Genomic DNA, 56,971 nt, shown 5'->3' on the forward strand with positions numbered 1-56,971 from the left:
CGCTGGTCGACGAGGTCTGGGGCGACCAGCCGCCCCGCGCGCCGATGAACGCCCTGCACACACAGGTCTCGCGATTGCGGGCGCTGCTGCCCGACGGCGCGTTGGAGATCGGCCCCGCCGGCTACCGGTTGACCCTGCCCGCCGACAGTGTCGACCTGACCGCGGCCGCCGTCCTGGTCCGTCGCGCCGAAGACCTCCTCGCGACCGGCGAGACCACCGCCGGCCTGGCCACGATCGCCGCCGCCCGCGCCCTGTGGCGCGGCGAACCGGGCGCCGACCTGCCCGAATCCGGCCCGGCCGACGACCTGCGGACCGCCGCCGACCAGCTGCGCCGCGACCTCGATCGCGCCGAGCTGACCGCGCACACCCAGCGCGGTGACTTTCCCGCCGCCATCCCGCTGGCCGCCGCCGACGCGGCCGCCCACCCCCTCGACGAGCCCGCCCACACCACCCTCATCCGCCTGCTCGCCGCCGCGGGACGCACCAGCGACGCCCTCGAAATCTTCGCCGCCTACCGCCTGCGGCTGATCGAGGAACTCGGCGCCGACCCCGGTCCGACCCTGGTCGCGCTCAATACCGCCGTGTTGCGTGGCGATCCGATCGAGCTTCCGGGCGCCAGCCGTCGCCGCACCGAGCGGGGCCCGGATCACGCGGACGCCTCGACCGACACCTCCGAACGCGCGGTCGCCGGTTCACCACCGGCGAATCGGAGCGCGAACGGGGACGACCGCGCGACGGTCGGCGCCGCGATCACCGACGACCCCGCAGCGCGGACGAGGACCCCGGGCGCGACCGAGCCGCCGAGCCGGGACGGGTGGTCGGCGGCGAACAGCGGCTGGGACACACCCGCGGTCGGACAACCCGGCGGCGCGGGCGCCCCGGACCGATCCAACGGCCAACCGCGCACCCTCCCGCCCACCTCCCTCGGCCTGCGCGCCGCCCCCAACGAACTACTCGGTCGCGCGGCCGATCTCGACGCGATCACCGATCTGGTGCGCCGGTCGCGGGTGACGACCGTGCTCGGGCCCGGCGGTACCGGCAAGACCCGCGTGGCGAACGCGGTCGGCGAACGACTCACCGGCACCGTGCCGGTGGTGCTGGTCGAGCTGGCCCCGGTGCAGGCCGAGTCGGCGGGCCCGCAGGCCCTGGTCGACATCGAAGCGGCGATCGGGCACGTCATGGGCCTGGGTGAGGTGATGCGGGAGCCGGGCGGTCTGCGCCTGGGACGGCAGGTCGACCAGCGCGCTCGACTGCGCGACGCGCTCGCCGCCCGCCCGACCCTGCTGATCCTGGACAACTGCGAGCACGTGATCGAGGCGGTCGCCGAGGTGGTCGCCGACCTGGTCGGCAGCTGCGCCCAGCTCACCGTCCTGACCACCAGCCGCTCGCCACTGGCGATCACCGCCGAATCCGTCTATCCGCTGGCACCGTTGGCGATCGACGCGGCGGGCTCACCCGCGACGGATCTGTTCACGGCGCGAGCGCGGGCGGTGCGCCCCGACGTCCGGCTCGACCCGGAGATCGTGGCCCGGCTGTGCCGCACCCTGGACGGTCTGCCGCTGGCGATCGAGCTGGCCGCGGCCCGGGTGCGAACGATGAGCGTCGCCGAGATCGAATCCAGGCTCGAGCATCGTTTCGCCCTGCTGCGCAGCGGTGATCGGGCCGCGCCGCTGCGGCATCGCACGCTGCACGCGGTGATCGCGTGGAGCTGGAATCTGCTCGACCTCGATCAGCAGATCGTGCTGCGCAGGCTGTCGCGGTTCCCGGGCGGGTTCACCCTGTCGGCGGCCGAGGTCGTCGCGGCCGGGCCCGAGGTCGCCGAGGTCGCCGCCGCGGTCGACGGCCTGGTCGGGCAGTCGCTGCTCACCGTGCTCGACGACCCCGACGGCACCGGTATCCGCTATCGCATGCTCGAGACCGTGCGCGAGTTCGGCGCCGAGCAGATGGCCGCCGTCGACGCCGCGACCGGCGGCGCGGAAACCGCGCTGGTCCGCGATCGGATGGCCCGGTGGGCGCGGGACTTCGTGCTCGGCGCCGTCGCCGACTACACCGCTGTCGATCAGGTGCCGGTGGTGCTCGCGGTGACCGCCGAGCTCGACAACCTGGTCGCGGTCCTGCGCACGGCCACCGCGCACGCCGACGCCGACACGGTCTACACCGTGTTCCCGGTGGTCGCGACGCTGTGGGTGATGCGGGGCGCGCATCTGGAGTTCATCGGCTGGGCGGTGCGGCTGGTCGCGGTCACGCCGCCGGAGCCGGTCACCGGGGTGGCCGCCGACCTCCAGATGGTCACGCACATGCTGACCTGTCTGCACCTGATGTTCCACAACGGCGGTGACGCGCGTCCGGTCGCCCGGGCCCGGCTGCGGGCCCGCAGGCTGCTGCGCCACCCCGGGCTCGATCCGGGCCTGCGGTTGCTCGGGGGGCTGATCACGGTGCGCCCCCAGGCTTTCCGTCTGGGGCGATTGCTCGCCGACGGCGCCCATTCGCCGGAGCGCAGCGCCCGGGTGGCCGCGCTGGCCGCCCGCGCCAACTTCTGGGAGAACGCGGGCAATGTGGCGGGCTCGACCCGCGACGCGCTGCGCGCGCTGGACGAACTGGCCTCGCAGGACATCTGGGGCGCGGCGATGATGAGCCAGCATCTGGCCCAGCTGTGCGGCCAATCCGCGCGGTACGCCGAGGCGGCCACCTACTACCGGCAGGCGCTGGGGCAGATGAGCCGCCTGCGGGTCGACGACGAGATCCTGGAGGGCCGGTGCTTCCTGTCGGCCGTCCTGATCGGCGCCGGACAGCGCGAGCAGGCCCGCGCGGAGATCGACTTCGTGCTCGGCTCCGAGGATTCCGGGCTCGGCCAGGTCGACGACCCCACCATCCGCCGCAACCACCGGCTGTCGACGGTCGCGACCGCGGTGGCCGAACTGGAACTGGCCGACGGTGACATCGATGCCGGACTCCGGCACTATCGCCGGGCCCTGGATCTGCTGGGCTGGCCCGATTTCGAGCTCAGTCCCGGGCCCGGCGCGATGATGGTGTCGGCGGCGGCGGTCAGCGCCCACGTCCTGCACGACCGGGCCGCGGCGGCCGACGATCTGGTGGTTCAGATCGTCGCGACCACCGAGCGCAGACTCTCGCAGTATCTCGACCTGCCGCAGATCGGCGCGGTCGGCTGCGCGCTCGGCTCCTACCTGCTGGCGACCGATCCCGCCCGACCCGAAGGACTCGAACTGCTCACGCTCGCGGCGGCTTCGGCGGCCCGACAGGACTATCCGTCGATGGAGCTGGCCCGCCATCGCGCCCTGCACCGGGAGCGGGTGGGCGTGGACGCGCTGGCCGGGGCCGAGCGCGCGGCGGCGGGGGTGCGTCGCCTCGCCGCGGCCACCCGCATCATCGAGATCGTCGCGCACCTCGACGGATACGCCGACGGCATCCGACCCTGACGGATCGGATGCCGTTGCGGTAGTGCGGGAGTCAGGCCCGGCGCATGTAGGCGCGCACGGTCAGCGGTGCGAACACCGCGATGACCACGAGCGAACCGACCAGCGACCAGACCAGGTCACTGCTGTAGATGTTGGCGTTCATCAGGTCCCGGCAGGTGTTGACCATGTAGTACACCGGGTTGGCGTGGTTGATCGCCTGCATCCAGCCCGGCATGGTGCTCACCGGGGCGAAGGCGCCGGACATGAAGGTCAGCGGGAACATCACCATCATCGAGATGCCCTGCACGGAGGCGGCACTCTTGCCGGTGACGCCGACCAGCGCCCACACCCAGCTGATCGCGAACGAGCAGACCACGACCACCAGGCAGGCCGCGACGACACCGGCGAAGCCGCCGCCGGGCCGGTAGCCCAGGCACAGGCCGACGATGATCGTCAGCGTGGAGGCGATGCCGTAGCGCACCATATCGGCCAGCAGTGCCCCGGCCAGGGCCGAAACCCGGGCGATGGGCAGGGATTTGAAGCGGTCGAAGACGCCCTTGTCCATGTCCTCGCGCAGCTGGGTGCCGGTGACCACCGAGGTGAGCACCACCGTCTGGACGAGGATGCCGGGGATCAGCACGGGCAGGTAGTTGTCGACGCTGCCCGAGATCGCGCCGCCGAAGATGTAGGTGAACAGCGCGGTGAACAGGATCGGCTGCACCGTCACGTCGAAGAGCTGCTCGGGATTGTGCTTGATCTTGAGCAGGCCGCGATAGGCCATGGTGAACGAGGTGGAGATCGTCTCGCGCAGGCCCACCCGGTCGCTGACCTGCGTGACGTCGGTGGCGGGTACGGGAGCGGTGAGAACTGCGGTCATGCCGCGCTCCGTTCGGTGTCGTCGGATTCGTCGGCCGGGTGGCCGGTGATGGTGAGGAAGACCTCGTCGAGGGTCGGCTTGGAGACGGTGATCTCCTCGACGCCGATCTCCCAGTCGCGCAGGCGGATCAGCAGGTCGGCGGTGAGGTTCGGATCGGGCAGCGGCGCGGTGAGCCGGCCCGCCTCCGGGCTGATCTGGGCGGCGACGCCGAGGAAGTCGCCGACGATGCGCCGGGCTTCCTCGAGCTGCCCGCGATCGAGCAGCGTCAGATGCACCGAGGAGCCGCCGATGGAGGCCTTGAGCTCGTCGGCGGTGCCGTCGGCGATCACCCGGCCGTGGTCGATCACGGCGATCCGGTCGGCCAGCTGGTCGGCCTCGTCGAGGTACTGGGTGGTCAGCAGCACGGTCGCGCCCTCGGTGACCAGCCTGCGGATGGTGTCCCACATCTGCGCGCGGGTGCGCGGATCGAGGCCGGTGGTCGGTTCGTCGAGGAACAGCAGCGGCGGGGTGGAGATCAGGCTGGCCGCGAGATCCAGGCGCCTGCGCATGCCGCCGGAGAAGTTCTTGAGCGGCTTGTTCGCCGCCTCGGCGAGGTCGAACTCGGCGAGCAGCTCGACGGCGCGACGACGGGCGTCGGGCCTGCTCAGGCCGAGCAGGCGGGCGAAGATGATCAGGTTCTCGGTGGCGGAGAGCTCCTCGTCGACCGAGGCGTACTGGCCGGTGACGCCGATCAGCGAGCGGACCGCGTTGGGCCGTTCGACGACGTCGTGGCCGAAGATCCGCGCGCTGCCGCCGTCGGGACGCAGCAGCGTGGCGAGCATCTTGATGGTCGTCGTCTTGCCCGCGCCGTTCGGTCCGAGCACCCCGTAGACCGAGCCGCGCGGCACCGCCAGGCTCACCCCGTCCACGGCACGCTGCTTGCCGAACACCTTGACCAGACCGTCCGCCTCGACGGCGAGGGCTGAAGTGGGTGTGTAAGTCATGGGACCTACGGTGCCCGGCCCGCCTTGCACGGCCCTTGCGCGGCGCTGTCGACCTCCTGGCACAACCTCGAGGGGTCTACAGCGCGCCGGTCAGAGAGCCAGCAGGTGTTCGCGCAGGGCCGCGCGATCGGGCTTGCCGGGGCCGCGCAGCGGGATCTCGGTCAGCACGGCCAGCTCGCGCGGCGCGGCGATGGAATCGAGTTCGGCGACCACGTGGGCGCGGATCTCGTCCAGGGTCGGCGCGGCGCCGGGCACCGGCACGATCGCCACCGCGACCCGCTGACCCAGCCGCTCGTCGGGCAGGCCGAGCACGATGCACTCCCTGATCCCGGGATGGTTGGCCAGCACAGCCTCCACCACCTGCGGGATCACCAGCAGCCCGCCGGTCATGATCGCCTCGTCGAGGCGGCCGCTGATCGAGAGCACGCCGTCGGTGTAGGTGCCCGCGTCCTCGGTGCGGAACCAGCCGGGTTCGGCGAAGGCGGGGTGGTCGGGCAGGTTGCGGTAGCCGCGGGCGATCATCGCGCCGCCGAGCAGCACCCGGCCGTCCTCGATCCGCACCTCGGTGCCGTCGAGCGGTACGCCCTCGTAGACGCAGCCGCCGCAGGTCTCGCTCATGCCGTAGGTCCGCACGACGGTGATGCCCGCCTCGCGCGCGCGTTCGTAGACCGGCAGCGGTGTCGCCGCCCCGCCGACCAGCACGCCGTCGAGTTCGGCCAGCGCCTTGGCGGCCACCGGCGAATCCAGCGACTTGATCAGCTGCGTCGGCACCAGCGCGGTGTAGCGGCGCGGCCCGCGCATCGCGGCCACCGCGCCGGCGAGCGCCTCGGGCAGGAAACCGCCCGACACGTCCAGCACGGTCGGCTCGGTGCCCGCCAGGATGCTGCGCAGCAGCACCTGGATGCCCGCGATGTGGTGGGTCGGCAGGGCCAGCAACCAGCTGCCCGGTCCGCCGAGCCGCTCGTGGGTGGCGTTACCGCTGGCCCGCAGGGCTTCGGCGCCCAGCAGGGCGCCCTTGGGGATGCCGGTGGTGCCCGAGGTGGTCACCACCAGGGCGACATCGTCGTCGATCGGATCGCCGGGCTTGAGCGCGTCGGAGAGCCTGCGCGCCTCGCGGCGGTCGGTGGTCGGGATCGGCAGCCAGGCCGGGCCGTTGCCGTCGAGGGCCTGGCGCAGGTGGGGAAGCACTTCGCCGACACCGGAACCGGTCGGCATCTGCAGCGTCCGCAGGGTTCTGCTCACGCCACACCCTCACCGGCGCTCGGCTGTGGCCTGCGCGGTGCGCGCTCCCTCATGCCCACCACCTCCGGATACAGCTTGCTGCGCTCCCTCACGGCTTCGATCGTGTCATGCGGCGGCCGAGACCCGGCCAACGGGTCGGTTTGCCGGGAATTGGTGAGCCAAAAGGCAGGCATAGCGACTGCGATTCAGTAGATGGACAACGATTCGCACGGCGGTCCGGACGACGGCGGTCGGGCGCTTGCTCGCAGCTATCGTGCGCGGCCGGACCCGGATCGGCAACTCGGATCCGCCGCGACGACCCCTCCTTCACTCCGCCGACCAGCGCGGATCCCGCCGGATCGGATGTTCGGCAGGAACCTGTACCAGAACGATCGCGAGGCCGTCCGGGTCACGCACCCACATCTCCCACAGGCCCCATGGTTCGAGCACGGGCGCGCGCTCGATCGCAATTCCCTTCAGCGCCAACTCCGCCGCCGCGTCGGCCACATCGCGCACCTGCAGCCAGAGCGCGCCGTCGAAGCGGCCCGGATCGCCGCTGCCGCCGTGCGCGGCGACCTCGATCAACCCCTGCCCGGCGTAGAACACGGTGCCGCCCGGGTACTCCCGGGCGATCGCCAGGCCGAGGCCGTCGCGGTAGAACGCCAGCGTGGTCGCATAGTCGCTGGGCCGCACGATGATCCGGCTGTTGAGAATGTCCATGGGGCCGTCCGTTCTCAGAAGTACCAGGGGTAGGGCGCCCAGTCGGGCTTGCGCTTCTCCAGGAACGCGTCGCGGCCCTCGACCGCTTCGTCGGTCATGTACGCCATTCTGGTCGCCTCGCCCGCGAAGAGCTGCTGGCCGACCAGGCCGTCGTCGAGCAGGTTGAACGCGTACTTCAGCATGCGTTGGGCCTGCGGCGATTTGCCGTTGATGTCGGCGGTCCACTCGAGCGCGACATTCTCCAGCTCGTCGTGGTCGACGACCTTGTTCACCGCGCCCATCTGGTGCATCTCCTCGGCCGTGTACGGCCTGCCGAGGAAGAAGATCTCACGGGCGAACTTCTGCCCGACCATCTTCGCCAGGTACGCGCTGCCGTAGCCGCCGTCGAACGAGCCGACATCGGCGTCGGTCTGCTTGAACCGCGCGTGCTCGCGCGAGGCCAGCGTCAGATCGCAGACGACGTGCAGGCTGTGCCCCCCACCGGCCGCCCAGCCGTTCACCAGCGCGATGACGACCTTGGGCATGAAGCGGATCAGCCGCTGGACCTCGAGGATGTGCAGCCTGCCCGCGCGCGCGGTGTCGACGGTGTCGGCGGTCTCGCCGTCGGCGTACTGGTAACCGTTGCGGCCGCGGATGCGCTGGTCGCCGCCGGAGCAGAAGGCCCAGCCGCCGTCCTTCGGGCTCGGCCCGTTACCCGTGAGCAGCACCGCGCCGACATCCGGTGACATCCGCGCGTGATCGAGCGTGCGGTAGAGCTCGTCGACGGTGTGCGGGCGGAACGCGTTGCGCACCTCCGGCCGGTCGAACGCTACCCGCACCGTGCCCTGCTCGATATGTCGGTGGTAGGTGATGTCGGTCAGGTCCTCGAACCCGGGGACGGGCCGCCACAGCTTCGGATCGAAAGTCACGACCCTGATTATTGCCCTACCGTCCGGCGGACCGGTACGAGGTCGTAACACCGCAGCTCGAGCGGTCGCCGCATGTTTCCTGGACCCGGTGCGTATAGTTGCGGCTGCTCGTTCAACGAACCGATCCGGAGGAACCTGAAAGTGGTTGCAGCGCTGTCTGAATCCCTGCTCGACGACACCAAGCGTCCGGCTTTCCTTGCCGACGCCGTCGAGGTTCTCGACGCCGAGGTCTCGGACAAAGGTGGTGCGTCCGGCCTGGCCGTGAAGGGTGGCTACGCGGCGGTCAAGAAGATCAGCCCGACCATCGTTCCCGATGCGCTGGCATCGCTGGCGCCGAAGCTGCTCGACCAGCTCCAGCCGTACTGGGCCGAATTCACCACCTCGGGTGCGGGCACCTTCGCCGACCTGCTGACCTCGAAGTCCGACGAGGTCGCCGAGTCGCTGCTGGCCGTCACCGACGCCCGCGCCGACGCGTCGAGCCGTCCCGCCCTGCAGAAGGTGTACTCCTCGATGCGTGGCTCGGCCAAGAAGCACGTCGTCGAGGCTCTGCCGCGCGTGGCCGACCTGGTGCAGAAGCACGCGGGCTGAGTCCCATGGCGGGGTAGCCCCCGCACAGCTCGATCGTGAGGCCGGTGTGGCCCGGGTGTGAACCCGGTCCGCACCGGCCTTTCGCGTCGGCGGGTGACCACACTCACGTAACGGGGCACGGCGCGGGCGGCGCCACAGCGTTTCCCGGTCGCGGGTAAATTCCGGCCGAGCGATTGTGAGCCCCGTAACGCCGTCGGTGAACAGCGGGAAAATGAACGATGGCCGATAATTCCGGCCATGCGGTGGCGGCACCGAACGATTGACTGCTTCCGTCCTGAATCGATTACGTTCGATTTCAGGTGATTCGGAAGGCGAATTGCCGCGACGCGGAATATTGTTTTCGCGCGATTCGGTTCGAGAAGGAAGTTCGGTCCCATGATCTCTCGCAAGACCCTCGCCGCCACCGGTGCCGCCGCTGCCGCCGCCGTGATGTTCCTCGGCCCCGTCGCTGTCGCGGGTGCCGATTCCGGCTCGGCGACCGGATCCTTCAGCGGCTCGGCCGATCTGGCCAGCGGCTCCGCCGATCTGTCCTCGGGTTCGGCCGCGCTGACCACCGGTTCGGCCGCAGGCGCAGGCGTGCTCGACTCGGGCAGCTCGGCACTCGACGGCGGTACCTCCGCGCTGGTCAATGTCATCGACCTGATCACCGGTATCAACGGTCTGCTCCCGGCGCCCGCGGCTTCCTGATCTTTGCCCGGGCAAGCTTTTCCGGAATTCGGCGGCGGGTGTGAATCCGCCGCCGAATTCCGCTTTTTCGGCGTGCCCGGCGCGGAGTTGTCGAATGGCGCGCAGGTCATGACGGAAATGCTTCCGTGGGTGCCCCTATCGACCGGCCGAAACAGGTGAACATGCCGCTGCCGTCCCGGTTCCGGGGGAGTGTGCACCCGGCCGGTGATGCAGACAACGCGGGCCGGGGGCAGACGGGCGTGGTCCGGTCTGACAGTCTGGGATTGTGAATCCGTCAACTGCGCAGGCACGAGTGGTCGTCGACGAGCTCGTGCGCGGCGGCGTCCGCGAGGTCGTGCTGTGCCCCGGATCGCGTAACGCCCCACTGGCCTTCGCGCTGCAGGCGGCCGATGTCGCCGGGCAGCTGCGGCTGCACATGCGCATCGACGAGCGCACCGCCGGTTTCCTCGCGGTCGGGCTCGCGGTGTCGTCCGGGCGGCCGGTGCCGGTCGTGATGACCTCGGGCACCGCCGTCGCCAACCTCGGTCCCGCCGTGCTCGAGGCCAACTACGCCCGGGTGCCGCTGATCGTGATCAGCGCGAACCGGCCCTACGAGATGCTCGGCACCGGCGCCAATCAGACGATCGAGCAGCTCGGTCTGTTCGGCAGCCAGGTGCGGGCCACCATCAGTCTCGGACTGGCCGAAGCCGAGGCGGGGGAGTCGGCCTATCCGCGGCAGAACAGCGTGTGGCGCTCCTCGGTCTGCCGGGTGCTCGCCGCGGCGCGTGGCACCAGGTCGGGCAATGCCGGGCCGGTGCAGTTCGACATCCCCCTGCGCGAGCCGTTGGTCCCCGAGCTGTCCGACGATCCGCTGCCCGTCGGCCGCGACGGCGAACGGCCATGGACCGCCACCCAGTACGCCACCCTCGACGTGCCACTCGACATCGACCTGACGCCCGACACCGTCGTCATCTCCGGCCACGGCGCGCGGCTGCTACCCGAACTCGCCGAGCTGCCGACCGTCGCCGAGCCGACGGCGCCGATGCACGGTCCCGCGCTGCACCCGCTCGCGCTGTCGCTGCTGAAGCCGACGCAGGCGATCATCACCGGCCGCCCGACCCTGCATCGGCAGGTCTCGCGGGTGCTCGCCGACCCGAATGTCACCGTCTTCGCGCTCACCACCGGCCCGCGCTGGCCCGATGTCTCCGGCAATGTCGTCGGCACCGGCACCCGCGCGGTCACCACCGGCGCGCCGCGACCGGAGTGGCTGGCGCGCTGCGCCGACCTGAACCGGCAGGCCGAATCGGTGGTGCGCGCCGAACTGGCCACCCACCCCAAGGCCACCGGCCTGCACGTGGCCGCCGTCGTCATGGACGCGCTGCGCGAGGGCGACCAGCTGCTGCTCGGCGCGTCGAACCCGGTCCGCGACGCGGCGCTGGTCTCGCATCCGCGACCCGGCGTGCGGGTGCTGTCCAACCGCGGCGTCGCCGGGATCGACGGCACCGTCTCCGGTGCGGTCGGCGCGGCACTGGCCCATCCGGGCCGCACCATCGCGCTGATGGGTGATCTGACCTTCCTGCACGACGCGTCCGGCCTGCTGATCGGGCGCGGCGAACCACGGCCCGACAACCTCACCATCGTCGTCGCCAACGACGACGGCGGCGGCATCTTCGAGCTGCTCGAACAGGGCGATCCGCAGTACGCGGGCGTGTTCGAGCGGGTCTTCGGCACCCCGCACGGGATGGACCTGGCCGCCCTGTGCGCGGCCTATCGCATTCCGCACCGCCAGGTCGACCCGGAAGAGCTGGCCGTCGAGCTGGCGGATGACGCGCACGGCCTGCGCGTGCTCGAGGTCGCCACGGAGCGCTCCAGCCTGCGCGAACTGCACGCCACCGTGCGCACGAAGATCGCCGGCTAGCCGAGCGCCGCGGTCAGGGCTCCTCGACGAACTCGTCCTCGTAGGGGACGGGGATGGTCTGCTCGATCACGTCGGCGGGGTTCGCGGTGTCGGCGTCGCGGTCGATGTTGGCCGCCATCTCGTCGGAGTAGTCGGCGGCATCGGAGAACGCCGGGTCATCGGGATCGTCGGCGGCGAAGGCCGATTGCTCCTGTTCGATCCGATCGGCCTCGGGAACTTCGTCGAGTGGCCGGGCGGCGTCGTAGTCGATCATCGGTGCTCCTCGGTTGTCGCCTCGCACGGTGTCGCTGATCGTTGCGTCATCCAGCGTGCGCCTATCGGCGGAACTCGGCAACCCGCGCGGCGATGAGATCGCGTGGCTCATCTCGTCACTACTGGTGAACGAGTCCGCCCTCGCCCAGGAGCGTCCATGGAACCGCAGTTCGACTTCGCCCTCGCCGCCCGCACCCTCGCCGACGTCGTCGCCGGGATTCCCGACGACCTGCTCGACGCGCCGACACCGTGCGAGAACACCGCCGTGCGCCAGGTGCTCGCCCACGTCGTCGGGCTGACCGAGGCCTTCCGGCAGGCCGCCACCAAGCAGTCCCTCGGCCACTCGGTGCCGCCGAGCCTGGACAGCGCGCTGCCCGCTGATTGGCGCACCCTGATCCCCGCCCAGCTCATCGCGCTCACCGAGGCGTGGTGGGTGCCCGCGGCCTGGGACGGTGACGCCGAGGCCGGTGGGGTGGTGTTGCCCGCGGCGATCATGGCGACCGTCGCGCTCGACGAGGTGACCGTGCACGCCTGGGATCTGGCGGCCGCCACCGGGCAGTCGGTCACCGTCGACCCGGACCACTTGGCGATCCTGCTCGAATTCCTGCGCGACACCGATCCGGAGGGCACGCCAGGTCTGTTCGGTCCGGTCGTCACCGTGCCCGAAGCCGCCCCCGCTTTCGATCGTCTGCTCGGTCTCACCGGGCGCGATCCGGGCTGGCGTCCGGCGGCGATCGCGGCCGACCGGCGGGTCTGACCGTCGATCGCCTGCCTCGACGAGGTCGAGGGCGGCAGGTTCCGCACGCGTCCGATGTCGTCGAATGTCACCGCGCACTGGGCGAACTCGTCTCGGCGCGAGCGCGGTCAGCGGACGTAGGCGCCGCCGATCGTGGCGAGGGCGGCCGCCCGCGCCGACTGGTCGGCGGCGCTCTCGTCGATGGGGTCGCCGCTGGCGAGCAGGCGGTAGTACAGCGGCGCGGACACCGCCGACAGCACCGCCCGCGGGTCCGTGCCCGCAGGCGCCTCACCGCGCGCCACGGCCGCCTCGACGCAGGGCGCCCATTCGGTGAGCCGGGTGTCGTAGAAGGTGTGCAGCGCCGTGGCGGTGACCTCGTCACCGGTGGCCGCGGCGATGACGGCGCGGAACAGATTGCCCTGGCGTGGGTCGGCGAGCGTCTTCGCGACCAGTCGGGCATTGGCGATCAGGTCGTCGAGCAGGGAGCCGGTGTCGGCGCGCGGCAGCGACTGCTCGGCCATGTCCACGAGCAGGTCGGCGACCAGCCCCGCCGGTGTGCGCCAGCGCCGGTAGACCGTCGTCTTACCGACGCCCGCCGTCGCGGCGACCTCGGCCAGATCCAGGCTCACGAATCCCCGGTCGGCGATCAGATCGCCGGCGACCTGCAGTACCGACTCGCGCACCCGGGCGGTGCGTCCACCTGGGCGAACGGACCCCGGCCAGGCGATGTCGTGATTCATAACGGAACTCCAGTTTCATTTAGCGCGCAACGGGTGTACTGTCCGAAGTGTTAACGGAACTATAGACCCTTTAGGAGTTCTCATGGAGTATCGGCGGCTCGGCGCATCGGGTCTGCACGTTCCCGCGCTCGGTTTCGGCGCGGGCACCTTCGGCGGACGGGGCGCGCTGTTCAGCGCCTGGGGCGATACCGACGCGGCGCAGGCCAGGCGCCTGGTCGATATCAGCCTGGAGGCGGGTGTCACCCTGTTCGACACGGCCGATGTGTATTCCGACGGGGCCTCGGAAGAGGTGCTCGGCGCGGCGATCAAGGGCAGGCGCGAGCAGGTGCTGCTGTCGACCAAATCCGCCCTGCCGACCGGTCCGGGCGCCCACGAGGCCGGGGCGGGCCGGGCCCGGCTGATCCGCGCCGTCGACGCCTCGCTGCGCCGCCTCGGTACCGACTACCTCGACCTGTTCCAGCTGCACGCCTTCGACGCGGGCACCCCGCTCGCGGAAACCCTCACGGCCCTCGACGATCTCGTGCGCGCGGGCAAGATCCGCTACGTCGGTGTGTCCAACTTCGCCGGCTGGGAGCTGATGAAGACGCTGTCCACCGCCGAGGCGCTCGGCCTGGAAAAGCCTGTCGCGCACCAGGTGTACTACTCGCTCGTCGGTCGCGACTACGAGTGGGAGCTCATGCCGCTCGCCGCGGACCAGGGCGTCGGCGCGATCGTCTGGAGTCCGCTGGGCTGGGGCAGGCTCACTGGCAAGGTCCGCCGTGGCCAGCCGCTACCGGCGGGCAGCAGGCTGCACGAGACCGCGCAGGCGGGCCCGCCGGTGGACGACGAACACCTCTACGACATCGTCGATGTCCTCGATCGCATCGCCGCCGAGACCGGGCACAGTGTCCCGCAGATCGCTCTCAACTGGCTGCTCACCCGGCCCACCGTCGCCAGTGTTCTGATCGGCGCCCGCAACGAGGAGCAGTTGCGCCAGAACCTCGGCGCGGTCGGCTGGCAGCTGGAGCCCGAGCACCGGGCGGCTCTCGACGCCGCGAGCGCCACGACACCGCCGTACCCGTACTACCCGTATCACCGGCTGCCCGACTTCACCCGGCTGAACCCGCCGGCGATTCGGGCGGCGTGATCAGTACACGTCGCGGACGTAGCGCTTCTCGGCGACCAGCTGCTTCTTGAAGGCCAGGGCACCGGCCTCGTCCAGCTTCCCGTGGATCTGGGCGATCCGGAGCAGCGTGTCGTCGACGTCCTTGGCCATCCGGGAGGCATCGCCGCAGACGTAGAAGTGGCCGCCGTCGCGCAGCCACGACCACAGCTCGGCGCCGTGCTCGATCATCCGGTGCTGCACGTAGACCCGCTCGCGCTGGTCGCGGGAGAAGGCCAGGTCCAGGCGGGTGAGGAAGCCCGAGCGGAACATGTCCTCCAGCTCGGTCCGGTAGTAGAAGTTCTGGGCGGCGTGTTGATCGCCGAAGAACAGCCAGTTGCGTCCGGTCGCGCCCAGGGCCCGACGTTCGTGCAGGAAACCGCGGAAAGGAGCGATGCCGGTGCCGGGGCCCACCATGATCATCGGGGCGTTGGGGTCCAGCGGCGGACGGAAGTGCGGGGCGCGCTGCAGGAAGATCGGCACCTCGGCACCCGCCCGGTCGGCCAGGAAGGTCGAGCACACGCCACCGCGCCGGGTGGAGTTGCCGGCAGGTTCGCCGTAGCGGACGACGCCGACGGTCAGCTGCACTTCGTCGGGGGTGGTCAGCGGGCTCGAGGAGATCGAATACTGGCGCGGCTGCAGCTTTTTCAGGGCGCCGAGCCAGTCGACCAGGTCGGTGCGCACCGGGAAATCACGCAGCACGTCGGCGGCCTGACGGTCCCAGAGGTAGTTGGCGAGTTCGTTGCGGTTGTCGCGCCGCAGCAGCTTGGCCAGCTGGGGGTGCGGATTGCGTTCGGCGATGAAGCCGAGCAGATCCTGACTCACCTTGGTGATGTCGTAGTGGGTGCGCAGGGCCTCGGTGAGGGTGAGTTCGCGGTCGTCGAGCTCGATGACACGGCGACCGTCCAGGCCGGTCGCGGTGAGCCACTCCTCGACGAGTTCGGGGCTGTTGGCCGGGAGCACGCCCAGCGAGTCGCCGACCTCGTAGCTGGCGTCGAGGTCGTGCAGGTCGAAACCGAAGCGGCGCACCTCTTTCGACGAGCCCGGCGCGCTGAGTGTTTCGTTGCGCATCAGGGTCGCGCGGACCGGAGCCTGGCGGGTGAACGGCGCCGGGGCGGTGCGCTGGACGCGAGTGGGTGCAGGGGCGAGGGGGCGGTCGAGCACGATCGCGCCGCCGCGACCGGACGGCCGCGGTAGCGAGGAGCCGGACATCTGGTGTGGCACAGGGGCATCGGTGTCGCCGATACCCGGTGCGTCGGGTGGGGTGGCCTCGCCCGGGGCCGACCCGCCGAGCGCGGCGAGGACATCGTCGAGCCACTGGTCGGCGGCGTCGGCGAAGTCGGGTTCGCTGTCGACGCGGGGCACCAGCGGCTTGGCGCCGCGCGCGGCGAAGAGGCGGTCGAGTTTGCGGCCGTGGCCACAGAAGTCGTCGTAGGAGGAGTCACCGAGGGCGAACACCGCATAGCGGACGTCGTTGAGCCGGACGATGCTGTCCTCGAGCCGGGTCCAGAAGTCGGCGCCGTTGTCGGGCGGGCCGCCGTCGCCGAAGGTGCTGGTGACGATGAGGATGTCGCCGGTGAGCGCCGACAGCTCGCAGGAATCCATGTCGAGCAACGACGGCTGGAATCCGGCGGTGGACAGGCGCGCGGCGACGGTGGCCGCGAGTTCCTCGGCATTGCCGGTCTGGGAGGCCCACAGGACCGTCACCGGGGCGGCGGCCGGAGCGTCGGCGACCGCAGCTTCGACCGTGGCGCCGGAGGTGCGCGAGTACATCCCGGCCAGCAAGCCGTCGACCCAGAGACGGGACTGGGCCGACAGCGGCGCGCTCGCCGGCAGCACGGGCTGCCCGGAGACCGGCAGCGACTGCAGTGCGGCGAGGTAGCCGCCGAGATAGATGCGTTCGGTCTCGCTGAGGGTCGGCGAGGTGCCCGCGTCCAGGCCGAGGATCCCGGCCAGCGGGTGCGCGTTCGGCTGGGCGGACAGCTGGGCGGGCTGGGCCGGCGCCTGCTCGGGCGCGGCGGCGGGTCCGACCCGGCGCAGCGCCACCGCGCAGGCCTTGAACTCCGGCTGCAGCGAGGCGGGGTCCACCGCGTCGTTGGTGACGGCGTTGATCGTCAGGTATTCACCCTGTTCGTCGTTCCAGTGGAAAGGAGCGAAGCAATCGCCGGGCCGAACCCGATCACTGATCTGTACCGGCAGCACGGCACGGCCACGGCGCGAGGCGATTTCGAGCTGGTCGCCGGGCTTCAGGTCCAGCCGCCGCGCGTCTTCGGGATGCACCTCGACGAAGGGAGCGCCGTTGAGCTTGGTCAGCTTGGCGACCTTGCCGGTCTTGGTCATCGTGTGCCACTGATGCTGCAACCGGCCGGTGTTGAGCAGGAACGGGTAATCGTCGTCGGGCAGTTCGGCGGCGGGCAGGTGCGGTCGGGGGAAGAACACCGCGCGCCTGCTCGGGGTGGCGAACGCCAGTCGCGGTGTGGTGCCGTCGGATTCGACATGCAGCGGCTGGTGGACGCCGTCGTTGCGGTAGCGGATCGGGTTGCGCGGGCTGGTGCTGTCGTTGCAGGGCCACTGCATCGGGCCTTCGCGCAGCCGGTCGTAGCTCATACCGCTCAGGTCGTAGCCGGTGGCCGGGTTGGTGAACTGCTGGATTTCGGCGAAAACCTCGGCACTCGAGGCGAAGTCGAAGCCGGGGAAGCCCATGGCCGTGGCGACCTGGGCGATCAGCAGCCAGTCCGGTCGCGCGTCGCCGACCGGATCGACCGACTGCTGCAGCAGGGTGACATTGCGCTCCGAGTTCACCATCACCGCATCGGCTTCGGCCCACAGCGTGGCGGGCAGCAGCAGGTCGGCATAGGCGTTGGTGGCGGTCTCGGTGTAGGCGTCCTGCACCACGACCAGCTCGGCCGCTTCCAGGCCCGCGATCACGGTCTTGCGATTGGCCACGGTGGCAACGGGGTTGGTGCAGATGATCCACGCGGCCTTGATCTCGCCGTCGGCCAGACCGCGGAACATGTCGATGGTGCCGGGCCCCGCCTCGGTGCGCAGGGTGTCGGCGGGCAGGCCCCACGCGGTCTCGACGAAGGTCCGGTCGGCGGGGGAGAGCAGGCTGCGCTGGCCGGGCAGGCCGGGGCCCATGTAGCCCATCTCGCGGCCGCCCATGGCGTTGGGCTGACCGGTGAGCGAGAACGGGCCGCTGCCGGGGCGGCAGATGGCGCCGGTCGCCAGGTGCAGGTTCACCAGCGCGTTGGTGTTCCAGGTGCCGTGGGTGGACTGGTTGAGTCCCATCGTCCACAGCGACATCCATTCGCCGGCCTCGGCGATCATCGTCGCCGCGGTGCGGATGTCGGCCTCGGCCAGGCCGGTGAGCTCGGCGACCCGGGCGGGCGGGTAATCGGCGAGGAACTCGGGCATCGCGTCCCAGCCCTCGGTGTGCTCGGCGATGAACGCGGTGTCGATCGCGCCGTCGGCGACCAGCAGGTGCAGCAGGCCGTTGAGCAACGCCAGGTCGGTGCCGGGCGCGATCTGCAGGAAGAGGTCGGCGCGCGCGGCGGTGTCGGTGCGGCGCGGGTCGACCACGATCAGTTTGGCGCCCGCCTTGAGCCGGTCGGCCATCCGCAGGTAGAGGATCGGGTGGCAGTCGGCCATGTTCGCCCCGGAGACCAAGAACAGGTCGGCGTGCTCGAAGTCGTCGTAGGAGCCGGGCGGACCGTCGGCGCCGAGCGACTGCTTGTAGCCGGTGCCCGCGCTGGCCATGCACAGCCGGGAGTTGGCCTCGATGTGCTTGGTCCGCAGGTAGCCCTTGGCCAGCTTGGTCGCCAGGTACTGGGCCTCGAGCGACATCTGCCCGGAGACGTAGAGGGCGATCGCGTCGGGCCCGTGTTCGTCGAGGATGGCGCGCAGCCGGGTGGCGGTCTGGTGGACGGCCTCGTCGACCGGCAGCGGGACGGGGACCTGACCGCGTTCGGGGCGGTGGTAGGCGGTGTCCATCCGGCCGGGCGCGGCCATCATCTCCGCGTGCGTCGCGCCCTTGGTGCACAGCCTGCCCGCGTTCGCCGGATGCAGCTTGTCCCCGCTGACCTTCGCGATCAACCGCGCACCCGACTGATCAGTCTTGGTCTGGACGCTGATGCCGCAGCCGACGCCGCAGTACGAGCACTGTGTACGCACAGTGTCCGTGGCGCGGATGTCAGCTTCCCGTGTCATGGCTTCGATCATCCGCACCTGTCGTTGCGCTCGATTTACCGAACGTTATGTCCAGGTGACAATCGACCTCACGCGTCAAAATTTCCACCGTGAGGTCCGATCGGGAATATCTGCCCTGATCAGGGCGCATTCCGGTGCGGCGCCCCGGGCCGCGCGCCGCCCCGGGGTGACGGGACTCACCCCGGTATCAGGGCGGTTCAGCCCAGTTTGTAGCCGCGATGCAGCGCGACAACACCACCGGTGAGGTCGCGCCACTGCACCGAGTCCCAGCCGGCGTCGGCGATCCGCCGGGCCAGCCTGCGCTGGTTCGGCCAGGCCCGGATGGACTCCGCCAGGTAGACGTAGGCGTCGGGGTTGGAGCTGACCGCGCGCGCCACCCGCGGCAGCGCCTTCATCAGGTACTCCATGTAGACGGTGCGGAACGGCCCGAACACCGGTGTGGAGAACTCACACACCACCACCCGGCCGCCGGGCTTGGTCACCCGCAGCATCTCGCGTAGCGCCAGGTCGATGTCGGCGACATTGCGTAAACCGAAGGAGATGGTCACCGCGTCGAACGAGTTGTCGGCGAACGGCAGGGCCATCGCGTCACCGGCGACCATCGGCACCTGGCGGAACCGGCCGGCGGCGAGCATGCCCTGGGAGAAGTCGGTGGCCACGCACCACGCGCCGGACTTGCCCAGCTCGACGGTCGAGACGCCGGTGCCCGCGGCGAGATCGAGCACTCGCTCGCCCGGACGCAGCCCGAGCGCGCGCCGCGTCGCCCACCGCCAGTATCGATCCTGGCCCGCGGAGATGACCGTGTTGGTGAGGTCGTAGCGCTTGGCCACACCGTCGAACATCGACGCGACCTCGTGGGGTTGCTTGTCCAGCGATGCTCGAATCGGTTCCCGCTGCTCTGTTGTCGCCACGATTCGAGCTTATCCGGCGCGCGCTCGAACGCTCTATGCCGAGCGCGGCAATCGGTCGCGCATCCCGGTCACCTCGGCGTAGTGGGTCATCAACTCGGTGCAGATCGCGGGCCAGGTGCGGTGCAGCACCGACTTGCGGGCCGCCGCCGCGAACCGGGCGCGCTGGCCCCGGTCGCGCAGGGCCGATACCGCGCTGGGCAGCAGCTCGGCGAACCGGTCGACCGGCAGCAGGTAGCCGTTGCGGCAGTGCGCGATCAGGTCGCGCGGGCCACCCGCGTCCGGCCCGATCACCGGCACACCGGACGACAGCGCCTCCTGCACGCCCTGGCAGAACGTCTCGTGCTCGCCCGGATGCACCATCACGTCCAGGCTCGCGTAGTGCGTGGCCAGGTCGCTGCCGCCGAGCTCGCCGGTGAACACGGCGTCGGGCAGCAGCCGGCTCAGCCGCGCCCGTTCCGGTCCGTCACCCACCACGACCAGCTGGATCGACGGATCGCCCGCCAGCGCCGCGAGCCGTTCGACGTGCTTTTCCGGGGCGAGTCTGCCCACGAAGCCGACCACCAGCCGGTCCTCGCCGCCCAGCCAGCTCGCCCGCAGGTCGGCGCTGCGCGCGGCGGGGTCGAAACGGTCGATGTCGACGCCGCGTCCCCAGCGATGCACCCGGGGGATGCCGTGGTCGGCCAGGTCCTGGGCGGCCGCCGAGGACGGCGCCAGCGTGCGGGTCGCGCCTTCGTGGATTCGGCGCGTCCACGCCCAGGCCGCGCGGGCAGCGAGCCCGAGACCGTAACTCTTGGCGAAACCGGCGACATCGGTCTGATATACCGCGACCGAGGGCAGATCGAGCCGGGTCGCGGCGGCCAGCCCGCCGGCGCCGAGCAGGAACGGCGAGGCCAGATGCACCACGTCGGGGTCGAAGGCGGCGATCGCGGCGGTGATCCCCGGCTGCGGCAGGCCCACCGGCAGCGAGCTGACCTTGGGCACCATCATCGCAGGCACCCGGTGCACCGGGAAGCGGCCGTGGAAGCGGGGTGCGGGCGCGACGCCGCGCAGGGTGTCGGGTGCCACGATCATCGCGTCGTGTCCGTGCTGGTCCAGGTGGTCCAACACCCGCAACACGGAGTTGACGACGCCGTTCATGTTCGGCAGGAATGACTCCGCCACGATGGCTACGCGCACCACCTCAGAGTGACCGCCACACGGCGCGACACCACCACGCCGACGTGAAGCCGGGACGAACAGCAGACGAAGTTACGCCTCGTGCTGCTTGCGCCGCACCAGCCACAGCACGGGCAGCGCCACCGCCCAGACCACCACGATCACCGAGGCCGCCGGGATGATCGCCACCCGCGCGTCCCGCCCGGCGACCCGGACCAGATCGGGGTCGCGGGTGCTGTACTCGACATTGATGCGCTGCCCGGCCGTCAGATTGGTCGGATACAGGATGCCGACCTTCGGATTGTGGGTGACGCTGTCCGGCGTCACGTACATGACCGCCGACCGCAGCCTGCCCGCCGAGAGCACCTCACCGGAGGTGGTTCCGCGATGCTGTTCGATCTCGAAGTCGTTGCGCCAGGCCGCGAGTACGAGCAGCACCATCAAGACGCTGATCACGGTGGCCACGCCGAGCACGCAGGACCGTACCCGTCGCAGGCGCTTGGACCGCCGCTCCGACAGGCTCACTTCCGACACCCGGCACACAGTACCGTTGCCGCCATGTCCCGAAAATTCAGCTTCACCGTGCCCTACGCAGTCCCGGTCGAAGATCTTCACCGGGCACTCGTCGACGATGCGGTCTGGCAGGAGCGATTCGCCGCCGCCGAGACCGCGACCCTCGAACTCTCCCATCCCGACGGGCCGGGTTCGATTCGCCTTCATATGACGGAAAAGCCAGGTCGGGACAAGGTTCCCGGCCTGGTACGCAAGGTGCTCAAGAGCGATCTGGTGCTGTCGCGGACCGACAACTGGCAGCCGCTGCAGGGCGAGGTCGCCAAGGGCAGCTTCACCGGGCAGACCGGCGGCATCAACACCGAGATGTCGGGCACCTACGAACTGCGTCCGACCGCCGAGGGCAGTGAGATCGAAGTCATCGGCACCGTCACCGTGAAGGTGCCGCTGGTCGGCGGCGCCATCGAACCGCTGGCCGAGCAGCTGCACCAGCGCGTTCTCAACAGCGAACGCAAGTTCATCGAGAACCGCTTCGCCACGAAGTAGACCGTCGGAAGGTGCCGCCCGCCGGGCCGGGCGGCACCGCGCTCACGCGCTCGGCTCGACCAGCACCAGCCAGTTGCCGGAGTTGTCGCGGATGATGGCCTCGGTGCCGTACGGGCGCGCGGCGGGCGGCTGGATGAACTCGACGCCCTTGGCGGTGAGCTCCTCGAAGGTCTTCTGACAGTCGGCGGTGCGCAGCCCGAGGGCGCCGTGGGTGCCGTCGGCGAGAGACCGCCGGATCGCGTCGGCCATGTCGTCGGTCAGCGGCGGTCCCGGCACCATCAGCGTGACCTCGAGCTCGGTGTGGTCCGGGTGAGCGACGGTGACCCACCGGAACCCGTTGTCGCCCATGCTCACATCCGCGGTCTCGACGAATCCGAGCTTGTCGATGTACCACCGCTTGGCGGCGTCCTGATCGGTCACATACACGGTGACCAGGGAAACGTTCGTGATCGTTGGCATGACTCGAGGCTAGGACGGACCGGTGCCGCCGGGCTTCTCCGAAATTGCGGTGTCGGGCCGGACCCGGTCGGAGAGCCCGTGCATGAAGACGTAGCAGCCCGGAATGTGTGGTGCGCCGTCGGCGAACCTGGCCTGATACTCGCTCGGCGTCGCCCCGACGAGCTGACGGAACTTGCTGCTGAACGAGCCCAGACTCGCGTACCCGACCAGCATGCACACCTCGGTGACGGTCAGATTGGTGGCCCGCAGCAGATCCTGGGCTCGTTCGATCCGCCGCTCGGCCAGATAGGCCCCCGGCGTCGGCCCGTACACGGCGGCGAACGCGCGCAGGAAGTGGTACTTGGAGACCCCGGCGGCGCGGGCGAGATCGTCCAGGTCGAGCGGGTCGGCGTAGTGCCGATCGATCAGATCGCGGGCCCTGCGCAGGTGCGGCAGCAGAGCCAGGACCGGGCGACGCGCCGTCGCGCTCACGACGTCAGCTGAACGGCCGCAGGTCGTCGGCGCGCAGGGAGGCGCGGCCGGCGGCTCGCCAGGCGCGGGCGGTGAGGTCGACGTCCTCGTCGGTCACCAGGTTGCCCATCACCCGAACGGCCGTGCGCTGCAGGTACTTCGAGCGCATCACCGGCGGGCCGCCGAGCGGGACCATCTTCGGGTGGGTGGCCAAGCCGGCCAGCCTGCGCGCGACCGAGAAGGTCCGGCCGTAGCGCTCGCGCAGCAGCTGCGGCCACACCCGGCTCAGGTCGGGCTCGTCGAGCAGGCCGGACAGCAGGTGCCCGCCCTCGAGGCCGTAGTCGATGCCCTCGCCGTTGAGCGGGTTCACGCAGCCCGCCGCATCGCCGACCAGGACCCAGTTCACCCCGGCCACGTTCGAGACCGCGCCGCCCATCGGCAGCAGCGCCGACGCCACCGCGCGCAGCTCGCCCTCGAGCTCCCATTCCTCGCGACGCAGCCGGGTGTAGTGCTCGATCAGCGGCTTGAGCGCGATGTGCGAGGGCCGCTGCTCGGTGGCCAGCGAGCCGACGCCGATATTCACCTCGCCGTTGCCCAGCGGGAAGATCCAGCCGTAGCCGGGGACCAGCTCGTCGGCGGCGTTGCGCAGTTCCAGGTGCGAGGAGATCCACTGATCGTCGCTGCGCCCCGACTTGATGTAGGCGCGCGCCGCGGTGCCGTAGGCGAAGCGCCGATGCCAGGTACGACCCAGCTGTTTTCCGATGGGGGAGCGCACCCCGTCGGCCACCACGAGCACCCGGCAGCGCACGGTGTGGGTGGCCTCGCCGATGCGCACCGTCACCCCGGTGACCCGCTCGCCCTCGCGCAGCACCTCGGTGACCTTGGCTCCGTCGACCATCAGCGCGCCCGACTTGATCGCCGTCTCGCGCAGCTTGTCGTCGAGTTCGGTTCGGGGAACCGCGCTTCCGTAGGTCGGGAACGACCCGCCCGGCCACGGCAGCAGCGCCTCCCGGCCGAAGCCTGCCATCCGCAGGCCGTGATTCACCGTATGCGCGCGCAGCCACTCGCCCAGACCCAGATGTTCCAGCTCGGCGGTGGCCCGTGGCGTCAAGCCGTCACCACAGGTCTTGTCGCGCGGGAACACCGCGGAATCGAGCAGCAGCACGTCGCGACCGGCCCGCGCGGCCCAGGCCGCCGACGCCGATCCCGCGGGTCCGGCCCCGACCACCAGCACCTCGACGTGGGCAGGCAGCGGCGCGCCTGCCCCCGGCGGGCCGGCGGCGGCAGCGGAGTGTGACCACGCAGGCCCGCGAGGGCGGGCGCCAGGGGCACCGCGGTCGGCGGGGGTGAGATCCGGTGAACCCATGGCTCAATACTGGCACCCCCGGCCGCTGTGCGAGAGTGTCGGGTACACCGGGAATAGTCACTGTGTGACCGTGTTCATCGGCCCTGGCGCCGGAACACGCTAGGTTGCTACCCGTCGGGGTCGGACGCATCGCTGGGAGAAGATAATGAGCACATCGGCTGTGAGCGACGAGAGCACCGTGGTTGCCGGGGTAGATCTCGTCGATCCCGAACTCGCCGCCACCGTGCGCGACGGCCTGGCCGCGGTCGAGAAATTGCTCGTCGACGAACTCTCCGACGGTGAGGAATTCCTGCAGGAAGCGGCGCTGCATCTCGCCCGCGCGGGCGGCAAGCGCTTCCGGCCGTTGTTCACCGTGCTCACCGGTCAGCTCGGTCCCAATCCCACCGATCCGGCCCTGGTCACCGCGGGTACCGTGGTGGAGCTGGTGCATCTGGCCACGCTGTACCACGACGACGTGATGGACGAGGCGCCCCAGCGGCGCGGCGCCGTCAGCGTCAACGCGCGGTGGGGCAACAACATCGCGATCCTGGCGGGCGACTACCTGTTCGCCCACGCCTCCCGCCTGACCTCGACGCTGGGCCCCGACGCGGTCCGCATCATCGCCGAGACCTTCGCCGAGCTGGTCACCGGCCAGATGCGGGAAACCATGGGCGCCAAGCAGACCCAGGACCCGGTCGAGCACTACCTGCGCGTGGTCTGGGAGAAGACCGGCTCGCTCATCGCCGCCGCGGGCCGCTTCGGCGGCACCTTCTCCGGCGCGGGCCCCGAGCACGTCGAACGGCTGGCCCGCCTCGGCGACGCCGTCGGCACCGCCTTCCAGATCTCCGACGACATCATCGACATCTCGTCCTCGGCCGAGCAGTCCGGCAAGACGCCGGGCACCGACCTGCGCGAGGGCGTGCACACCCTGCCCGTCCTCTACGCGCTGCGCGAGTCCGGCGCCGACGGTGACCGCCTGCGCACCCTGCTGGCACGCCCCCTGGAAACCGACGCCGAGGTCGAGGAGGCGCTGGAGCTGCTGCGCCGTTCGCCCGGCATGGCCCAGGCCAAGGAGAAGCTGCAGGAATACGCCGACCTCGCCGACACCGAACTGGCCGCGCTCCCGGCGGGCCCGGCCAACGACGCCCTCAGCCGCCTCGTCCGCTACACCATCGAGCGGGTGGGCTGACCAGGAACTATCGCCGCCACGCAGTCGTTGACCAAACGCGAAGCAACATCGGATTTCGCGCGAACATGGGTGACTCGCCGGGTACGCCCAGAACTGTTCACGTGGTCGACCGCAGGCCCGACGCCTGACGAACCAAGCGCCTGACGACCGGCAAGAGGCGCGGGGAGGCGGAAATGCCCAATGGGATCAGAACATTCGGTTTGATGGTCGGGCTGTCGGCGCTGATCGTCGCCATCGGGGCGATGTTCCGCAGCCCGACGATCCTGATCATCTCGATCGTGCTGGCCGTCGGCATGAACGCCTACGCCTACTTCAACAGCGACAAACTGGCGCTGAAGGCGATGCACGCGCAACCGGTCAGCGAACTGGAAGCGCCGGTCATGTACCGGATCGTGCGCGAGCTCGCGACCACGGCCCGCCAGCCCATGCCGCGGCTCTACATCAGCCCGACCAACGCGCCCAACGCGTTCGCGACCGGGCGTAATCCCCGCCACGCCGCGGTGTGCTGTACCAGCGGCATCCTGCAGTTGCTCGACGAGCGGGAACTGCGCGCGGTGCTCGGACACGAGCTGTCGCACGTCTACAACCGCGACATCCTGATCTCGTCGGTGGCCGGCGCGATGGCCTCGATCATCACCGGCCTCGCCAATATGGCGTTCTTCGCGAGCTCGTTCGGCAGCAGGGACGGGCAGGGCCCGAACATCATCGCCGTGCTGCTGGTCTCGCTGCTCGGCCCGATCGCGGCGGGCCTGATCAAGATGGCCGTCTCACGGTCCCGGGAGTACCAAGCCGATCAGTCCGGCGCCGAACTCACCGGTGACCCGCTGGCGCTGGCCTCGGCCCTGCGCAAGATCGAACGCGGCGTCCAGGTGGCCCCGCTGCCGCCGGATCCCCAACTCACCAGCGAATCGCACCTGATGATCGCCAACCCGTTCCGCGCGGGCGACCGCATCGCCCGCTGGTACTCCACGCATCCGCCGATGGAGGAACGCATCAAGCGGCTGGAGGAGCTGGCGGGCGGCGAGCACCGCTGCTGACGTCACCACCACGTTTTCGGCCGCCTCGCCGCCGAGCAGCGAGACGGAACGCCGAAGGCGCAGTATCGCTGCTCGGCGGCGAGGTCACGAGGCCGAAAACCCGCGGCGCCAGCCGCTAGCGATAATTCACGAACTGCAGGGCGATACCGAAGTCCTCGCCCTTGAGCAGCGAGATCACGGCCTGCAGATCGTCGCGCTTCTTGCTGCTGACCCGCAGTTCCTCGCCCTGGATCTGCGCCTTCACGCCCTTGGGGCCCTCGTCGCGGATCTTCTTGGAGATCTTCTTCGCCTTCTCGGTGTCGATGCCCTGCACCAGCGTGCCGGTGATCTTGAACACCTTGCCCGAGGCCTGCGGCTCGCCGGCATCGAACGCCTTGAGCGAGATGTCGCGCCGGATCAGCTTCTCCTTGAACACATCGAGCGCGGCCTTGACCCGCTCCTCGGCGTTCGCGGTCAGCACGATGGCTTCCTCGCCCGACCACGCGATCGCCGCATCGGTGCCCTTGAAGTCGTAGCGGGAGTTCAGCTCCTTCTCCGCCTGGTGCAGCGCATTGTCGACCTCCTGCCGATCGACCTTGCTCACCACGTCGAATGACGAATCAGCCACACTGCGCTCCTGTCCCTCACGGTCTGCCAACGGGTGGGCCGACAGGTGTGCCGGCCACCGAGACAGTTGTACCCGTATGCCCCCGTCGACCGTGCTCGCAGGGTCGTTGTGCAGGCGGTTTGCATTGGGGGTGTGGGTTCGTTGTAAGCTGCTCAGCGCACCGGAAACGGCGCACAAGGCAGATTGCCCGAGCGGCCAATGGGAGCAGACTGTAAATCTGTCGGTGAAAGCCTACGTAGGTTCGAATCCTACATCTGCCACATCGAACCCCGTCGATCATCACGATCGGCGGGGTTCTTTGGTTCGTGGCCTCGTCCGCCTCTCCGCGATTCTGCGTCCCGTCCGGGAGCTCGACTGTGCGTTCTCGGGCTCGCGTCGTTCTGGCACGGCGTCGAGGTGGCCGGGGGAGTTACCCATGCACCTGCGTGATCAGTGGGTTGCGGGTCGGTAAAAATGGGGTCTCACCAGGCGATTTGGTGCTCTTCGGTGGAAGTGTGTAATCTCTTTCAGGACGCCGGAGCACGGGGTCGCTCGGATCGGTTCGCCGACCAAGACCTTGTGCCACGTAGTCATGCCCCCTTAGCTCAGTCGGCAGAGCGTTTCCATGGTAAGGAAAAGGTCAACGGTTCGATTCCGTTAGGGGGCTCGCCGGATTGCCGGTGGTGACCGACTTTCCCGCCGGCCCACCGTAACAGGTCCGCCGTGGCGGTGTAGCTCAGTCGGTAGAGCAAACGACTCATAATCGTTGTGTCGCCGGTTCAAGTCCGGCCATCGCTACCAATAACGACTCAGCCCAGACCGGAAAGAAGGCAAATCGTGGCCGCGAAGTCCACCGATGTCCGGCCAAAGATCACCTTGGCCTGCGAAGAGTGCAAGCACCGCAACTACATCACCAAGAAGAACCGGCGCAACGACCCGGACCGCCTCGAGCTGAAGAAGTTCTGCCCGAACTGCGGAACCCACCGGGCGCACCGCGAGTCGCGCTGATTCACCAAGCTTTGCCGAAAGGCCGGACGAGAGTCCGGCCTTTCGTGCGTTTCCGGGGTCGGTACGGTACCCGCCCGAGTGGGTGAATACACCCCGCTCGACGTTGTGACCCGGCTACGTGTGAGTAAGGTCCACGGTGTGACAGTGAACACCGGAACCGACGAAGCGGTCACCGCCGCAGCCGCCGCACCGGTCGATCCCGCCGCGCACGCCGCGGCGATGGTCGGCCACCACTACCGTGTCGACGACTACTACGAGGTCGGCCGCGAGAAGGTGCGCGAATACGCCCGTGCCGTGCAGGACTACCACCCGGTGCACTGGGAGGAAGACGTCGCACGTGAGTACGGCCACGACGGCCTGCTCGCCCCGCTCACCTTCATCTCGCTGGTGGGCATCCTCGCCCAGCGCAAGCTGTTCGAGCAGATCGTCACGGGCTACGACCTGAGCCAGATCATGCAGACCGATCAGATCCTGGAGTTCCACCGCCCTATCCGGGTGGGCGACCAGCTGACCTGTGATGTGTACCTGCATTCCTTCCGGCAGGCTTTCGGCGGCGACATCATCGTGACGAAGAACATCGTCACCGCCCAGGACGACGAGCTGGTGCTCACCACCTACACCACGCTCATCGGCCGCAGCGGCGGTGACATCGATCCCACGATGTCGGACGCGGTGCGCAACATCCTGATGCACGGCCTCGAGGAGCCCGCTCATCACGCGCCCGTCGACGCGCACACCGGGATCACCCCGGATCCGGTCACCAAGCAGCCGGCCCCGTTCTTCAGCACGCGCGCCCTGTCCTTCGACAGCGTGTCGGCCGGTGATGAACTCCCGCCGCGCACCGTCCGGCTCACCCGTGGCGATCTGGTTAACTACGCGGGCGTGTCCGGCGACGCCAACCCGATCCACTGGAGCGACGAGATCGTCAAGCTCGTCGGCCTCGACGACGTGGTCGCGCACGGCATGCTGACGATGGGTCTCGGCGGCGGTTTCGTCACCTCCTGGCTCGGCGATCCCGGCGCCGTCAAGGAGTACAACGTGCGCTTCACCAGCCCGGTCTACGTCGGGTCCGACGCACCGGCCGAGGTCGAGTTCACCGGTAAGGTGAAGTCGGTCGATCCGGAGACCAGGACCGCGGTCGTCGCCATCACGGCGAAGTCGGCGGGCAAGAAGATCTTCGGGCGGGCCACGGCTACCGTTCAGCTGTCCTGACCTGGTCGGCTGTCCCGGATTGGCAAATACCGCACGCGGTAACGTACACTCGGGACTCTGGGGTCACCGGCTGCTGCGCGCTGATCTTCCCGGGGACATGATCCCCTTGGAAGCGGCGCGCATGTTGTGTGGCACCAGAGCTCGATAATCGAATATCGACTGTGGTTGGGCACTACAGCTCAGGCTGGTCCAACCGAAGGGGCGTAGCTCAATTGGCAGAGCAGCGGTCTCCAAAACCGCAGGTTGCAGGTTCAAGTCCTGTCGCCCCTGCCCTGAATGCCAGCGACGAGGAAGGATCGACGTGAGCGAGCGGAGCGAGCGAGCCATCAGGCCAGCGCGCTTCGCGCACGGCGGATCCGAGCGAAGCGAGGAGACGACGTGAGCGACGAGCGGGATACTCGCGCCGAAGACGGCGACGACACCGCCGCTGCCACTCGGCCGAGCGGCAAGCGGACAGCTCGCCGTGCGCGCACGTCGGATGCTCCGGCGGACACCGGTTCGGTGGCGACGCTCGACCGGTCCTCCTCGCGCAAGGCAGACAAGACTGCTGGGAAGGCCACGTCGGGCAACCCGTTCAAGCGGCTGCTCAGGTTCCTGCGAGAAGTTATCGCGGAACTGCGCAAGGTGATCTGGCCCAACCGGAAGCAGATGGTCACCTATACGACCGTCGTTCTGGTGTTCGTGGTCTTCATGGTCGCGTTCATATTTGGGCTGGATACGGCGTTCATCAAGGGTGTCGACTGGCTGTTCGGCTGATCGCCGACACCAACGCCGGTAGCCGATCCCGGGCCGGAACGGCGGAGTGTGCGCTCCGCGCCCCCGACCCGGCCCAGAGGATGTAGTGACGACACAGGAAGCGAGTGCCTCAGTGAGCACCCCGGAGAACGAAACAAACGACGAGTTCCCGGTCGACGACGTCGTGGCGGAGACCGCCACCGACGAGGTCGATGCCACCACCGAGGTCGCTGACGCCGACGAGACCGTCGTCGAGGACGTCGCCACCGAGGAAGACCCCGAAGCCGACCCGGTCGAGTCGATGAAGGCCAAGCTGCGCCGCGTCCCCGGCGACTGGTACGTCGTGCACTCCTACGCCGGCTACGAGAACAAGGTCAAGACCAACCTCGAGACCCGCGTGCAGAACCTCGGCCTCGAGGACTACATCTTCCAGGTCGAGGTGCCGACCGAAGAAGTCACCGAGATCAAGAACGGCCAGCGCAAGCACGTCAACCGCAAGGTGCTGCCGGGCTACATCCTGGTCCGGATGGAACTGAACAACGAGTCGTGGGGTGCGGTCCGCAACACTCCCGGCGTCACCGGTTTCGTCGGTATGACCGGCGGTGGCCCCGGCGCCAAGCCGACCCCGCTGACCATCAACGAGGTCGTGAAGTTCCTGGTTCCGGCCGGTGCGCAGCAGAAGAAGGCGGCCGCGGCGGCAGCCTCCTCGACCGGCGCCGAGTCCACCGGCGAGGTGTCGGCCAAGCCGATCATCGAGGTCGACTTCGAGGTCGGCGAGTCGGTGACCGTGATGGACGGCCCGTTCGCGACGCTGCCCGCCAGCATCAGCGAGGTCAACGCCGAGCAGCAGAAGCTCAAGGTGCTCGTCTCGATCTTCGGTCGCGAGACCCCGGTCGAGCTGAACTTCACCCAGGTCTCCAAGATCTAGCTCGAACCAGCTTCGCAACGGCACCGCCTCGGCGGTGCCGTTGTCGTTGTACGACCTCCCCGCCTGCGGCCGCCACGGTGGGGTTCGGTAGAGTGTGACAGTTCGTGTGTAGACCCGCTCCAGGCGTTTTCCGCCCGGTGTGACGGTCGTGCGCGAATGCCGGGCTTGGACCCGGCGTGGGAGCGATCCCGCAACAGGCTTACGGCAACCGTAAGGAACCGAAACCCAAGGAAGAAAGATGCCCCCCAAGAAGAAGAAGCTCGCCGGGATCATCAAGCTGCAGATCCAGGCCGGTGCCGCGAACCCGGCTCCTCCGGTCGGCCCCGCGCTCGGTCAGCACGGCGTCAACATCATGGAGTTCTGCAAGGCGTACAACGCCGCGACCGAGTCGCAGCGTGGCAACGTCATCCCGGTCGAGATCTCGGTGTACGAGGACCGGACGTTCGACTTCAAGCTGAAGACCCCGCCCGCCGCGCGTCTGCTGCTCAAGGCCGCCGGTGTGCAGAAGGGCTCGGCCGAGCCGCACAAGACCAAGGTCGCCAAGGTCACCATGGACCAGGTCCGGGAGATCGCCAAGACCAAGGCCGAGGATCTCAACGCCACCGATCTCGATCAGGCCGCGAAGATCATCGCCGGTACCGCGCGTTCGATGGGTATCACCGTCGAAGGCTGAGCGACTACTCGCTCACTGTGGGAGGGCCGGCCAGGCCCGTAACACCACATCTGAACTCGAACATTAAGGACAGAGAAACATGGCAAAGCGAAGCAAGGCGTATCTCGCCGCTGCTGAGAAGGTCGATCGCGACAAGCTGTACTCCCCGCTGGCCGCTGCGCGCCTGGCCAAGGAGACCGCGACCACCAAGACCGACGCGACCGTCGAGGTCGCCGTTCGTCTCGGCGTCGACCCCCGTAAGGCCGACCAGATGGTCCGCGGCACCGTCAACCTGCCGCACGGCACCGGTAAGACCGCCCGCGTCATCGTGTTCGCCGCCGGCGAGAAGGCCGCCGAGGCCGAGGCCGCCGGTGCCGACGCCGTGGGCGCCGAGGACCTGATCGAGCGGATCCAGGGCGGCTGGCTGGACTTCGACGCCGCGATCGCCACCCCGGACCAGATGGCCAAGGTCGGCCGCATCGCGCGTGTCCTGGGCCCGCGCGGTCTGATGCCGAACCCGAAGACGGGCACCGTCACCAACGATGTGACCAAGGCCGTCAACGACATCAAGGGCGGCAAGATCAACTTCCGCGTCGACAAGCAGGCCAACCTGCACTTCGTCATCGGCAAGGCGTCCTTCGACGACGCCAAGCTGGTGGAGAACTACGGCGCCGCGCTGGACGAGATCCTGCGTGTGAAGCCGTCGACCGCCAAGGGTCGCTACGTCAAGAAGATCACGGTTTCGACCAACACCGGACCGGGCATCCCGGTGGACCCGAACCGCACCCGCAACCTCCTCGACGAGGATGCGTGAGCTTCGACTGACAGGTAGCTCCTGATCGACCACGAGGGTGGGAACGCACTGCGTTCCCACCCTCGCGGTCTTTCCGGTCAGTCCTTCTTGCGCCAGCCGAGCAGGACCGATTCGCCGTCCTGCGGCTTCCACGGCAGGAAGATCGCGACGATCACCGCGCAGACGGCGACCGCGCCCGCCGCCACCAGGGACGCGGTGTGCGCACCCTGTAGCGTCGCGGTCTTCATAGCGACGATGAGGTTCTCGCGCTGGGTTTCCAGGAACGGCGTCAGCTCACGCTTACGCAGCTCCAGCACGCTGAGTGGACTGGCCTTGACCAGGCTCTTCTCATTGGCGTTCATGATCGCGAGCGGGATGGCGTCGACCCGGGCGCCGATGCGGCTGCTGTAGTACGAGGCCACGATCGAGCCGAGTACCGCGACGCCGAGGGTGCCGCCGATCTCGCGGGTGGTGTCGTTGACGGCCGAGCCCGCGCCCGCCTCGTCGAGCGGCAGCGCCGACATGATCGACTCCGTGGCCGGGCCCTGCACGATGCCCAACCCCAGCGCCATCGACACCATCGATGGCAGCACGCCGATCAGATAAGTGCTGTCGACGGTGACCTGGCCGCCCAGATAGAGGCCGAGTCCGGTGAGCAACAGCCCGATCACCAGCACCGCGGTGGTGCCGACCCGCTGGGCGAGCAGCGTCGCCACCGGTGCGCCGATCGCGACCGAGAACGCGAACGGCAATGACGCGATACCGAATTCGAGCGGGGTGTATTCCCGCACGCCCTGGAAATACTGGGTGATCAGAAACAGGAATCCGAACATCGAGAAGTACGCGATGGCAATGGCCAAGGCGGGCAATGAGAATCGGCGGTTGCGGAACAGTCGCATATCGAGAATCGGTGCCGCGGTGCGCAATTCCCACGTGACGAAAGCGGCGAGCAGAACGACACCGAGCGCCGCGGTGCACAGGGTGGTGAGCGAGAGCCAACCGTTGTGCGGTGCCTCGATGATGGCCCACACCACCAGCGTGATGCCCGCGACGGACAGCAGGATGCCGGGCAGATCCAGCCTGCCGACCTGTTCGGCGCGTGATTCCGGCACCCAGATCAGCGTCGCGACCAGTGCGACCAGCGCCACCGGCACATTGATCCAGAACACCGAGTGCCAGCTGAAGTGTTCGAGCAGCCAGCCGCCCGAGATCGGGCCGATGGCGATGGCGAAGCCCGCCATCGCGGTCCAGGCGGCGATGGCCAGCGCGCGTTCGCGCTTGTCGGTGAAGATGTTGATGATCAGGGCCAGGGTGGCCGGGAAGACGGCGGCGGCGAAGACACCCATCGCCGCGCGGGCCGCGATGACCTGCGTCATCGACTCGGCGAGCGCGCCGCCGACCGACATCACCGCGATGCCGATGAGACCCACGATCATGATCCGGCGGCGACCGTAGCGGTCACCGAGATTGCCTGCGGCGAGCAGCAATCCGGCGAAGGTGAGCGTGTAGGCGTCGACGACCCACTGCAGGCCGGAGACTCCGGTCTGCAGTTGGACGCCGATGGAGGGGAGGGCGACGTTGACGATGGTGTTGTCGAGGACGACCAGCAGTTCGGCCAGGCAGATGACGACGAGTGCGAGGAATCGCTGCGGACGCCGGTCCAGCAGCACTGATGGAGCGACTATGGAGGTTGCCATAGTTGAGAAGTGAAGCAGGTTACTGTCACCGAACGTAACACCTTTCCGGTGAGATTGCTGCCACTTCGACCCATCGAATGTGAACTGGGCCACAAATCGACACCGGCGAATTCAGCGCTGCCGGGGGCGTTTTGGCAGATCGGGGCAGGTGCCGGTACAGTGGACTCCGGTCATCGACATGTTCGATGGCTACCCATTCGTTCTACCGAAGACCGTTGGTCGTCGATGCCGCTTGCGTGGTGTCGATCGAAGGTCCGGCGACATTGCCGGCGGCCCACGCAGGGAGAGCTGAGGCCGATATTTTCGCGCCCCGGTACGCCTTGCGTCCGGGGCGTTAGTTTTGTCGCCGGCCCCTGAATTCGGTAGTGCGCGTTCACGAACCGACATCAGAGAGGAGGCGAAGTATGGCGAAGCCTGAAAAGGTCACCGCTGTCGCGGAGATCGCGGAGCAGTTCAAGAACTCCACGGCCACTGTTGTCACGGAATACCGTGGTCTTTCGGTCGGCAAGCTCACCGAGCTGCGTCGCGCGCTCGGCGCCGAGGCCACGTACTCCGTCGCCAAGAACACCCTGGTCAAGCTCGCGGCCGCGGAAGCGGGCGTCGAGGGCCTGGACGACTTGTTCGTCGGACCGACCGCCATCACCTTCATCCAGGGTGAGCCGGTCAACGCCGCGAAGGCCCTCAAGACCTTCGCCAAGGACAACAAGGCGCTCATCATCAAGGGCGGCTACATGGACGGCGCTGCGCTGTCCGTGTCCGAGGTCGAGAAGATCGCCGACCTGGAGACCCGCGAGGTCCTGCTGGCCAAGCTGGCCGGTGCGATGAAGGGCAACATGTCCAAGGCTGCCGGGCTGTTCTCGGCTCCTGCCGGTCAGGTGGCCCGTCTGGCCGCCGCGCTGCAGGAGAAGAAGCAGGCCGAAGGCGCTGCCGAGTAATACCCCCGTGTGGGTGTTACCGCCCGCGCGAACAGACATTCACTACCGAAAGGAACAATCATGGCCAAGCTGTCCACCGAAGAGCTGCTCGAGGTTTTCTCGGAGATGACCCTGCTGGAGCTGTCGGGCTTCGTGAAGGCGTTCGAGGAGAAGTTCGAGGTCACCGCCGCTGCCCCCGTCGCCGTTGCCGCCGCGGGTGCCGCCCCGGCCGCCGCTGACGCCGCCGAGGAGCAGGACGAGTTCGACGTCATCCTCGAGGGTGCGGGCGACAAGAAGATCCAGGTCATCAAGGTGGTCCGTGAGATCGTCTCCGGCCTGGGCCTGAAGGAAGCCAAGGACCTGGTCGAGGGTGCCCCGAAGCCGATCCTGGAGAAGGTCACCAAGGAGGCCGCCGAGGCCGCCAAGGCGAAGCTGGAAGAGGCCGGCGCCAAGGTTGCCGTCAAGTAATTCGGCACCAGCCGTTGCGAACGGGCGGTCCCACTCGGGGCCGCCCGTTTGTTATTTACCCAGACATGCGAAAGTGATCTCAGTCGTGAGTTCCGGTCGGGGTTACTCTTCAGTCATGTAGGGGTGTGCCCCGTCTCACTGATGGGTTACAGTGACCGGACCCACAGTGTCGTGACGCACCGCCGTGATGTGAGCGCGCGGTCAGCGGGGTGGGGTGCTCGCAGGGAACAATGGAGGTAGGCGTGGGCGTCGAGGTCAGGACCGAGGGTGTAACAAAATCCTTCGGTTCGCAGCGAATTTGGCAGGATGTGTCGATCACGCTCCCTTCGGGTGAGGTGAGCGCCCTGCTCGGCCCTTCTGGTACGGGTAAGTCGGTGTTCCTGAAGTCGCTGATCGGTCTGTTGCGGCCCGAGCGCGGCTCCATCTTCATCGATGGCACCGATATCACCACCTGCTCCAACAAGGAGCTCTACGAGATCCGGAAGCTGTTCGGCGTCCTTTTCCAGGACGGCGCGCTCTTCGGCTCGATGAATCTGTTCGACAACATCGCTTTCCCGCTTCGTGAGCACACGAAGAAGTCGGAAACCGAGATCAAGCGCATCGTCATGGAGAAGCTCGAGCTGACCGGTCTGCTCGGCGCCGAGGGCAAACTGCCCGGCGAGATCTCCGGCGGTATGCGCAAGCGCGCCGGCCTGGCCCGTGCCCTGGTGCTCGACCCGCAGATCATCCTCGTCGACGAGCCCGACTCCGGTCTGGACCCGGTGCGTACGTCGTACCTGGCGCAGCTGCTGCTCAATATCAACGCCCAGATCGACGCCACGATCCTGATCGTGACGCACAACATCAACCTGGCCCGTACCGTGCCGGACAACATCGGCATGCTGTTCCGCCGCCAGCTGGTCATGTTCGGCCCCCGCGAGGTGCTGCTGACCAGTGACGAGCCGGTGGTCAAGCAGTTCCTCAACGGCCGCATGATCGGCCCGATCGGTATGTCCGAGGAGAAGGACGAGGCGCAGATGGCGCGCGAGCAGGCGCTCGTCGACGCCGGTCACCACCACGGTGGCGCCGAGGAGATCGAGGGCATCATCCCGCAGATGAAGGCGGAGCCGGGCATGCCGGTCCGCCAGGCCGTCTTCCGTCGTCAGGCGCGTGTGCGCGAGATCATGCACACCCTGCCGCACGCGGCTCAGGTGGCGATCCGGGAGTCGCTCGACCAGTCCGACGACACCCAGGTGATGGCCGCCTACGGCAGTGAGCACCCCACCGCGGCCTTCGACACCAAGACGATTCCGCACGGCCAGATCAACGGCTGAGCGCACCCGGCGACACCAGCGAGCCCCGGCCGTCACGGCCGGGGCTCGCTGCGTTCACGGCCGGAAAACAGGCTCTGAACGGGTGTTTCGCGGGTTGGCGTCTTCGGCGTGTCGCGGGTAAAATAGCCGCGGTTCCGGCCGGGGATGTCCAGCGCGCCAGGCGATCTCACTTCTCGGACAGACCCCGCCGCGCCACTTGACGAGGCGCGCGCGAACCGTCACCCTATTCACAGCAGTGTCAGCTGCGCAGGGGCTCCAGCGCCCAGAACGACCGACGCGGCCAGCGTCACGGGAGTTCGGCGCGTTTGCCGTGTGAGCGGTCGCACGGATGGTATGTTGACACCCCTCTATATGTGGGTGTAAGTTTGGACGTTGCGCTGGCTGCCTCCTGTCCACACCTTGATTCGCACACGTAAGTTCCACCTTCCGGTGTTACTTCCGCTGCTGCCTGTTCGGGTTTCGTTCGGGTTGTAACCAGCGGAATTCGTAGCAGACAAGCGACGGTCGCGGACCACCACGCGACGCGCGTGAGGTGCTGGAAGGACGCATCTTGGCAGTCTCCACCCAGACCAAGGCTGGAATCCCCGGAGCCCCGTTGAGGGTTTCGTTCGCGAAGATCCGAGAGCCCTTGGAGGTGCCCGGACTTCTCGACCTACAAACGGACTCGTTCGCCTGGTTGGTCGGTACCCCCGACTGGCGTGAGAAGGCGGCCGCACGCGGCGACGTCGGTCTCGCAGGCGGCTTGGAGGAGGTGCTCGAGGAGCTCTCGCCGATCGAGGACTTCTCCGGTTCGATGTCCCTGTCGTTCTCCGATCCGCGCTTCGAAGAGGTCAAGGCCTCCATCGAAGAGTGCAAAGAGAAGGACATGACCTACGCGGCGCCCCTGTTCGTCACCGCGGAGTTCATCAACAACAACACCGGCGAGATCAAGAGCCAGACGGTCTTCATGGGTGACTTCCCGATGATGACCGACAAGGGCACCTTCATCATCAACGGCACCGAGCGCGTCGTCGTCTCGCAGCTGGTCCGCTCCCCGGGCGTCTACTTCGATCACAGCATCGACAAGGGCACCGAGAAGGACCTGCACAGCGTGCGCGTCATCCCGTCGCGCGGCGCGTGGCTGGAGTTCGACGTCGACAAGCGCGACACCGTCGGTGTCCGCATCGACCGCAAGCGCCGTCAGCCGGTCACCGTGCTGCTCAAGGCGCTGGGTTGGACCACCGAGGAGATCGTCGAGCGTTTCGGCTTCTCCGAGATCATGATGTCCACCCTGGAGAAGGACAGCACGCCCGGCCAGGACGAGGCGCTGCTCGACATCTACCGCAAGCTGCGTCCGGGCGAGCCGCCGACCAAGGAGTCCGCGCAGACCCTGCTGGAGAACCTGTTCTTCAAGGAGAAGCGCTACGACCTGGCGCGCGTCGGTCGCTACAAGATCAACAAGAAGCTCGGCATCCACGTGCACGAGCCGGTGACCTCCTCGGTGCTCACCAAGGAAGACATCGTCACCACCATCGAGTACCTGGTGCGTCTGCACGCCGGTGACCGCTCGATGACCGCCCCCGGTGGTGAAGAGGTCCCCGTCGAGATCGACGACATCGACCACTTCGGTAACCGTCGTCTGCGCACCGTCGGCGAGCTGATCCAGAACCAGATCCGGGTGGGCCTGTCCCGCATGGAGCGCGTGGTCCGCGAGCGGATGACGACTCAGGACGTCGAGGCGATCACGCCGCAGACCCTGATCAACATCCGTCCCGTCGTGGCCGCGATCAAGGAGTTCTTCGGAACCTCCCAGCTGTCGCAGTTCATGGACCAGAACAACCCGCTGTCGGGTCTGACCCACAAGCGCCGCCTGTCGGCGCTGGGCCCGGGTGGTCTGTCCCGTGAGCGCGCCGGCCTGGAAGTCCGAGACGTCCACCCGTCGCACTACGGCCGCATGTGCCCGATCGAGACCCCGGAAGGCCCGAACATCGGCCTGATCGGATCGCTGTCGGTGTACGCGCGGGTCAACCCGTTCGGCTTCATCGAGACCCCGTACCGCCGGGTCATCGACGGCAAGGTGACCGACGAGGTCAAGTACCTGACCGCCGACGAGGAAGACCGCTACGTTCGCGCGCAGGCCAACTCCCCGGTCGACGCCGAGGGCCGCTTCCTCGAGGAGAAGGTCCTCGTCCGCCGTGCGGGCGAAGAGGTCGAGTTCGTGACGCCGGCTCAGGTCGACTACATGGACATCTCGCCGCGCCAGATGGTGTCGGTCGCGACGGCCATGATCCCGTTCCTCGAGCACGACGACGCCAACCGTGCCCTCATGGGCGCGAACATGCAGCGTCAGGCCGTGCCGCTGATCCGTTCCGAGTCCCCGATCGTGGGCACCGGTATGGAGCTGCGCGCCGCGGTGGACGCCGGCGATGTCGTGGTGAACGAGAAGCCGGGTGTGGTCGAGGAGGTCTCGGCCGACTACGTCACCGTGATGGCCGACGACGGCAGCCGCAAGTCCTACCGGATGCGCAAGTTCAACCGCTCGAACCAGGGCACCTGCTCCAACCAGCGTCCGATCGTGGACGAGGGCCAGCGGGTGGAGAAGGGGCAGGTCCTCGCGGACGGCCCCTGCACCGAGAACGGTGAGATGGCGCTCGGCAAGAACCTTCTTGTCGCCGTCATGCCGTGGGAAGGCCACAACTACGAGGACGCGATCATCCTGTCGCAGCGCCTCGTGGAAGAGGACGTTCTCACCTCGATCCACATCGAAGAGCACGAGATCGACGCCCGCGACACCAAGCTGGGCGCCGAGGAGATCACCCGGGACATCCCGAACGTCTCCGACGAGGTGCTGGCCGACCTGGACGAGCGCGGCATCATCCGCATCGGCGCCGAGGTTCGCGACGGCGACATCCTGGTCGGCAAGGTCACCCCGAAGGGCGAGACCGAGCTGACCCCCGAGGAGCGCCTGCTCCGCGCGATCTTCGGTGAGAAGGCGCGCGAGGTGCGCGACACCTCGCTGAAGGTGCCCCACGGTGAGTCCGGCAAGGTCATCGGCATCCGCGTGTTCTCGCGCGAGGACGACGACGATCTGCCTCCGGGCGTCAACGAGCTGGTCCGCGTGTACGTGGCCCAGAAGCGCAAGATCCAGGACGGCGACAAGCTCGCCGGCCGCCACGGCAACAAGGGCGTCATCGGCAAGATCCTCCCCGTGGAGGACATGCCGTTCATGCCCGACGGCACCCCGATCGACATCATCCTGAACACCCACGGTGTTCCGCGTCGTATGAACATCGGCCAGATCCTCGAGACCCACCTGGGCTGGATCGGCAAGGCCGGCTGGAATGTCGACGTGGCCTCCGACGGCACCCGTCCGGACTGGGCGGCCTCGCTGCCCGAGGAGATGCTGGGTGCCCCGGCCGACTCGAACATCGCGACCCCGGTGTTCGACGGCGCCAAGGATGACGAGCTGACCGGTCTGCTCGGCTCGACCCTGCCGAACCGTGACGGTGAGCGCATGGTCGACGAGAACGGCAAGGCGACCCTGTTCGACGGCCGCTCCGGCGAGCCGTTCCCGTACCCGGTCGCGGTCGGTTACATGTACATCCTGAAGCTGCACCACCTGGTCGACGACAAGATCCACGCCCGTTCGACCGGTCCGTACTCGATGATCACGCAGCAGCCGCTGGGTGGTAAGGCGCAGTTCGGTGGTCAGCGTTTCGGTGAGATGGAGTGCTGGGCCATGCAGGCCTACGGCGCGGCGTACACGCTGCAGGAGCTCCTGACCATCAAGTCCGACGACGTGGTCGGCCGCGTGAAGGTCTACGAGGCGATCGTCAAGGGCGAGAACATTCCGGAGCCGGGCATTCCGGAGTCGTTCAAGGTGCTCCTCAAGGAACTCCAGTCGCTGTGCCTCAACGTGGAAGTGCTGTCCTCGGACGGCGCCGCGATCGAGATGCGTGATGGCGACGACGAGGATCTGGAGCGCGCCGCGGCGAACCTGGGCATCAACCTGTCCAGGAACGAAGCGGCCACCGTCGACGATTTGGCGAACTAGGTGGTGACGCGGGTGGCTGCTCCGGCAGCCACCCGCGGACCCGCGATCGGTAACTAGTGAACTTTTTGCTCGAATTCGACCCGAACAGGGGAAAGGAAGTTACGTGCTAGACGTCAACTTCTTCGATGAACTCCGGATCGGCCTGGCCACCGCTGAAGACATCCGCCAGTGGAGCTATGGCGAGGTCAAGAAGCCGGAGACCATCAACTACCGCACGCTCAAGCCGGAGAAGGACGGGCTCTTCTGCGAGAAGATCTTCGGCCCCACCCGGGACTGGGAGTGCTACTGCGGCAAGTACAAGCGCGTCCGCTTCAAGGGCATCATCTGTGAGCGCTGTGGCGTCGAGGTGACTCGCGCCAAGGTGCGCCGCGAGCGGATGGGCCACATCGAGCTGGCCGCACCCGTCACCCACATCTGGTACTTCAAGGGCGTTCCGTCGCGCTTGGGCTACCTGCTGGATCTGGCGCCGAAGGATCTCGAGAAGATCATCTACTTCGCCGCCTACGTCATCGTCGGTGTCGACGAGGAGCTGCGCCACAACGAGCTCAGCACCCTCGAGGCCGAGATGGAGGTCGAGAAGAAGGCCGTCGCCGATCAGCGCGACGCCGATCTCGAGGCCCGCGCGCAGAAGCTCGAGGCCGACCTGGCCGAGCTGGAGGCCGAGGGCGCCAAGTCCGACGTGCGTCGTAAGGTCAAGGACGGCGGCGAGCGCGAGATGCGTCAGCTGCGCGACCGGGCCCAGCGTGAGCTGGACCGTCTCGACGAGATCTGGACGACCTTCACCAAGCTGTCGGTCAAGCAGCTCATTGTCGACGAGGTGCTCTACCGCGAGCTCGTCGACCGCTACGGCGAGTACTTCACCGGTGCCATGGGTGCGGAGTCCATCCAGAAGCTGATGGAGAACTTCGACATCGACGCCGAGGCCGAGAACCTGCGCGAGACCATTCGCTCGGGCAAGGGCCAGAAGAAGCTGCGCGCGCTCAAGCGGCTCAAGGTCGTCGCGGCCTTCCAGGCCAACGGCAACTCGCCCATGGGCATGGTGCTCGACGCCGTTCCGGTGATCCCGCCGGAGCTGCGCCCGATGGTTCAGCTCGACGGTGGCCGTTTCGCCACCTCCGACCTGAACGACCTGTACCGCCGCGTGATCAACCGCAACAACCGCCTCAAGCGACTGATCGATCTGGGTGCGCCCGAGATCATCGTCAACAACGAGAAGCGGATGCTGCAGGAGTCCGTCGACGCGCTGTTCGACAACGGCCGTCGTGGCCGTCCGGTCACCGGACCGGGTAACCGCCCGCTGAAGTCGCTGAGCGATCTGCTCAAGGGCAAGCAGGGTCGTTTCCGTCAGAACCTGCTCGGCAAGCGTGTCGACTACTCGGGCCGTTCGGTCATCGTGGTCGGTCCGCAGCTGAAGCTGCACCAGTGTGGTCTGCCGAAGCTGATGGCGCTCGAGCTGTTCAAGCCGTTCGTCATGAAGCGTCTGGTCGATCTCAATCACGCGCAGAACATCAAGTCCGCCAAGCGGATGGTCGAGCGTCAGCGTCCCCAGGTGTGGGATGTCCTCGAAGAGGTCATCGCCGAGCACCCGGTGCTGCTGAACCGCGCGCCCACCCTGCACCGCCTGGGTATCCAGGCCTTCGAGCCCCAGCTGGTCGAAGGTAAGGCCATCCAGCTGCACCCGCTCGTGTGTGAGGCGTTCAACGCCGACTTCGACGGTGACCAGATGGCCGTGCACCTGCCGCTGTCGGCGGAGGCGCAGGCCGAGGCGCGCATCCTGATGCTGTCGTCGAACAACATCCTGTCCCCGGCGTCGGGTCGCCCGCTGGCGATGCCGCGTCTGGACATGGTGACCGGCCTGTTCTACCTGACTCGTCTCGACGAGAAGGGTGTCGGCACCTACCAGGCCGGCGGCAAGGACACCCCGGAGTCGGGCGTGTACTCCTCGCCCGCCGAGGCCCAGATGGCCGTCGACCGCGGTGAGCTCACCGTGCGTTCGATGATCAAGGTCCGGCTCACCGAGCAGCGCCCGCCGCGCGAGATCGAGGCGGAGCTCTTCCCGGAGGGCTGGCACCGCGGTGACGCGTGGCTGGCCGAGACCACCCTGGGTCGCGTGCTGTTCAACGATCTGCTCCCGGCGGACTACGCGTTCATCAACGAGCCGATGCCGAAGAAGCGGCAGGCCACGATCATCAACGATCTGGCCGAGCGCTACCCGATGATCGTCGTCGCGCAGACCGTCGACAAGCTCAAGGACGCGGGCTTCTACTGGGCCACGCGTTCGGGTGTCACCGTCTCCATGTCGGACGTGCTCGTTCCGCCGGAGAAGGCGGAGATCATGGAGCGGTACGAGGCCATGGCGGATCAGATCGAGAAGAAGTACCAGCGTGGTGCGCTCGATCACCAGGAGCGCAACAACGCCCTGGTCAAGATCTGGCAGGAAGCGACCGAAGAGGTCGGTACGGCGCTGCGTTCGCACTACCCGGCCGACAACCCGATCATCACGATCGTCGACTCGGGTGCGACCGGTAACTTCACCCAGACTCGTACCCTCGCCGGTATGAAGGGTCTGGTGACGAACCCGAAGGGTGAGTTCATCCCGCGCCCGATCAAGTCCTCGTTCCGTGAGGGCCTGACCGTGCTCGAGTACTTCATCAACACCCACGGTGCTCGTAAGGGTCTGGCCGACACCGCGCTGCGTACCGCCGACTCGGGTTACCTGACCCGTCGTCTGGTGGACGTCTCGCAGGACGTCATCGTGCGCGAGCACGACTGTGGCACCGAGCGCGGCATCGTCGTGCCGATCGCGGAGAAGCAGGCCGACGGCTCGCTCATCCGGGACGCGCACGTCGAGACCTCGACCTACGCCCGCACCCTGGCGACCGACGCGGTCGACGCGAGCGGCAACGTCGTCGTGGCCAAGGGCGCCGATCTCGGCGACCCGGCCCTGGAGGCGCTGCTCGAGGCCGGTATCACCGAGGTGAAGGTCCGCTCCGTGCTGACCTGCACCACCGGCACCGGCGTCTGCGCCACCTGCTACGGCCGCTCGATGGCCACCGGCAAGCTGGTCGACATCGGCGAGGCCGTCGGCATCGTCGCCGCCCAGTCCATCGGTGAGCCGGGTACCCAGCTGACCATGCGTACCTTCCACCAGGGTGGTGTCGCGGGTGACGACATCACCGGTGGTCTGCCGCGTGTCCAGGAGCTCTTCGAGGCCCGTGTCCCCAAGGGCAAGGCGCCGATCGCGGAGGTCTCGGGCCGGGTGCGCCTCGAGGACGACGACCGCTTCTACAAGATCACGATCATCCCTGATGACGGGTCGGACGAAGTCGTCTACGACAAGCTCTCGAAGCGTCAGCGTCTGCGTGTGTTCAAGCACGACGACGGCACCGAGCGCCTGCTGGCCGACGGTGACCACGTGGAGGTGGGTCAGCAGCTGCTCGAGGGCGCTGCCGATCCGCACGAGGTGCTGCGCGTGATGGGTCCCCGTCAGGTGCAGGTCCACCTGGTCCACGAGGTCCAGGAGGTCTACCGCTCGCAGGGTGTGTCGATCCACGACAAGCACATCGAGGTCATCGTGCGCCAGATGCTGCGTCGCGTGACGATCATCGATTCGGGTGCGACCGAGTTCCTGCCCGGTTCGCTCACCGAGCGTGCCGAGTTCGAGGCCTCGAACCGTCGCGTGGTGGCCGAGGGTGGCGAGCCCGCCTCCGGTCGTCCGGTGCTGATGGGTATCACCAAGGCGTCGCTGGCCACCGATTCGTGGCTGTCGGCGGCCTCCTTCCAGGAGACCACCCGAGTGCTGACGGACGCGGCCATCAACTGCCGCTCCGACAAGCTGATCGGCCTGAAGGAGAACGTGATCATCGGTAAGCTCATCCCGGCCGGTACCGGTATCAACCGTTACCGCAACATCCAGGTGCAGCCGACCGAAGAAGCCCGTGCCGCCGCGTACGCGGTGCCGTCCTACGACGACACCTACTACTCGCCGGACAGCTTCGGCTCCTCCACCGGTGCCGCGGTGCCGCTGGACGACTACGGCTTCAGCGACTACCGCTGAGTCTTGGCCAGAACGCCCCGCTCCTGACCGGAGCGGGGCGTTCGTCGTTTCGGGGTCAGCGGATTCGGGGGCAGGCTCTGCCCGCGATGTGACAGCGCTCCTCGAAGCCGTGGGGTAGCGGTGAATCGGATTCGCAGCCGGTCGGGTCGGGTCGGGTCAATTCGATGTGCTCCAACGCCGTGAGTGGGATCAGGGACGAGCGGGCGTTGAAGGCCGCGGGGTGGTCGGTGCGACAGCGGCGATCACCGGTGCGGCGATCGCCGGCGGCGGTGTCGTTGGCAGCTCAGGGCTACGAAACGCCGCCCACACGCCAGCACCTTCACCGAAGCAGGTCTCCTGGTCGTCCATGAGGATCGACGTCGGATAGGGCTCGAGCGCCGCGATCCCGCCTGCCCGCGACTGCGGCGAGTCGGTTTCGCGTAGCACGATCTCCCATACCACCCAGCGAGTAGAAGCCACGGCTTATGGCGTGCAGAAAGTGTGGCGGCTAGTCGTGGGTTGATTCGGCGGGTTGGCGGGAGGGGGCGGTGCGGGCGTGGGTGGCGTAGAGGGTGAGGCCTACGAAAGTGAGGCCGCCTACGAGGTTGCCTACCACGGTGGGGATTTCGTTCCAGATCAAGTAGTCGCCGAGGGAGAAGTCGCCGCCGAGGAGGAGGCCGGACGGGAACAGGAACATGTTGACGATGGAGTGTTCGAAGCCCATGTAGAAGAAGAGCATGATGGGCATCCACATGGCGATCACCTTGCCGGAGACCGAGGTGGACATCATGGCGGCGACCACGCCGGTGGAGACCATCCAGTTGCACAGGACGGCGCGGATGAAGAGGGTGAGCATGCCCGCGGCGCCGTATTCGGCGTAGCCGAGGGTGCGGGCCTCGCCGATCTCGCCGAGTTTCTGGCCGACGGCGCTGGGGTCGACGGAGAAGCCCATGGTCAGGATGATCGCCATCATGACGGCGACGGTGAACGCGCCGGCGAAGTTGCCGACGAAGACCAGGCCCCAGTTGCGCAGCATCGAGCGCACGGTGACGCCGCGGCGCTTGTCGAGCAGGGCCAGCGGGACCAGCGTGAAAACGCCGGTGAGCAGGTCGAATCCGAGCAGGTACAGCATGCAGAAGCCGACCGGGAAGAGGACGGCGCCCAGCAGCGGCTGGCCGGTGTTGACGGTGATGGTGACCGCGAACGCCGCGGCGAGGGCGAGGATCGCGCCCGCCATGTAGGCGCGGATCACGGTGTCCCTGGTGGACATGAATGCCTTGGCTTCGCCCGCGTCGATCATCTTCTCGACGAAGTCCGCTGGTTTGAGATACGACATGTGACCCCTTCGTAGTGCTTCCAGCACAGTAGTTTTCGCCGCCGAGGTTGCCTCGCGATCACCGGAAGTTGCCACTCGGTAAATAGTGGTATTCCACTATGGCGGGCGGGTGCGGGCGGATGGCAGGCTGACGAAGTCCCCGACCGAGGAGCCCGTATGCAACCGATCATGAGCAAGTCCGCCGCCGCCGATCTCGTCGTCGCCGCCCGCATCCGCAAAGGCCTGACCTGGGCCGCCATCGCGGAATCGCTGGGCGCGCCGCTGGTCTGGACGACGGCGGCCCTGCTCGGTCAGCACCCGATGACCGAGGAGCAGGCGGCCGCGGCCTGCGCGCTCCTCGACCTGGACGAGACCGTCGCCGAGAGCCTGCGTCTGCAGCCCTCGCGCGGCGCCGACCCGGCGCAACTGGCCGATCCCACCATCTATCGCCTGGTCGAGGCGGTCTCGGTCTACGGCCCGGCGCTCAAGGCTCTCATCCACGAGGAATTCGGCGACGGCATCATGAGCGCCATCAACTTCAACATCGACATCGCCCGCCGCCCCCACCCTGACGGCGACCGCGTGGTCATCACCCTCGACGGCAAGTTCCTCGACTACCGCTGGTGATCGCGGTCCGCGCGCATCCCGTCACCCGCGATCTCGGTCGCGGTTCCTGATCCGGTCGAAGACCGCGCGCTGATCTTCCTCGGCCTGCCGGTCCTGACACGGTCGGCACCCCCACTGCGGCGAGACGTTGGTGACGCAGCATCCGCCCAGGATGTACTCGCCCCGCTCGGCGGCCTGGAACGACTCGAAGGTGGGGTAGCCGTAGAGGATCCGGAGCATCGGGCCATCGCATTCCGGGCAGCGCGGTGCGTTTTCCTGTGTGTTGGGCACCGGTAGAGCTTGCCGGATCGATGGTCACCGGAGAGCCGAATCGAGGTAGTCGGACGAGGCGGACGCGGGGTTCGCCGAGTCGCGCGGTGACCGCGTCGTCATCGCCGGCGCGGTCCTCGACCATCGCTGGTAGGTCAGGCATCGGGGCGTGTCGGGACCGCGGCGACCGCCCGCGCCTCGGGGTCGCCGGCCGGCAGGGGTTCGGGTTCGCCGAGACGGACGATGATCACGCCGAGGAGAATCAGCGCGCCGCCGAGTAATTGGATCGGACGGGGGGCCTCGCCGAGCAGGGCCCAGGCGAACAGCAGGGCGGCCAGCACCTCGGTGAGGGCGACGAACGAGGCCAGTCGGGAACCCAGGCGGCGGGTGGCGGCGATGCCGGTGACGTAGGCGATCGCGGCGGTGACGATGCCGATCAGCAGGATCGGGACCCACCACGGCGTGCTGAAATCGTCGAACACGACCGTCGCGGTGGTGGCGTGCAGCGGCACGATGCCGACCAGGCCGGCCAGCACCAGCGTGACCCCGCCGATCAGCAGGCCGCCCGCGGCCAGGACCGTGCCGGGCAGCTCGCCGCCCTGGGCGGAGAGCACGAAATACGCGGCGGCGCCGATCATCGCGGCCAGTGCCCAGGTGATGCCGATCGGATCGGTCGACACCCCGGCGAGGATGTCGAGCACCAGCAGCAGTCCGGTGATGCCGAGCGCGGCACCGGCCAGGGTGGCCGCGCCGGGGCGCTGGCGGTGCCGTGCCCACATCCAGCCGACGACGGCGATCGGCGCGGTGTATTCGATCAGCAACGCCGCGCCGACTTCCATGTGGGCGACCGCGTTGAAGTAGGCCAGCTGGGTGCCGGCTACGGCGAGTAGCCCGTACAGCACGATCAGGGTCGCGTTGGCGCGCACCAGGTTCCAGTTCCCCCGGAGCTGGGGGAGGGCGACGGGCAAGAGGGCGACTCCGGCGAGCAGTACGCGCGCGGCGACGACGGCGGCCGCGCTCCAGCCCGCGTTCATCAGCCCGCGCGCGAGTGGGCCGGACAGGCCGAACGAGGTGGCGGAGGCCAGCGCGAAGAGCAGGCCGGTGCGGATCCGGCTGCTCGCCAGTCCGTCATGAGTCAAAGTCGCCATGACTAATGACGGTAAGCAGGCTGCGGTAATATGTCAACGTGGTTTTCGCTCATGACACCGAGGCGGCGCTGCTGGCGGCGGTCGAACTGGTCAATTCCGCGGAGGACCCCGACACCCTCACCGGCACCGACCAGCTCGACGAGTTCTTCGTGCGGCACGTCTACACGGGTGTGCACACCGGCGACGCCGCGGAATTGGCCGCGGTGCGGGCCCTGCGCGCGCCGCTGCGCCGGATGCTCACCAGCGACCGGGACCGCGCGGTGGTCCTGGTGAACGAGACCCTGGCCGAGCATCGCGCGGTGCCGCAGCTGGTCCGGCACGGTGAGGTCGACTATCACGTACACGCCGTCCCGGCCGAGGCCCCGCTGCCGGTCCGCATCGCCGTCGAGACCGCGATGGCCATGATCGATCTGATCCGTGCCGACGACCTGAGCCGCCTGTCGATCTGCGCCGACGACACCTGCGACGGCCTGGTACTTGACCTGTCCCGCAACCGTTCCCGCCGCTACTGCAGCACTGCCTGCGGCAATCGCAACGCCGTCGCGGCCTACCGGGCCAGGCAGCGCTAGAGCGAGCGCACCTTCGGGCATTTCTTGCCCGCCAGGTGACACTTGTCCTCGAACCCGGCGGGCAGCCACGTCCCGTTGCGCAGCAGCGGATGGTGCGGGAAATGCCGCAGGGCCGCGGTGACGAAGATCAGGGGCGCCCAGGCGCTGCGGATCTGCAGTTGCTGGAGGGTCCCGGCGCGGTCGGGGAACCGGCAGCCGACCAGGTCGGGCGCGGTCAGGTCGACGCTCTCCAATGCCGACCAGTACAGCGAGAACGATCGCTCCGGGTTGGCCAGGTGAATCCGGTGCTGGGAGATCATCGCCGATCCCGGACGTTCGGCCACCCAGCGCGGTTGCGTCGCGGCCTCGGCCCGCAGCCGCCGCGACTCGTTGCGCACCGCGTTGCCCAGGTGGGCGACGGCGCCGAGGGGCGTCCGCCCGTCGGCGCGCACCTGGCCGCGCACCCACTTGCCGTTCCCCGGTCCGCGCCAGGTGAACCACTGGACGCCGCCGTCGGCGAAGCAGGTCTCGCCGGGGTCGAGCCGAACCCTGGTCGCGGTGGACGGTATCCGCTCGCCCTGGCCCGAAGCGAGCAGTTCGGCCACGCCGCACGTGTACAGCAGGTAGTCGTCGAACCAGGTCCAGCCCGCCTGCTCGGCCAGGGCCCGATCGATGTCGGCCAGCGGGTCGAACACGTCTCTCACCACCCACTCACAACGTGCGAACTCTCCTTCCGTCAACGGTAGCGGAGAGTCCGCACGGCCCCTCAGCGCTCGCTGTCGAGGGCTGCCATCTGCGCGGGCGCGTACCGCTCGCCCGCCACCGCCGCGGCCGGGGTGGCGGCCTCGATCGCGGTCAGTTCCCGCTCGGTCAGCGCTATCCGCAGTGCGTCCACGGTCTCGGTCAGGCGGGTGCGGCTGCGCGCGCCGATCACCGGGACGATGTCGTCGCCACGATGCAGGGCCCACGCGATCGCGAGCTGGGCGACCGAAACGCCCTTGGCGGCAGCGATTTCCGCGAGCGCCTCGACCAGGCGCAGATTGCGGGTGAGGTTCTCGCCCTGGAAGCGCGGGCTGTGGGTGCGGAAGTCGGTGGCGTCGGTGGGCGCGCCCGCGCGGAAGGTGTCGCTGAGCAGGCCGCGCGAGAGCACGCCGTAGGCGGTGATCCCGACACCGAGTTCCCTTGCCACCGGCAGGATCTCGTCCTCGATGCCGCGCGAGAGCAGCGAGTACTCGATCTGCAGATCGACGATCGGGTGCACGGCGGCGGCCCGGCGCAGCGTGTCGGCACCGACTTCGGACAGGCCGATGTGGCGGACATAGCCGGCTTCGACCAGGTCGGCGATGGCGCCGACGGTGTCCTCGATCGGCACCTCGGGATCGAGTCGGGCCGGGCGGTAGATGTCGATGTGGTCGACACCGAGCCGGGTGAGGCTGTAGGTGAGCGAATTGCGGACGGCGGCGGGCCTGCCGTCGAAGCCGGCGAAGGAGCCGTCCGGGCCACGCAGCGCGCCGAACTTCACGCTCAGCACTACGTCCTCGCGGGCCCGTTCGGCGATGGCCTTGCCGATCAGCAGTTCGTTGTGGCCGGCGCCGTAGAAGTCGCCGGTGTCGACGAGGTTGATACCTGCGTCGATCGCGGCGTGCAGGGTGGCGGTGGATTCGCGGTCGTCGGCGGCGCCGTACATGCCGGACATGCCCATCGCGCCGAGGCCGATGCGGCTGACCCGGGGTCCGGTGTCGCCGAGGGAGGTCGAGGGGGAGTGTCGGAAATTCGTCATGACCTCAGCCTGCGTGGGGTGTGCCGGACGCGGCAGAGAGCGTTCATCGGGGGATCGCCGGTCCCTGGCTGGGCCGCGCGCGGTCGCGCACCATGGAGGGATGGACCGCTCCGAGCTCGCCGACTTCCTGCGCAGGCACCGCGAACAGCTGACGCCCGCCGACGTCGGCCTGCCGCCCGGGGTGCGCCGGCGAACTCCCGGGCTGCGCCGCGACGAGGTCGCCCTGCTCACCGGCATGTCGACCGACTACTACACCCGGCTGGAGCAGGCGCGCGGACCGCGCCCGTCGACCCAGGTGCTGGCCGCGCTGGCCCGGGCGCTGCGGCTGAGCGCCGACGAACGCGACCACCTGTTCCATCTGTGCGGTCATCAGTCCCCGGATCGGGAGCTGCGGGACAAGCACGTCGGGCCGGGTCTGCTGCACATGCTGTCCAAACTCGACGACACCCCGGCCGCCGTGATCACCGAGCTCGGCGAAGTGCTCGTCCAGAACCGCATGCACACCCTGCTGGCGGGCGATCACGGCGAGCGCAGCGGTCTCGACCGCTACTACGCCTGGCGGTGGTTCACCGATCCCGCCGCCAGGGCGGTGTTCCCGGAAGCGGATTGGGATCGGCTCAGCCGCAGCCATGTCGCCGACCTGCGCGCCACCGCGGCACGCCGGGCAGGCGACGCCGAAGTCGCCCACTACATCGCCGAATTACGCAGCACCAGTCCCGAATTCGAGGCGCTGTGGAACGAACACGAGGTGGCCGTGCGGGTCACCGACAGCAAGCGGTTCGCGCATCCCGAGGTCGGGCTGATCGACACGATCTGCGAGGTCCTGGTCACCAGGAACGCGGCGCAGCGGTTGCTCGTCTACCTGCCCAGGCCCGGGACCGACGCCGCCGAGAAGATGGCGTTGCTGCGCGTGATCGGTACCCAGCGCCTGAGTCCGGCGTGACCGTCAGGGCGCCCCGGTGACGTAGGCGAGCGCGGTGTCGACGGCCGGTTGCCCGCCGGCCAGCGCGTACCCGGCCAGCGCGCCGATCGCCGCGCCTGCCACCGTCGCCACCGGCACGGTGATGAAGTCCAGGACGAACAGCCCGAGCGGGAACCCGAGGACGAAGCCGATCGCCGCCCCGATCACGGCGCCCTGGATGATCTGCGGCTGCAGTCGCTGGGTCTCGGCGAAGAAGCGTTCCTGCGCGCTGATATCGCGCACCGGGGTATCGGACTCGCCGACCGGAGTGAGGGTGAGGCTGGTGCCCGCCGCGTCGATGGCCGGCGTCAGCGGCACCTCGCGCTCGCCGAGGCGGACGACCATCGGCAGCGCGGCGATCACCGTGCCCGCGGCATCGGTCACGGTGACGACCTTCGCGTCGTGCACCAGCTGGAACCGGCCCGCGTCGAGCGTGGTCACCACGGCACGCCGATCCTCGGACACGCCGACCTGGTAGTTCACGTCCTTGTCGACGCCGCGCAGCTGGACGCCGGGCTCGGTGCCGGCCGGTTCGGGCTCGGCGGTCCCGACTCCCGTGCCCGCCAGGGTGACCCCCACCGCCAGCAGCGCCGCGCCGATCACAGTGCCGATCCTCATCCCGCCAAGCCTCCCGCTGATCCACCGGGACCGAATCGTCCCGTTCGTCGCGGCAAACCTAACCGCTGAGCGGCTTTTCGGAAAGTTGTCGGGCGGTCAGCGCGACGCGGCCGACCGTCCCGCATCGGCATTCGGCCTGCGCGCGAAGTCCGGCGCGTGCTCGGGGCGGAGGCCGATACCGCCGAGGTACGCGGCGAGCCCGGCCAGCATCGGCACGGCGTCGACGACCCGCAGCGGCAGTGGGGCAGTGGTCAGCTCACCGCGCAGGGCGGGCGCGATCAGCATGTCGTGCTCGCCGCGCTGGGAGCGCTGGGTGAAGCTCGCGGGCAGCATCCGCCTGCGCTGGACCTTCTCCAGGTCGGCGGTTCGCACCGTCCCGTCCAGCAATGGCTGGGCGAGCAGCCGCGCGGTCGCGACAGCGTCCTGCACCGCCAGGTTGACCCCGACACCGCCGACCGGCGACATCGTGTGCGCGGCGTCGCCGATGCACAGCAGGCCGGGCACGTACCAGCGATCCAGCATCCCGACGGTCACCTCGAGCAGTTTCACGTCGTCCCAGGACCCGATCGCCGCGGTCGCCTCGGTGGGCCAGCCGAACAGCTCGGTGACGCGTTCGCGGAGCCATGCCACGTCGTGGGCGGCCCGCAGGGCCGCGTCGCGACCCTTCTCGATGATGTAACCGGTCTGGTAGTAGTCGCCGCGGTCGATCGCCACCGCCGAGTTCCCGCTGGTGAAGCGGGCTTGCACCGCGCCACCATCGGTGTCGTCGGCGCCCTTCGGGACGCGGAAGAACCACATGTCCATCGGCACGTCCTCGCTCCGCTGGCGGAGTCCGGCGGCCTCGCGCGCTACGGAATCGCGTCCGTCGCAGGCGATCACGAGGTCGGCGCGCAGGGTGTGCTCGGTGCCGTGGGCGTCGCGGTATCGCACCCCGGTGACGGTATCGGCCTGGTGGATGAGCCCGGTGACGGTCGAGCGCATGCGGAGCGTGAAGGTCGGCTCGGTGGCGGCGGCGCGGACCAGCAGGTCGAGGAAGTCCCACTGCGGGACCATCGCGATGTGGCGGTACCGGCCGGGAATCCGGCTGAGGTCGGCGGCGACGACCATCCGATCGCCGGCGTACATGCACATCCTGGTCAGGGTGGACTGCGGGAGCCGGGCGAAGTCCACGCCGAGGCCGAGTTCGTCGAGCAGTCGCACGGTCGACGGGTGCACGGTGTCGCCGCGGAAATCGCGCAGGAAGTCGGGGTGCTTCTCCAGCACCGTCACCTCGACGCCCGCCCTGGCCAGCAGCAGGCCCGCCATCGTGCCCGCCGGTCCGCCGCCGACGATGCAGCATGTCGTCTTGTCCATGTCTCCCCCTCGAACACCGATGTCTACGACGGAGCGTAGTAGTCAATCCGGGGGCAGGTCCAGGGTTTTCGGAAATCCTCGACCGCCCTTGACGAGGAGGCGTGGCCGCGCAATACTGAACTAGATGGTTCAGTATGACTTCCTGGATGCCTCGTTCGGGGCGCTCGCGGACCCCACCCGGCGGGGCATCCTCGAGCAACTCGGGCGTGGGCCCGCCAGCATCAGCGAGTTGGCCGAGCGGTTCGAGATGACCCTGACCGGCATCAAGAAGCACATCGGCCTGCTCGAGAACGCGGGCATGGTGGTCACCGAGAAGCGTGGCCGGGTCCGGTACTGCCGGATCGGCGAGCACGTCTTCGATCGAGAGGTGGCCTGGATGCAGGGTTATCGGCAGATGCTCGAAGCCCGGATGGACCGTCTCGGTGAATTCCTCGAACGAACGGAGCCAGAGCAATGAGCACAACGACCAACGACGCGGTCATCACCTCGACCTCGGACCGCGAAGTCCACATCGAACGCGATTTCGACGCACCGCTGGACCGGGTGTGGAACGCCTACAGCCGGATCGAACAGCTCTCGCGCTGGTGGGGCCGCGGCCATGTCGTCGATGTCGAGCGCTGGGAGTTCCGCAAGGGCGGCCACTGGCGCTTCGTCGAACACGACGGCGACGAGTCCTACGGCTTCGAGGGCCGCTTCCGCGAGATCACCCCGAAGGAGCGCATCGTGCAGTCCTTCGAGTGGGACGGCATGCCCGCCCACATCTCGATCGACTCGACCACCTTCGTCGACCTCGGCAACGGCCGCACCAGGGTCGTCACCGACAGCATCTTCCACACCGCCGAGGAATGCGCGGGCATGCTCGCCTCGGGTATGGAAGGCGGCCTCAACGACAGCTACCGCGCCCTCGACGCCCTGCTGGCCGACGGCCGCTAGCGGCCGTCGGATCCGGCGCCGCGGGAGGCGGCGCCGGATCAGCGGTGGGCGCAGCCGGTCGCCCGCTTGCGTGGCTTCAAACGCAGCGGCGGCAGCGGTGGGGCGGGAATCCGCTCGTCCGGCGCGTGGCCGACCACCTCGGCGAAACGGCTGGTGTCGTGGGCTTCCCAGGCATTGCGGGCCGCGACGATCTCGTCGTGACTGCGGCCGACGAAGTTCCACCACATCACCAGTTCCTCGGCGAATGGTTCACCGCCGATCAGCGCGAAGTGCGCGCCCTCGGTGCTGGTCAGGCGCACCTCGGCCCGATCGGTGCCCAGATACAGCAGGGGGCCGGGCGAGAGTTCGGTCCCGTCCACCACCACGGTGCCCTCGACGACCAGCACCGCGTGCTCGAAGGCGCGTTCCAGCGGCAGCCGCACCTCGGCGCCGGGGTCGAGCACGATATCCGCCCCGACGATCGGCGTGTAGGCCCGTGCCGGTGAGGTGACGCCGCCCAGCGTGCCGATCAGCACGGTGGCCCGCAGGCCCGGTTCCTCGTACACGGGCAGCTCGCGATGCTGCTCGAAATGCGGTTCGATCCCGGTCGCGGTGCCGGGCAGCGCGATCCACAGCTGCAGCCCGTTGCCCGCGTGGGCGCCGGAGACGCCGAACTCCGAATGGGCGATACCGCGGCCCGAGGTCATCAGGTTCAGCTGGCCCGGCTCGATCTCGACGTCGGAGCCCACCGAATCCCGGTGCCGGATCCGGCCGTCGAACGGCCACGTCACCGTCTGCAGGCCGATGTGCGGGTGCGGCAGGATATCGGGCGACGCGCCGGTCCGGGTGACGGTCGGCGAACCGAACCGGTCCAGGAAACACCACGCGCCGACGGTCGGCAGATCCCGTTGCGGCAGGGTGCGTTCGACGTACACACCGCGCACGCCACCGAGGGGTACCTCCCTGGCGGGGTACAGCTCGGTGATCGGTCCCGGACTCGGCGACGGCTCGCACACCGCCTCGGTGGGATCGAGCTCCAGATCGCTCACTTGGCGATGCCCTTGCCGACGACGTGCGCGTCGTACTCGGGGTGCTTGTCGAGCCAGCCGCGGATGAACGGGCAGTGCGCGGTGATGGTGCGCCCGCGCGCGATCACGTCCTCGACGGCCTGGCGGGCGAGCACGCTGCCCAGGCCCTTGCCCGCGAAGGCGCCGTCGATCTCGGTGTGGATGAAATCGGTGTCGTTGTCGCGCTCGATGTACTCGGCGAAGCCGGCCAGTGCGCCGTCGTAGAACACGTCGTAGCGGTTCTTCTCCGGGTTGCGCACGACCCGGCGCTCGGGCTCGGTCGACGCGGGCTGCGCGGCGGGGGTGGTCTCGGACATCTTCTTGCGCTCCTTCCGCACCGGAACAGGGTGCGCGCTCAGGATCGACACGCGGTTGAACGCGCCGATCGCGACGGCGATCCAGATGATCACCGAGATCTGTTCCTCGGACCAATGCTCGCGCGCGATCTCGTATTCCCGATCGGTGCGCTCCTCGTCGGGCAGGGTGGTGACGGCCTCGGCCAGCCCCAGCGCGGCCCGGTCGGCGGCCGAGTACGTGCCGCCGCGCCGCCAGGCGGGCAGCACCGCGATCTCCTGTGCCGACAAGCCGGCGCCGAGGCCCGCGTGCTCGTGCACGTCGAGGCAGTACGGGCAGCCGTTGATCTGGGAGACCCGCAGATTGATCAGCTCGATCAGCCGCCGCTCGATCCCCGCGGCCGCCGCGGCGGCGCGGATCTCGGCGGCGGTCGCGCTGAGCGCTTTGAAGATCGCGGGGTGCTGCTTGTCGATCCACACGCGGTCGTGGCGTTCGGTCACTCTCGCGATGCTAGCGCCGCGCGCCGCGGCCCGTCGGACCGCGGCGCGCCGACGGCTATTCCCGACCTGCGGAGGTGAAGGACATGTCGGCGTAGCGGTTGCCCGCCACTTGCCCGGCGATCGGCTCCAGCGTGGCGAGCTCCTCGGCGGTGAGCCGCACCGTGGCCGCCGCGACGTTCTCGGCCAGTCGGACGCGCTTGCGGGTGCCGGGGATCGGCACCACCGGCAGGCCGTGCGCCTCGGCGCGCGCGTGCACCCACGCCAGCGCCGCCTGGGCCTGGGTGATCCCGTGCGCCGCGGCGATCGCGGCCAGCGGGGCGAGCAGCTCGGCGTTGTGCTCGGCGTTGTCGCCGGTGAAGCGGGGCTGGAACCGGCGGAAGTCCTTGTCGCCGAGGTCCTTCGCGGTGCGGAACGCGCCGGTGAGGAAGCCACGACCCAGCGGCGAGTACGGCACGAACGCCACGCCGAGTTCGGCGGCGGCGGGCACCGCGGTGCGCTCGACGTCGCGGGAGAACAGCGACCACTCCGACTGCACGGCCGCGATCGGGTGCACCGCGTGCGCGGCGCGCAGTTCGTCGCCGGTCACCTCCGAGAGCCCCAGCGCGCGCACCTTGCCCGCCGCGACGAGTTCGGCCAGCGTGCCGACGGTCTCCTCGATCGGCGCCCGCGGATCGCGCCGGTGCATGTAGTACAGGTCGATCGTGTCGATGCCGAGCCTGCGCAGGCTCGCGTCGACCGCGGCGCGGATGTAGCCGGGGGAGTTGTCGAAGCCGCGGTAGGCGGGGTCGTCGGCCTTGCGCACGATGCCGAACTTGGTCGCGATCACCAGCTCGTCGCGATGGGCGCGGACGAACTCGGACAGGAACTCCTCGTTGTGGCCCGAGCCGTAGATGTCGGCGGTGTCGAACAGGGTGACGCCGAGTTCGAGCGCGTGCTCGAGGGTGGCGCGTGATTCGGCCGGATCGGTCTCGCCGTAGAACTCGCTGATGCCCATGCAGCCCAGGCCCTGCACGCCGACCAGCGGGCCGCCGGTGCCGAGGGTGGTGGTGGGCAGCGTCGCGGTGGTGCTCATGTATCGGTTCCTTCGCTCGTGGACGCGGTGCGCGTGGCCGGCCGGTCGGCCTCGGATCTGCCCTCGTAGATGGCGATCTTGTAGTCGAGGACGGCCACGGTCTGCTGGAGTTCCGCGATCTTGTCGAGCACGTCGGACCTGGTCTGGCGGAACATCGCGAGCCGCTCCGGGTAGGTCT

52 protein-coding genes, 4 tRNA genes and 1 pseudogene (1 of these 57 cut by a window edge) are annotated in these 56,971 nt (G+C 68.7%); 29 read left to right on the forward strand and 28 right to left on the reverse strand.

The features are described from left to right. Positions 1-3,437 (forward strand): BTAD domain-containing putative transcriptional regulator (locus tag ATM97_RS20130; RefSeq protein WP_218719587.1); only part of this gene is annotated, 3,437 nt, incomplete at its 5' end. A gap of 31 nt (positions 3,438-3,468) precedes the next feature. On the opposite strand, the gene ATM97_RS20135 is transcribed toward ATM97_RS20130, so the two are convergent. The 5 genes from ATM97_RS20135 to ATM97_RS20155 form a co-directional block, all read right to left on the reverse strand. Next, a complete protein-coding gene (locus ATM97_RS20135) occupies positions 3,469-4,293 on the reverse strand; it encodes an ABC transporter permease (RefSeq protein WP_218719588.1) in 825 nt (274 codons plus the stop codon). Then, the gene (locus tag ATM97_RS20140; RefSeq protein ID WP_218719589.1) at positions 4,290-5,276 is read right to left on the reverse strand and encodes an ATP-binding cassette domain-containing protein; all 987 of its coding nucleotides are present in this window, start codon (positions 5,274-5,276) and stop codon (positions 4,290-4,292) included. Before ATM97_RS20140 ends, ATM97_RS20135 begins: the two co-directional genes overlap by 4 nt. 90 nt (positions 5,277-5,366) lie before the next feature. Continuing rightward, positions 5,367-6,491: an o-succinylbenzoate--CoA ligase gene (gene menE / locus ATM97_RS20145; RefSeq protein WP_218719683.1), complete on the reverse strand. Its 1,125-nt coding sequence runs from the start codon at positions 6,489-6,491 to the stop codon at positions 5,367-5,369. 333 nt (positions 6,492-6,824) lie between these two features. Further along, on the reverse strand, positions 6,825-7,217 hold the full coding sequence (locus ATM97_RS20150) for a VOC family protein (protein WP_218719590.1): 393 nt from the start codon (positions 7,215-7,217) through the stop codon (positions 6,825-6,827). 14 nt (positions 7,218-7,231) lie between these two features. Continuing rightward, complete coding sequence (locus tag ATM97_RS20155) at positions 7,232-8,125, reverse strand: 1,4-dihydroxy-2-naphthoyl-CoA synthase (RefSeq protein WP_218719591.1); 894 nt, start codon at positions 8,123-8,125, stop codon at positions 7,232-7,234. 141 nt (positions 8,126-8,266) lie between these two features. Here ATM97_RS20155 and ATM97_RS20160 point away from each other — a divergent pair, with 141 nt between their 5' ends. From ATM97_RS20160 to menD, 3 genes are all read left to right on the forward strand, one after another. After that, positions 8,267-8,713, forward strand: coding sequence for a hypothetical protein (locus tag ATM97_RS20160; RefSeq protein ID WP_218719592.1), 447 nt, complete (start codon positions 8,267-8,269; stop codon positions 8,711-8,713). A gap of 375 nt (positions 8,714-9,088) precedes the next feature. Continuing rightward, complete coding sequence (locus ATM97_RS20165; RefSeq protein ID WP_218719593.1) at positions 9,089-9,400, forward strand: hypothetical protein; 312 nt, start codon at positions 9,089-9,091, stop codon at positions 9,398-9,400. A 265-nt stretch (positions 9,401-9,665) separates the two neighbouring features. Beyond that, on the forward strand, positions 9,666-11,297 hold the full coding sequence (menD, locus tag ATM97_RS20170; RefSeq protein WP_218719594.1) for a 2-succinyl-5-enolpyruvyl-6-hydroxy-3-cyclohexene-1-carboxylic-acid synthase: 1,632 nt from the start codon (positions 9,666-9,668) through the stop codon (positions 11,295-11,297). A gap of 13 nt (positions 11,298-11,310) precedes the next feature. Here menD and ATM97_RS20175 read toward each other — a convergent pair whose 3' ends face one another. Beyond that, positions 11,311-11,550 carry a hypothetical protein gene (locus tag ATM97_RS20175; RefSeq protein WP_218719595.1) on the reverse strand — a complete coding sequence of 80 codons (240 nt, stop codon included), beginning with the start codon at positions 11,548-11,550 and terminating at the stop codon, positions 11,311-11,313. A gap of 156 nt (positions 11,551-11,706) precedes the next feature. On the opposite strand from ATM97_RS20175, the gene ATM97_RS20180 reads away from it, so the two are divergent. Beyond that, positions 11,707-12,306 carry a TIGR03086 family metal-binding protein gene (locus ATM97_RS20180; RefSeq protein WP_218719596.1) on the forward strand — a complete coding sequence of 200 codons (600 nt, stop codon included), beginning with the start codon at positions 11,707-11,709 and terminating at the stop codon, positions 12,304-12,306. A 107-nt stretch (positions 12,307-12,413) separates the two neighbouring features. Here ATM97_RS20180 and ATM97_RS20185 read toward each other — a convergent pair whose 3' ends face one another. Next, positions 12,414-13,025 (reverse strand): TetR/AcrR family transcriptional regulator, encoded by a 612-nt coding sequence (locus ATM97_RS20185; protein WP_218719597.1) that lies wholly within the window; start codon positions 13,023-13,025, stop codon positions 12,414-12,416. Positions 13,026-13,107: 82 nt separating this feature from the next. Between ATM97_RS20185 and ATM97_RS20190 the strand changes: the two genes are divergently transcribed. Then, a complete protein-coding gene (locus ATM97_RS20190; protein WP_218719598.1) occupies positions 13,108-14,151 on the forward strand; it encodes an aldo/keto reductase in 1,044 nt (347 codons plus the stop codon). On the opposite strand, the gene ATM97_RS20195 is transcribed toward ATM97_RS20190, so the two are convergent. From ATM97_RS20195 to ATM97_RS20210, 4 genes are all read right to left on the reverse strand, one after another. Then, the gene (locus ATM97_RS20195; RefSeq protein WP_218719599.1) at positions 14,152-18,372 is read right to left on the reverse strand and encodes a bifunctional nitrate reductase/sulfite reductase flavoprotein subunit alpha; all 4,221 of its coding nucleotides are present in this window, start codon (positions 18,370-18,372) and stop codon (positions 14,152-14,154) included. A gap of 197 nt (positions 18,373-18,569) precedes the next feature. Beyond that, positions 18,570-19,283 carry a demethylmenaquinone methyltransferase gene (locus ATM97_RS20200; protein ID WP_218719600.1) on the reverse strand — a complete coding sequence of 238 codons (714 nt, stop codon included), beginning with the start codon at positions 19,281-19,283 and terminating at the stop codon, positions 18,570-18,572. A gap of 33 nt (positions 19,284-19,316) precedes the next feature. Continuing rightward, positions 19,317-20,459: a glycosyltransferase family 1 protein gene (locus tag ATM97_RS20205; RefSeq protein WP_218719601.1), complete on the reverse strand. Its 1,143-nt coding sequence runs from the start codon at positions 20,457-20,459 to the stop codon at positions 19,317-19,319. 72 nt (positions 20,460-20,531) lie between these two features. Then, positions 20,532-20,972, reverse strand: coding sequence for a DUF3592 domain-containing protein (locus ATM97_RS20210; RefSeq protein ID WP_218719602.1), 441 nt, complete (start codon positions 20,970-20,972; stop codon positions 20,532-20,534). Between the two features lie 24 nt (positions 20,973-20,996). Between ATM97_RS20210 and ATM97_RS20215 the strand changes: the two genes are divergently transcribed. Then, the gene (locus tag ATM97_RS20215; protein ID WP_218719603.1) at positions 20,997-21,494 is read left to right on the forward strand and encodes a DUF2505 domain-containing protein; all 498 of its coding nucleotides are present in this window, start codon (positions 20,997-20,999) and stop codon (positions 21,492-21,494) included. Between the two features lie 42 nt (positions 21,495-21,536). Here the strand turns inward: ATM97_RS20215 and ATM97_RS20220 are convergent, their stop codons facing one another. From ATM97_RS20220 to ATM97_RS20230, 3 genes are read right to left on the reverse strand one after another with little or no spacing between them, the layout of a single operon-like run. Beyond that, complete coding sequence (locus ATM97_RS20220; RefSeq protein ID WP_218719604.1) at positions 21,537-21,953, reverse strand: VOC family protein; 417 nt, start codon at positions 21,951-21,953, stop codon at positions 21,537-21,539. A gap of 9 nt (positions 21,954-21,962) precedes the next feature. After that, positions 21,963-22,424, reverse strand: a complete 462-nt coding sequence (locus tag ATM97_RS20225; protein WP_218719605.1) for a helix-turn-helix transcriptional regulator — start codon at positions 22,422-22,424, stop codon at positions 21,963-21,965. Between the two features lie 4 nt (positions 22,425-22,428). Then, complete coding sequence (locus tag ATM97_RS20230) at positions 22,429-23,769, reverse strand: geranylgeranyl reductase family protein (RefSeq protein WP_255588105.1); 1,341 nt, start codon at positions 23,767-23,769, stop codon at positions 22,429-22,431. Between the two features lie 145 nt (positions 23,770-23,914). Here ATM97_RS20230 and ATM97_RS20235 point away from each other — a divergent pair, with 145 nt between their 5' ends. Continuing rightward, positions 23,915-24,937 carry a polyprenyl synthetase family protein gene (locus tag ATM97_RS20235; RefSeq protein ID WP_255588106.1) on the forward strand — a complete coding sequence of 341 codons (1,023 nt, stop codon included), beginning with the start codon at positions 23,915-23,917 and terminating at the stop codon, positions 24,935-24,937. Positions 24,938-25,110: 173 nt separating this feature from the next. Beyond that, a complete protein-coding gene (gene htpX, locus ATM97_RS20240) occupies positions 25,111-25,974 on the forward strand; it encodes a zinc metalloprotease HtpX (protein ID WP_218719606.1) in 864 nt (287 codons plus the stop codon). A 115-nt stretch (positions 25,975-26,089) separates the two neighbouring features. On the opposite strand, the gene ATM97_RS20245 is transcribed toward htpX, so the two are convergent. Further along, a complete protein-coding gene (locus ATM97_RS20245) occupies positions 26,090-26,581 on the reverse strand; it encodes a YajQ family cyclic di-GMP-binding protein (protein WP_218719607.1) in 492 nt (163 codons plus the stop codon). 177 nt (positions 26,582-26,758) lie between these two features. Between ATM97_RS20245 and ATM97_RS20250 the strand changes: the two genes are divergently transcribed. From ATM97_RS20250 to rplA, 10 genes are all read left to right on the forward strand, one after another. Then, positions 26,759-26,841: transfer RNA gene (locus tag ATM97_RS20250), tRNA-Tyr, on the forward strand. Between the two features lie 313 nt (positions 26,842-27,154). Beyond that, a tRNA-Thr gene (locus tag ATM97_RS20255) sits at positions 27,155-27,227 on the forward strand. Positions 27,228-27,285: 58 nt separating this feature from the next. Further along, positions 27,286-27,361, forward strand: a tRNA-Met gene (locus tag ATM97_RS20260). Positions 27,362-27,397: 36 nt separating this feature from the next. Then, the gene (gene rpmG / locus ATM97_RS20265; protein ID WP_019049401.1) at positions 27,398-27,568 is read left to right on the forward strand and encodes a 50S ribosomal protein L33; all 171 of its coding nucleotides are present in this window, start codon (positions 27,398-27,400) and stop codon (positions 27,566-27,568) included. Positions 27,569-27,712: 144 nt separating this feature from the next. Further along, positions 27,713-28,780, forward strand: coding sequence for a fused (3R)-hydroxyacyl-ACP dehydratase subunits HadA/HadB (locus ATM97_RS20270; RefSeq protein ID WP_308248557.1), 1,068 nt, complete (start codon positions 27,713-27,715; stop codon positions 28,778-28,780). A 197-nt stretch (positions 28,781-28,977) separates the two neighbouring features. Then, positions 28,978-29,050 (forward strand) — tRNA-Trp (locus tag ATM97_RS20275). Positions 29,051-29,158: 108 nt separating this feature from the next. Next, positions 29,159-29,536 (forward strand): preprotein translocase subunit SecE, encoded by a 378-nt coding sequence (secE, locus tag ATM97_RS20280; RefSeq protein ID WP_218719608.1) that lies wholly within the window; start codon positions 29,159-29,161, stop codon positions 29,534-29,536. 112 nt (positions 29,537-29,648) lie between these two features. Beyond that, positions 29,649-30,443, forward strand: coding sequence for a transcription termination/antitermination protein NusG (gene nusG, locus ATM97_RS20285; protein ID WP_218719609.1), 795 nt, complete (start codon positions 29,649-29,651; stop codon positions 30,441-30,443). A 238-nt stretch (positions 30,444-30,681) separates the two neighbouring features. Next, positions 30,682-31,116 carry a 50S ribosomal protein L11 gene (gene rplK / locus ATM97_RS20290; protein WP_019049397.1) on the forward strand — a complete coding sequence of 145 codons (435 nt, stop codon included), beginning with the start codon at positions 30,682-30,684 and terminating at the stop codon, positions 31,114-31,116. A gap of 79 nt (positions 31,117-31,195) precedes the next feature. Then, positions 31,196-31,909: a 50S ribosomal protein L1 gene (rplA, locus tag ATM97_RS20295; RefSeq protein ID WP_067641870.1), complete on the forward strand. Its 714-nt coding sequence runs from the start codon at positions 31,196-31,198 to the stop codon at positions 31,907-31,909. A gap of 77 nt (positions 31,910-31,986) precedes the next feature. On the opposite strand, the gene ATM97_RS20300 is transcribed toward rplA, so the two are convergent. Further along, entirely contained in the window at positions 31,987-33,585 is a 1,599-nt protein-coding gene (locus ATM97_RS20300) for an MFS transporter (protein ID WP_218719610.1), read from the reverse strand. Between the two features lie 404 nt (positions 33,586-33,989). On the opposite strand from ATM97_RS20300, the gene rplJ reads away from it, so the two are divergent. The 5 genes from rplJ (at position 33,990) to ATM97_RS20325 (ending at position 44,370) form a co-directional block, all read left to right on the forward strand. After that, positions 33,990-34,520, forward strand: coding sequence for a 50S ribosomal protein L10 (gene rplJ, locus ATM97_RS20305; RefSeq protein ID WP_218719611.1), 531 nt, complete (start codon positions 33,990-33,992; stop codon positions 34,518-34,520). Positions 34,521-34,580: 60 nt separating this feature from the next. Then, on the forward strand, positions 34,581-34,967 hold the full coding sequence (gene rplL, locus ATM97_RS20310) for a 50S ribosomal protein L7/L12 (protein ID WP_218719612.1): 387 nt from the start codon (positions 34,581-34,583) through the stop codon (positions 34,965-34,967). 230 nt (positions 34,968-35,197) lie between these two features. Next, positions 35,198-36,280, forward strand: a complete 1,083-nt coding sequence (locus ATM97_RS20315) for an ABC transporter ATP-binding protein (protein WP_255588111.1) — start codon at positions 35,198-35,200, stop codon at positions 36,278-36,280. A 532-nt stretch (positions 36,281-36,812) separates the two neighbouring features. Continuing rightward, entirely contained in the window at positions 36,813-40,313 is a 3,501-nt protein-coding gene (locus ATM97_RS20320) for a DNA-directed RNA polymerase subunit beta (protein WP_218719614.1), read from the forward strand. Between the two features lie 103 nt (positions 40,314-40,416). Then, positions 40,417-44,370: a DNA-directed RNA polymerase subunit beta' gene (locus ATM97_RS20325; protein ID WP_218719615.1), complete on the forward strand. Its 3,954-nt coding sequence runs from the start codon at positions 40,417-40,419 to the stop codon at positions 44,368-44,370. Positions 44,371-44,857: 487 nt separating this feature from the next. Here ATM97_RS20325 and ATM97_RS20330 read toward each other — a convergent pair whose 3' ends face one another. After that, the gene (locus ATM97_RS20330; protein ID WP_218719616.1) at positions 44,858-45,685 is read right to left on the reverse strand and encodes a formate/nitrite transporter family protein; all 828 of its coding nucleotides are present in this window, start codon (positions 45,683-45,685) and stop codon (positions 44,858-44,860) included. 156 nt (positions 45,686-45,841) lie between these two features. Between ATM97_RS20330 and cynS the strand changes: the two genes are divergently transcribed. Then, positions 45,842-46,291 carry a cyanase gene (gene cynS / locus ATM97_RS20335; protein ID WP_218719617.1) on the forward strand — a complete coding sequence of 150 codons (450 nt, stop codon included), beginning with the start codon at positions 45,842-45,844 and terminating at the stop codon, positions 46,289-46,291. Between the two features lie 21 nt (positions 46,292-46,312). Here cynS and ATM97_RS20340 read toward each other — a convergent pair whose 3' ends face one another. Beyond that, a complete protein-coding gene (locus tag ATM97_RS20340) occupies positions 46,313-46,510 on the reverse strand; it encodes a hypothetical protein (RefSeq protein ID WP_218719618.1) in 198 nt (65 codons plus the stop codon). Between the two features lie 185 nt (positions 46,511-46,695). After that, positions 46,696-47,688: an EamA family transporter gene (locus tag ATM97_RS20345; RefSeq protein WP_218719619.1), complete on the reverse strand. Its 993-nt coding sequence runs from the start codon at positions 47,686-47,688 to the stop codon at positions 46,696-46,698. Positions 47,689-47,726: 38 nt separating this feature from the next. Here ATM97_RS20345 and ATM97_RS20350 point away from each other — a divergent pair, with 38 nt between their 5' ends. After that, positions 47,727-48,257, forward strand: coding sequence for a CGNR zinc finger domain-containing protein (locus ATM97_RS20350; RefSeq protein WP_218719620.1), 531 nt, complete (start codon positions 47,727-47,729; stop codon positions 48,255-48,257). Here the strand turns inward: ATM97_RS20350 and ATM97_RS20355 are convergent. Further along, positions 48,254-48,940, reverse strand: a complete 687-nt coding sequence (locus ATM97_RS20355; RefSeq protein WP_218719621.1) for a hypothetical protein — start codon at positions 48,938-48,940, stop codon at positions 48,254-48,256. The genes ATM97_RS20350 and ATM97_RS20355 overlap by 4 nt on opposite strands. A 62-nt stretch (positions 48,941-49,002) precedes the next feature. Next, a complete protein-coding gene (locus ATM97_RS20360) occupies positions 49,003-50,016 on the reverse strand; it encodes an aldo/keto reductase (protein ID WP_218719622.1) in 1,014 nt (337 codons plus the stop codon). Positions 50,017-50,116: 100 nt separating this feature from the next. On the opposite strand from ATM97_RS20360, the gene ATM97_RS20365 reads away from it, so the two are divergent. Continuing rightward, positions 50,117-50,959, forward strand: coding sequence for a helix-turn-helix transcriptional regulator (locus ATM97_RS20365; RefSeq protein WP_218719623.1), 843 nt, complete (start codon positions 50,117-50,119; stop codon positions 50,957-50,959). A 3-nt stretch (positions 50,960-50,962) separates the two neighbouring features. On the opposite strand, the gene ATM97_RS20370 is transcribed toward ATM97_RS20365, so the two are convergent. Together ATM97_RS20370 and ATM97_RS20375 are read right to left on the reverse strand one after the other, a co-directional pair. After that, a complete protein-coding gene (locus ATM97_RS20370; RefSeq protein WP_218719624.1) occupies positions 50,963-51,595 on the reverse strand; it encodes a hypothetical protein in 633 nt (210 codons plus the stop codon). Between the two features lie 96 nt (positions 51,596-51,691). Beyond that, positions 51,692-52,948 (reverse strand): FAD-dependent oxidoreductase, encoded by a 1,257-nt coding sequence (locus tag ATM97_RS20375; RefSeq protein ID WP_218719625.1) that lies wholly within the window; start codon positions 52,946-52,948, stop codon positions 51,692-51,694. A 124-nt stretch (positions 52,949-53,072) separates the two neighbouring features. On the opposite strand from ATM97_RS20375, the gene ATM97_RS20380 reads away from it, so the two are divergent. Then, positions 53,073-53,405: a metalloregulator ArsR/SmtB family transcription factor gene (locus ATM97_RS20380; RefSeq protein WP_218719626.1), complete on the forward strand. Its 333-nt coding sequence runs from the start codon at positions 53,073-53,075 to the stop codon at positions 53,403-53,405. Beyond that, positions 53,402-53,881 carry an SRPBCC family protein gene (locus tag ATM97_RS20385; RefSeq protein WP_218719627.1) on the forward strand — a complete coding sequence of 160 codons (480 nt, stop codon included), beginning with the start codon at positions 53,402-53,404 and terminating at the stop codon, positions 53,879-53,881. The genes ATM97_RS20380 and ATM97_RS20385 overlap by 4 nt, the downstream gene beginning before the upstream one ends. A 38-nt stretch (positions 53,882-53,919) precedes the next feature. Here ATM97_RS20385 and ATM97_RS20390 read toward each other — a convergent pair whose 3' ends face one another. The 5 genes and pseudogenes from ATM97_RS20390 to ATM97_RS20405 form a co-directional block, all read right to left on the reverse strand. Next, on the reverse strand, positions 53,920-54,909 hold the full coding sequence (locus tag ATM97_RS20390) for a pirin family protein (RefSeq protein ID WP_218719628.1): 990 nt from the start codon (positions 54,907-54,909) through the stop codon (positions 53,920-53,922). After that, positions 54,906-55,244, reverse strand: coding sequence for a GNAT family N-acetyltransferase (locus ATM97_RS34525; RefSeq protein WP_255588125.1), 339 nt, complete (start codon positions 55,242-55,244; stop codon positions 54,906-54,908). The genes ATM97_RS20390 and ATM97_RS34525 overlap by 4 nt, the downstream gene beginning before the upstream one ends. Before the next feature lie 15 nt (positions 55,245-55,259). Continuing rightward, positions 55,260-55,721, reverse strand: a pseudogene (locus ATM97_RS34530) (carboxymuconolactone decarboxylase family protein); the annotation flags it as partial. Between the two features lie 55 nt (positions 55,722-55,776). After that, positions 55,777-56,793 carry an aldo/keto reductase gene (locus ATM97_RS20400; RefSeq protein ID WP_218719630.1) on the reverse strand — a complete coding sequence of 339 codons (1,017 nt, stop codon included), beginning with the start codon at positions 56,791-56,793 and terminating at the stop codon, positions 55,777-55,779. Then, positions 56,790-56,971: the end of a MerR family transcriptional regulator gene (locus ATM97_RS20405; protein WP_218719631.1), read on the reverse strand. The gene runs 283 nt beyond the window's last position; only the last 182 of its 465 coding nucleotides appear in the window; its start codon lies beyond the right edge, outside the window — the gene reads right to left on this strand; it ends in the stop codon at positions 56,790-56,792. The genes ATM97_RS20400 and ATM97_RS20405 overlap by 4 nt, the downstream gene beginning before the upstream one ends.

Source organism: Nocardia sp. MH4 (genome assembly GCF_019266065.1).
Classification (GTDB): domain Bacteria; phylum Actinomycetota; class Actinomycetes; order Mycobacteriales; family Mycobacteriaceae; genus Nocardia; species Nocardia canadensis.

Coding starts and splice junctions, on each gene's coding strand:
- ATM97_RS20180 (WP_218719596.1), top strand. CDS start 11,707: ATGGAACCGCAGTTCGACTTCGCCCTCGCCGCCCGCACCCTCGCCGAC.
- ATM97_RS20175 (WP_218719595.1), bottom strand. CDS start 11,550: ATGATCGACTACGACGCCGCCCGGCCACTCGACGAAGTTCCCGAGGCC.
- ATM97_RS20340 (WP_218719618.1), bottom strand. CDS start 46,510: ATGCTCCGGATCCTCTACGGCTACCCCACCTTCGAGTCGTTCCAGGCC.
- rplJ (WP_218719611.1), top strand. CDS start 33,990: ATGGCGAAGCCTGAAAAGGTCACCGCTGTCGCGGAGATCGCGGAGCAG.
- ATM97_RS20300 (WP_218719610.1), bottom strand. CDS start 33,585: ATGGCAACCTCCATAGTCGCTCCATCAGTGCTGCTGGACCGGCGTCCG.
- rplK (WP_019049397.1), top strand. CDS start 30,682: ATGCCCCCCAAGAAGAAGAAGCTCGCCGGGATCATCAAGCTGCAGATC.
- ATM97_RS20315 (WP_255588111.1), top strand. CDS start 35,198: ATGGAGGTAGGCGTGGGCGTCGAGGTCAGGACCGAGGGTGTAACAAAA.
- ATM97_RS20370 (WP_218719624.1), bottom strand. CDS start 51,595: ATGAGGATCGGCACTGTGATCGGCGCGGCGCTGCTGGCGGTGGGGGTC.
- ATM97_RS20195 (WP_218719599.1), bottom strand. CDS start 18,372: ATGACACGGGAAGCTGACATCCGCGCCACGGACACTGTGCGTACACAG.
- ATM97_RS20380 (WP_218719626.1), top strand. CDS start 53,073: ATGGTTCAGTATGACTTCCTGGATGCCTCGTTCGGGGCGCTCGCGGAC.
- ATM97_RS20135 (WP_218719588.1), bottom strand. CDS start 4,293: ATGACCGCAGTTCTCACCGCTCCCGTACCCGCCACCGACGTCACGCAG.
- htpX (WP_218719606.1), top strand. CDS start 25,111: ATGCCCAATGGGATCAGAACATTCGGTTTGATGGTCGGGCTGTCGGCG.
- ATM97_RS20190 (WP_218719598.1), top strand. CDS start 13,108: ATGGAGTATCGGCGGCTCGGCGCATCGGGTCTGCACGTTCCCGCGCTC.
- ATM97_RS20375 (WP_218719625.1), bottom strand. CDS start 52,948: ATGGACAAGACGACATGCTGCATCGTCGGCGGCGGACCGGCGGGCACG.
- cynS (WP_218719617.1), top strand. CDS start 45,842: ATGCAACCGATCATGAGCAAGTCCGCCGCCGCCGATCTCGTCGTCGCC.
- ATM97_RS20360 (WP_218719622.1), bottom strand. CDS start 50,016: ATGACGAATTTCCGACACTCCCCCTCGACCTCCCTCGGCGACACCGGA.
- ATM97_RS20345 (WP_218719619.1), bottom strand. CDS start 47,688: ATGGCGACTTTGACTCATGACGGACTGGCGAGCAGCCGGATCCGCACC.
- ATM97_RS20235 (WP_255588106.1), top strand. CDS start 23,915: ATGAGCACATCGGCTGTGAGCGACGAGAGCACCGTGGTTGCCGGGGTA.
- ATM97_RS20185 (WP_218719597.1), bottom strand. CDS start 13,025: ATGAATCACGACATCGCCTGGCCGGGGTCCGTTCGCCCAGGTGGACGC.
- menE (WP_218719683.1), bottom strand. CDS start 6,491: ATGCCGACCGGTTCCGGTGTCGGCGAAGTGCTTCCCCACCTGCGCCAG.
- ATM97_RS20400 (WP_218719630.1), bottom strand. CDS start 56,793: ATGAGCACCACCGCGACGCTGCCCACCACCACCCTCGGCACCGGCGGC.
- ATM97_RS20385 (WP_218719627.1), top strand. CDS start 53,402: ATGAGCACAACGACCAACGACGCGGTCATCACCTCGACCTCGGACCGC.
- ATM97_RS20140 (WP_218719589.1), bottom strand. CDS start 5,276: ATGACTTACACACCCACTTCAGCCCTCGCCGTCGAGGCGGACGGTCTG.
- rplA (WP_067641870.1), top strand. CDS start 31,196: ATGGCAAAGCGAAGCAAGGCGTATCTCGCCGCTGCTGAGAAGGTCGAT.
- ATM97_RS20230 (WP_255588105.1), bottom strand. CDS start 23,769: ATGGGTTCACCGGATCTCACCCCCGCCGACCGCGGTGCCCCTGGCGCC.
- ATM97_RS20150 (WP_218719590.1), bottom strand. CDS start 7,217: ATGGACATTCTCAACAGCCGGATCATCGTGCGGCCCAGCGACTATGCG.
- ATM97_RS20220 (WP_218719604.1), bottom strand. CDS start 21,953: ATGCCAACGATCACGAACGTTTCCCTGGTCACCGTGTATGTGACCGAT.
- rplL (WP_218719612.1), top strand. CDS start 34,581: ATGGCCAAGCTGTCCACCGAAGAGCTGCTCGAGGTTTTCTCGGAGATG.
- ATM97_RS20365 (WP_218719623.1), top strand. CDS start 50,117: ATGGACCGCTCCGAGCTCGCCGACTTCCTGCGCAGGCACCGCGAACAG.
- ATM97_RS20330 (WP_218719616.1), bottom strand. CDS start 45,685: ATGTCGTATCTCAAACCAGCGGACTTCGTCGAGAAGATGATCGACGCG.
- ATM97_RS34525 (WP_255588125.1), bottom strand. CDS start 55,244: ATGTCCGAGACCACCCCCGCCGCGCAGCCCGCGTCGACCGAGCCCGAG.
- ATM97_RS20165 (WP_218719593.1), top strand. CDS start 9,089: ATGATCTCTCGCAAGACCCTCGCCGCCACCGGTGCCGCCGCTGCCGCC.
- ATM97_RS20215 (WP_218719603.1), top strand. CDS start 20,997: ATGTCCCGAAAATTCAGCTTCACCGTGCCCTACGCAGTCCCGGTCGAA.